Genomic DNA, 56,241 nt, shown 5'->3' with positions numbered 1-56,241 from the left:
GGGTGGACCGCGGAGGCGGTCGAACGGCTCGGACTCGACCACGCCATCCCGGCCGGCTGCCGTGGCAGCGCCAGCCCGACCGCCCTGGCCTGGTTGGCCGAGGCGTGCCAACTCTCCTCCGGCACGCGGCTGCTGGACCTCGGCGCAGGAGTCGGTGGACCAGCCGCCTGGGCCAGACGACGGTACGGCGTACGCCCGGTGCTGGTGGATCCGATGCCGGGCGCGTGCCGAGCGGCGGGGCGTCTGTTCGGCCTGTCGGCGGTTCTTGCCGATGGGCTCGCGATACCGCTGCGGAACATGTGCGTCGATGCTGCCTGGTCGTTGGGCGTGTTGTGCACGGTCGACGAGAAGTACGAGTTGCTGCGTGAGATGCACCGCCTGCTGATCCCCGGAGGTCCCTTGGGATTGCTCGTGCTGGTTGCGCAAACGGCGGATCCGACGCCGGCTCCTGAGGGCAATTCGTTCCCGAGCCAGCAGGAGTTGGTCGCAGTACTGACGACGGCGCAGTTCTCGATTGTCGAACAGATCACTGCTCCGGAGGACGTGCCGTCGTCGTGGACCGAGCGGGCAGAGCGGGTCGATCAGGTGATCCGCGAGGCTCACGGAGACGATCCGCGGTTCCAGGAGGCGGCGGAGCAGAACCGTCGGATGAGTGAGCTGTTCAAGACGGGTCAGGTGTCGACCCAGCTCATCCATGCCCGGGCTTGGTGACCTGATCACGATGTTCGCAGGCGGCCCGCCGGGAGGGTGCGTCCGCAGACCATCAGGAGAAGGTCCTGAGCTGAGCCAGACACCGGACGTCCGGATCCGTAGGTCCAGTCGAGGTCGTCGGCGCGCAACTCGGTCCCGGTCAGGTCCATGCCGAAGTACTTGAGGTGCCTGGGTGACAGCCCGCCCAGTACGACGCTCAGCCGTTCCGCCGGCACCTGGCGGTCGAGCCCCAGGCCGACAGTGATGTCCAGGCCGTGGATCACGTCGTGCGACAGGGCGCCTTCGTAGCCGCCGCCCGGTGGCTTCCACGGGTGGTTCACGTTGGCCTCAAGCGTGGCAACCAGTTCGTCCGCAGTGAGGGCGGCCGCGTCCTGGCGGGCGAGCCGGTCGGACATCGGGTTGAACCTGCCGCGGGACTTGGCGAGCTCGAACAGGAAGCGTCGCGTCGAGTAGCGGTACGGCATCGTCAGGTGCGCGATGACCTCGCGGACCCGCCAGCCCTCGCAGAGCGTCGGTGCGTCCCACTGGTCAGCAGGCAGCTCCCTCAGGAGTGCCGCCATCTCGCTTCGCTCGGCGGCGATGAGTCGTCGGATGTCGGCCTCGGTCATAGCCCGTCCTTTCTCAGGTCGTCACCCCACCGACGAACAGGGACGACGCGGACGGACAGGTCAGGCGGAGATTTCTCGGATCCGTCGTTGGAGGAACGAACGCTCCCCGTCAGTGCCGGCCTGGGCGAGGGCTTCCCGGTAGGCGGTCACCGCCTCGCTGTGCCGGCCAGCCCGGCGAAGGAGATCTGCCCGCGTCGCGGCCAGGAAGTGGTAGTCGGCGAGCGCGCCCGAGGCGGCGAGGTCCTCGACGAGCAGCAGTCCCGCCTCGGGACCTTCGGCCATCCCGATCGCCACGGCCCTGTTGAGCGCAACCACCGGGGTCGGCGCGATCCGGTAGAGCTGGTCGTACAACCCGGCGATCTGCGCCCAATCGGTGTCGCCGGCCGGCTCGGCGACCGCGTGACAGGCCGCGATCGCCGCCTGGATCTGGTACGGCCCAGGCTCCTGTCGGCGCAGGGCTGCTTCGAGCAGCGCCTCGGCTTCCGCGATCCTGACGCGGTCCCAGCGACTGCGGTCCTGCTCCTCGAGCGGCACCAGTTCGCCGGAGGTGGTGAGCCGACCGTCGCTCCGGGCCTCGTGGAGCAACATCAGCGCGAGCAGTCCGAACGCCTCGGGCTCGTCCGGCATGAGGGTCGCGAGCACCCGGGCCAGCCTGATCGCCTCGGCGCTGAGGCTCCGGCGTACGAGGTCTGCTCCGGCGCTCGCGGAGTACCCCTCGTTGAAGAGCAGGTAGAGCACGGCGAGCACCGCGGGAGTTCGCTCGGGGAGGAGATGCGCGGGCGGTACGCGGTACGGGATGGCGGCGTTCCGGATCTTCTGCTTGGCGCGTCCGAGGCGTCTTGCCATCGTCTGCTCGCTGACGAGAAACGCGCTGGCGATCTCTGCCGTACTGAGCCCCGCGAGCGTGCGAAGGGTGAGCGCCACCCGAGCCTCCGGCGACAAGGCCGGATGGCAACACGTGAACATCAACCGCAGCCGATCATCCGGAACCGCATCATCCGGTACGGCGTCGTCGTCCGGTACGCCGCTGTCGTCGGCCGGCGCCGGTTCATACGTCATCGCGGCAACCTCCTTGAGCTTGGCAGCACCCACCGCCTCGCGGCGCAGCCGGTCGATGGCGCGGTTGCGAGCGGTGGTGGTCAGCCAGGCGCCCGGACGGTCGGGAATCCCGTCCCGCGGCCACCGCTCCAGCGCGGTCGCGAACGCGTCCTGGGCGCACTCCTCGGCCAGGTCCCAGTCACCGGTCACCCGGATCAGGGTGGCGACGACCTGACCCCACTCGTCCCGGAAAGCCGCTGCGACGGCCTCCTCGATCACGACAGGTCAGGCGGCGGGCCGGCCAGCAGCGGACGGATCTCGATCGTGCCGTAGCGGGTCGCCGGATGCTTCGAGGCGATCTCGATCGCTTCGTCCAGGTCCTCGCAGTCGATCAGGCAGAAGCCGCCGACCTGTTCCTTGGTCTCGGCGAACGGGCCGTCGGTCAGCAGCACCTGGTGGTCACGAACGCGGACGGTGGTCGCATCACTCGGCGGCGCCAGCCCGGCGCCGCCCTCCACCACGCCCCGGCTCGTCATCTCCTCCGACCAGCCTTCACAGCCGTCGCTGGCGTGGACCGCCGCGGATTCGTCACCACAGATCAGCAGTAGGTACTTCACAGTTCCTCCTCACACCCGACCGACGAACGGCAGAGGCGGATCAGGACACCCTCGACAAAGGCAATCTAGTGCCCTGCACTAGTCGAGCTGGGCGAGGATGGCGGCGAGTTGCTCCTCGGCCTGCTGCGGCGGGGGACCGCTCGCGGCGATCAGGTCGAGGACCTGGGTGTAGGCGTCGAGATCGTCGCGCTTGTCGAGATACAGCGCGCTGGTCAGGTGCTCGAGGTAGACCACGTCCGGCAGGTCGGCCTGGGGGAACCGCAGGATGCTGAATGCGCCGCCGGTCGCCGGATGTCCGGCGCTTCCGAGCGGGATGATCTGGAGCGTGACGTTGGGGCGGTGGACCGCGTCGATCAACGCGCTGAGCTGGTCCCGAAGCACCTGCTCGCCGCCGATGGGCCGCCAGAGCACCGACTCCTCGATGACCGCCCAGAGCTTCAGCGGCGGATCCCGCTCCAGCACCGCCTGACGCGTCTCACGCAACGCGGCGAACTGCTCGATCTCGGCCTCCGACCGGTCGCCGCCCGGCGTCAGCCGCGCCACGGCCCGGGTGTACTGCGGGGTCTGGAGCAGGCCGGGCACGAACTGGATCTCGTAGGTGCGGATCAGCTCCGCGGCCGCCTCCAACCCGAGGTACGCGTCGAACCAGTCCGGGGTGACGTCGCCGTAGCGATGCCACCAGCCACGGCTGTTCGCCTCCATGGCCAGCTTCAGGAGGCGATCCCGCTCGCGCTGGTCGCGCACGTCGTACAGGCTGAGCAGGTCCTCGACGTCACGCTGCTTGAAGCCGACCCGGCCGAGCTCCAGCCGGCTGATCTTCGACTCCGAGGCCCGGATCGCCCAGCCCGCGTTGGACCGGGTCACCCCGGCCTGCTCCCGCAGTCGCCGCAGGTGAGCTCCCAGCATGATCCGCAAAGCCGTGGGCCCAGCCTCAGTCCGCCCCGCCATACCTCCAATGATAACGCATTATCGAACATATGTTCTAACCGGATTTCGAGGCAGCCCCAGGCACCGATCAGCCGTCAGACGAGTGGCTCGCGGCTCAGTCGCGGAGGTATTCGGCCCTCCAGCGGTAGATGGTCGGGTCGTTCGGGCTGGGGGACCGGTCCAGCTGGATCAGGCGCAGGTCGCCGATGGCGAAGGCGTCGATGCCGGCTCGGGTGAGCGGCCACGGCGGCCCCTCGACGGCCGCGTCCGGTTCGTCGTCGGCGCGGGCGGCCGCGATCACCAGCAGGGAGCCGCCGACCCGGACGAACTCGCCGACCCGCTTCGTGGCTTCGGCCTGCAGCGCGATCGGCAGGGCCTGCACCGTGTAGATCTCGACGACCAGGTCGAAGGCGCGATGCCAGTCGGCCGGCGGGTTCAGCAGGTCCGCGGTCTGGTAGGTGGCCTTCGTGTTCGGGTGGGCGCGTTTGGCCGTCTCGATCGCGGTGGGAGAGATGTCGAAGGCGATCGTCTCGTAGCCCAGGTCGGCCACCAGTTCCGCGTCCCACCCGGTGCCCGCGCCGACCACGAGGGCCTGCTTGCCGGTGCCGTCCGGCTCGGCCGTCTGCACCCAGTCCGACAGCAGGGGATGCGCCCCGCCGCGGTCCCACGGGACGACGGCCTGGCCGTCCTCGGCGGCCGAGTAGAGCCGCTCGAACCATCCGGTCGGGTCTTCCTTCTCCAGCGACTCGTGGGCGAACCGCCGGGAGGCCACGTCGGGATCGACCGTTTGCGGGTCGACCGCCGGAGAAGTGGGCTCGGTATCGCGGTCAGTCATCGGCAGGTCCTTCGCTGGGTTGGTGGATGGCTCGAACACTCTGCACGGTATCGACCTGCTGGGCCGTCTTGTCCTCCCGATACCGCAGCACCCGGGCAAACCGCAGCGCCATGCCGCCGGGATACCTGGTCGAGGTCTGCACCCCGTCGAAGGCGATCTCGACCACGATCTCCGGGCGCAGGTAGACCGTGTAGTCGTCCCGGCGCACCTCGAGCTGCTGGAACCTCTCGGTCTGCCAGCGCAGCAGCTCGTCGGTCAGCCCCTTGAACGTCTTCCCGAGCATCACGAACTCGCCGGTCTCCTCGTCCCGGGCGCCCAGATGCAGGTTCGAGAGCCACCCGGTACGGCGCCCGTGGCCCCATTCCGCGGCGAGCACCACCAGGTCGAGGGTGTGTGTCTGCTTCACCTTGACCCAGCCGGAACCCCGGCGGCCGGCCTCGTACGGCACGGTCAGGGACTTCACCATCACGCCTTCGTGGCCGCGTTTGACCGCGTCGGTGAAGAAGGCCTCGCCGGCCTCGGCGTCCTCGGTCACGAACCGCGGGATCCGCCGCTCCTCGGGCACGAGGGTGCTCAGCCACTCGTGCCGCTCGGTGCTGTCGAGGCCGAGCAGGTCGTGCCCGTCGAGGTGCAGGATGTCGAAGAAGTATGGGGTCAGCGGCACCGTCTCGGGACCGGTCGCGGCGCGGGTCGCAGTACGGGAGCCGGTGACCTGGAACGCCTCCGGGCGGCCGTCGTCGCGGAGCGCGATCAGCTCGCCGTCGAGGACGACCTTGTCCGCTTTCAGTTCCAGCACGGCGGTGACCACCTCCGGCACCCGGCTGGTGATGTCGTCGAGCGTGCGGGTGTAGACGACCACGCGGTCGCCGTCGCGGTGCGCCTGGATCCGGATCCCGTCGAGCTTCCACTCGATCGCGGCCGGCGTCCCGGTCTTCGCCATCGCCTCGGCGATGCTGGTCGCCGACTGCGCGAGCATCGGCTGCACACCCCGACCGACCTCCAGGCCGAACTGGTCGAGCCCGGCCTCGCCCTCGGTCAGTACGGCGACCGCGACCGGGGCCGCCGCGCCGCGGAGCATGGTGGCGGCGCGGATCTTCTCCAGCGGGATGCCGGTGGCCTTGGCGACCGCGTCGGCCATCACGCCGTCGAGCGCGCCCTGCCTCAGCTCACCGCTCACCAGGAAACGGAGGAACTTCTGCTCCTCCTTGGTGGCCCGGCCGAACAGCGCGTCGACCCCCGCCCGCCGCTTGGCCTGCGATCCAGCTCCGGCGATCTCGGACAGTTCGGCGAATGCCTGATCGACCTCCTCGATCGTCAGCGAGGGAGTCTCCGCCGGCTCGGGCGCCTCCGCCAGCGTGCGCCAGCCCACGCCCGTACGGCGCTGGCGCAGCTCGCCGGACAGGTATGTCACGACGATCTCCGTCTCCACCGGCTCGGTCGCGGTGGTCAGCAGCGTCGCGATCAGGTCGGCCTTGGCGCGGCGCGACCGGGTCTGACTCAACGAGGTCGACGTGGCGACCACATCAGCGAGCAACATGACCCCAGTCTCACCCAACCCACCGACATTTCCCGGCAGCCCGGGTCATCCGCCCGATCGCATAACTTTCCGCCCGCGGACCGCATCAAACGTGGTATCTGCTCAACCAGCGAGAGGCTCGGCATGTCCGGTCGGCAACGAAGTGCGGGAGTAGCGATGGCGGCTGCTCTGTTGGCAGCGGGAATCGTCCCCGGAGCCGCGGACGCTGCGACGACCCAGCCGGCCGCTGCCACCGCGGCCTGCCGGCTGACGGTGGGCTCTGTGACGCCAGGCGGCGACCACAGGTTCAGAACAGTGGCAGCGACGGCACCGATCACCGTGCAAAGTCAGTCGCTGTACAGCGGCATCTACCCGGACGGCCAGGTACGGCTCAGCGGATCCACGGCGAGTGACCCGGATGTCGAGCCGTTCCGCGAGGCTGTCAGCGGCTGGGTGGTGATGGGCTCGACGATGTACAACAGCGGTTACCGGGTCGAGCAGAACGGTGAGCCCACGCCGGGCCCCCACACCACACCGGTCGGTGGTGGCTGGGGCGGTATCAGTGCCTTCGAGACAAGCAGGTACTACCCGCCCTTCCTCGACAGCGTGAAGGGCGTGACGAGTCAGTACGCGCTCCGCGCCGACGGCGTGCTCTCACGCTGGGTGACGAAGTACGCCACGACCGGCGGCGCAACCTGGACCAATAAGCAGTCCGCTCCAGGCTTCAGCGCCGTGAAGGCGATGGCCCTGATCAGTCAGACGGCCACCTACGACACCTTCCTGGCGACCACCAAGGGTGGAGCCCTGTACACGATCCGGATCCCGCGGACCTCGCCGCTGAAGCCGGTCGTGAAGCTCGTCCGCAGCTCCAGCTGGCAGGGGTTCGAGTCGCTCGTGATCGAGAAGTGCGGCGTCAACGGCACCATGCTGCTCGGCATCGACAAGGACTCCAAGTCGGGCTACCTGTACGCCGTAGGCCACGCCAACGGCACCGCCACGGTCATCAAGAGCCTCGGCAAGGTCCCGACGACCTTCGAGGATCCCGTGTACTTCAGGCGGGCGATCAGGCCCGGCGACGCGCCAATGCTCTTCGGCGAATAACGCAACTTCCGTCGCGAAGGACGCATCAAGCTCAGTAGAAGCACACCTCTTGTGCGCGCCGCCAGGCGCGCACAAGCCAAAACTCGGGGGCGAGAAATGCCGGCTGGGAAGGGCATTCGAGGTGGCTCCGCTGTTGCAGGACTGGTCCTGCTGGCTGCGGGCCTGGCGCCAGGCTCGGCAGCTGCGGCATCGTTGGTCGCGGAGGGGTCGACCACAGCCGCAGCTGCCTGCGGCCTCAGCCTGGGATCCGTCACGGCAGGCGGCGACCAGGCGCGGCGGCAAGCCACCGCGACGGTGCCGCCGACGGTCGAGCCGTGGTGGGTCACCGCCGACGTGTACGCCGCACCGCCTCGACTCAGCAGCACCCTCGTCTACGAGCCGGACATCGCCAACACCCATGTCCACGGCTGGGTCGTCATCGGCGACTCCATGTACCGCAGCAGCTACGACACCGGAACCGACTTCCAGCTCGAAGGAGCGCCCCGGCTCGAGCGACTCGGGGGTGGCTGGGGCACCTTCGTCGCGTTCGAGGACGCGCAGTACTGGGCGCCGCCCACCAGCTTCTACCGGCACAACGCCTACGGCCTGCGCAACGACGGCAGGCTGTTCCGCTGGACCGTCGACACCAAGGGTGTCTGGCACAGCTCCGGCTCGTACGCCGGCTTCTCTTCGGTCAAGTCGATGGCACTGATCAGCAAGACCCGGACGTACGACACCTTCCTGATGAACCTGCGCGGCGGCGCGCTCTACACGGTCCGGATCCCGACCAGTTCGCCGATGAAGCCGGTGGTGAAGGTCGTCCGCAGCGGGACCTGGCAGGGCTTCGAGAGTCTGATCGCCGAGAAATGCGGGACACAGGGGACCCTCCTGGTCGGCATCGACAAGGACACCCGGTCGGCCTACCTGTACGCCTTCGGTCACGCCAACGGAACCGCCACCGTGATCCAGAGCCGCGGGAAGCTCCCCGGCACCTTCGCGGACCCGACCTACTTCCGCTGGGGCTGGGAACCTGACCAGCTGAATGGCGAATGACCCGCTCCGATCGGCGCAGGCGAGGCGCCCTTGTCACCCTCGCGCTGGTAGGCGGCCTCGCGGCCGGACCGCTTCCGGGAACGGCCGAGGCTGCCGGCACCGCCGCGTTCTGCAGCATGCAACTCGGGTCGGTGACGGCTGTCGGAGAGCATCGCGGTCAGGGGATTCTCGCCACGTCGCCGCCGACCATGCTCGGGGACGCGGTCGGGCCGGCCGAGATTTACGCCGGTGGGGTGCCGCGGCTGGTCGGGCCGATGGCACATGCGCCCGCTACTCCGACGGGTGAGCTGCGGGGTGGCTGGCTGATCCTCGGGCCGTCGATGTACCTGAGCGGCTACATCACCGACTCCACCGGCCGCGCGACCCTGGCGGACACCGTCAAGCTCCAGGAGGTCAGCGCCGGTTGGGAGGACATCACCGCCTTCCAGACCTCCCGGTACTACGAGGGTCCGAAATACAGGCATCTCCGGATGAACCAGTACGCCCTCCGCGACGACGGGGTGGTCCTGCGCTGGACCATCGACGGCAACACGTGGCGCGACCAGAGGCTGTACCGCGGCTTCACCTCGGTCAAGACGTTCACCTTGATCAGCCAGACCCGCAGCTACGACACGTTCCTCGCCAACACCTTCAACGGCGCGCTCTACACGATCCGTATCCCGGTGGACCCGACCGCGACGCCGGTAGTCCGCCCGCTGCGGGGTTCGAGCTGGGAGAATTTCGACACCCTGATCGCCGAGCGCTGCGGCGAGCACGGAACGATCCTGCTCGGCATCGACCAGGACACCCACACCGGCCACCTCTACGCGCTCGCCCACGCCGACGGTTCCGCCACCAGCATCCAGTCCCTCGGCGATCTCCCTGTCTCCCTGGATGATCCGGCCTACTTCCGCTGGTACCTCGACACCCCGCAGGCCAGCAAACTGCGCGGCGAGTAGTCCACCTACTGCCACAACTTTGCTCCGCCGGACGGCGTCAAAGCCCTTGAATTGTTCACATTCACTGGGGGTGCTTTGCAATGGGAAGAATGCAGGGGTACGGCGGCAGGGTGGTCGCCGGACGACGGTCGGCGTCGAGGGCAGTGGGGATCGTGGCCGCCGGTCTGCTGGCCGCCGGGATGATCCCGGCCGGGGCGAACGGCGCGACCACGACGAACACCAGGGACACCACGACCGCGGCGAGCAGTGCGGCGAAGGCCTGTGGGATCTCGGCGGGATCGGTGACGGCGGCGGGTGACCACCGGATCCAGAGCTTCCTCGCCACCAAGCCGATCACCCGGACCGAGAACCGGTTCGTTGCCCGAGGCATTCACTCGGCCGGCCAGCCGCGGCTCACCAGCAGGTGGGAGTACGCGCCGGCAGAGGAGGGCGGCAGCGTCAGTCACGAGGCGGTCGTCGCGCTGGGGAACGTGCTGTATGACAGCGGCTACCTGGTGCCGCGCGGCGGCGGGACGCCGTACAAGTATCAGACCGTGATCGGCGGCGGCTGGGCGCCGTTCTCAGCTGTCGAGCACTCGGAGTACACGGTGGCAGGGCGGCAGCTCCGGGTGACCGACTACGGTCTCCGCTCGGACGGGACCCTGTTCCGCTGGAACGTCACCTCCACGAACGGGAAGAAGGTGCGGCACCCGAGCGGCTCGGCGGCAGGCTTCGGCGCGGTCAAGTCGATGGCTCTGTTCAGCCAGACCGCGACCTACGACGCCTTCCTGGTGAACCTTCGCGGCGGGGGGCTTTACACCGTCCGGATCCCCACCACCTCACCGATGAAGCCGATCGTGAAGAAGGTGCGGACCTCCACCTGGCAAGGCTTCGAGACGATGCTGACCGCTCGCTGCGGCAACTCCGGCACGCTGCTGCTCGGCATCGACAAGGACACCGACTCCGGCTACCTGTACGCCGTCGGCCACGCCACCGGTGCCTCCACGATCATCCAGAGCCTCGGCAAGGTTCCCGGCACGTTCGCCGACCAGGTGAACTTCACCTGGCACAGCTACTCCGACCCGCTGCTCTTCGGCGAGTAACCGATCCGGCCGAGTGGTCGCGTTCCCTGGCGTCTGGTGGCGCCAGGGGAGTCAGGGGGCAGGTGGCAGGTCGTCGAGGAAGTCGGCGGTGGGGACGAAGAAGAGGGTGCCGGTGGTCGCGGTGGAGAAGTCGAGGATGCGGTCGTAGTTGCCCTCGGGCTCGCCGAGGAACATCCGCCGCAGCATCAGCTCGGTGACGGCCGGATCCTTGGCGTACGCGATGTAGTAGGTGCCGGACTCCTCCGTGCCGATGGTGCCGAACGGCATGTTGTCGCGCAGGATCTGCAGCTCGTTGCCGTCCTCGTCCTCGATCACGTTCAGCGCGATGTGCGAGTTGGACGGCTTCACGTCGTCCTGCAGCTCGATGTCGTCGAGCTTGGTCCGGCCGATCACCAGCTCCTGCTGCTCGACGCTCAGCGCATTCCAGGCGGCCATGTCGTGCAGGTACTTCTGCACGATCACGTAGCTGCCGCCGGCGAAGTCCGGGTCCTCGGCGCCGATCAGGACCGCCTCGTTCGCCTCCTCGCCGGTCGGGTTCTCGGTCCCGTCGACGAAGCCGAGCAGGTCGCGCATCTCGAAGTACTTGAAGCCGTGGACCTCGTCGATCACCGTGGCCGCGCTGCCGAGCTCGCTCATGATCTGCTGGCCCAGCTGGAAGCACATGTCGAGCTGACCGGCTCGGATGTGGAACAGCAGGTCGCCCGGTGTCGAGACCGCGCGGTGCTTGGCGCCTTCCAGCTCGATGAACGGGTGCAACTTCGCCGGCCGGGGGCCGCTGAAGAGGCGGCCATAGGCGTCGGAGCCGATGCTCGTGACGCACGACAGGGTGCCGGCCGGGATGCGGAAGCCGACCGAGCGAGTCAACCCGGTGACGCGCTCCAGCAACGCTCGGGTGGCCTCCTCGCCGCCCGGTTCGATCCGGACCACCAGGAAGATCGCGGCGCCGGTCAGCGGCATGAGGACCGACTGCGGCAGCGCACGCGTCGAAGCAGTCGGTCCGGGAGTCGGATCGGTCACCATCGAGATCTCCTTCGCGGTCGTTCACAAGGTCACAGGTGGGCCGGAGGTGTCGTCAGCGACAGCATGCAGCAATTGCCTGCTTCGACCGTCAGGCGGGTCTCATCAGCCGGTCGAGGAACGCGATCAGCAACTCGAATCCCGGCCGGCCGAGCTGGAGAAAGTCAGCCCAGTGCGGCCGCCTTGCGCAGCAGCACTGAGCGTTCGCGCTGGTTGGCGCACAGCCGAGCCGCCAGCTCCAGCTCGGCGCGCGCCTCCGGTCGCCGGCCGAGGCGGGCCAGCAACTCCCCGCGTATGGTCGGCACCAGATGCGAACCGGGGAGCCGGTCCAAGGCGATCAGCTCGTCCACGATGGCCAGGGCTTGCGCCGGCCCCGAGGCCATGGCCACGGCGACGGCCCGGTTGAGCTCGACCACCGGCGAGGGCGCGACCCGGCCGAGCGCCTCGTAGAGCACCACGATCAGGTCCCAGTCGGTCGCCTCGACCGAGGGCGCCGACGCGTGGGCGGCGGCGATCGCGGCCTGCAGGCCGTAGGGGCCGAGGCCGCCAGTCGATGCCTTGGCCAGCGCGGCCAGCCCACGGCGGATCGCCGAGAAGTCCCACCGCCGCCGGTCCTGGTCCTCGAGCAGGATCGGCGAACCGTCCGGGCCGATCCGGGCCGGGAAGCGCGCGGCCGTCAACTCGCACAGCGCGAGCAGGCCGTGCACCTCCGGCTCGTCCGGCTGCAGCGCGGCCAGCGTGCGGGTCAGCCGGATCGCCTCGTACGCGACGTCGGGGCGCAGTAGCCGATCGCCCGACGTGGCCGTCGACCCTTCGGTGAAGATCACGTAGAGGACGCTGAGCACGCCGCCCAGCCGCCCCCTGCGCTCGCCGGCCGCCGGCAGCTCGAACGGCACCCCGGCCGCCGCGATCGTCTTCTTGGCCCGGGTGATGCGGGCCTGCACGGTCGGCACGGGTACGAGGAACGCGCGGGCGATCTCCTCGCTGGACAGGCCGCCGACCACGCGCAGGGTCAGCGCCACCCGGGCCTCGGGGGAGAGCACCGGGTGGCAGCTGACGAACATCAGCGCCAGGATGTCGTCGTCGATCCTGTCGGGGTCGATTTCCTCGTCGACCGCCGGGTCGGTCGCCAGCAGGGCGTATCGGTCCTGCAGGGCGGTCCGGCGGCGGATCGCGTCGATCGCCCGCCGCCGGGCCGTGGCCATCAGCCAGCCGGCCGGATTGGCCGGAGAGGCGAGCGGCCACGACACCAGCGCCTCAGCCACGGCCTCCTGGGCCGCGTCCTCGGCCAGCCCGAAATCACCGGTGAACCGGGTCAGCGCGGCGACGATCCGCGCCGACTCGATCCGCCAGACGGCCTCGACGTTGGCCGTACCCATCAGTGCTGGACGGTGCTGTCCTGCGGGACCTCGTCCTCCTCGGGCACCCGCCGGATCTCGATCTTGGACCCTGGGGCCGCCGGGACCCGCTTGGCCCACTCGACCGCCTCCTGTTTCGAGGCGACATCGAGCAGGAAGAAGCCCCCGAACAGTTCCTTGGTCTCTCCGTACGGCCCGTCCGTGACCACCGGGGCCTCGCCGCTGAAGTCGACCACGGCGCCCTGGCCCGGATCGTCCAGCCCTTCGGCCCCGAGGAGAACGCCGGCCTTCATCATCTCCTCGATGAAGAGGCGGGTCCTGGCAATCCCTTCCTCGATCGAGGCCATCATGGCGGCGTTCGACTCATCGGTGCCCCGCATGATCAGCATGTACTTCGGCATCGCGTTCTCCTCATCCGGCGGGGCCGCCTCTCGGCCCTCGCACCCAAACGTCGAACGAGCGGCCCGCGGATCGACACGGCCCCGCAGAAATCTCGCCGCGACGCAGCCGAATCCGTCCGACCCGCGTTTCGCCCGTCGGACCCGGCCCTGAGCGATGGCTGACGGCATAACAGACATGGCGGAAGCATGCCAGCGATTCCCGCTCCCGAGGCACAATCGTGCCCCCACTCTTGCCTCGATCTCATAGAGTCACGACATGGACCCGCACTCAGGCCCCCCACCCCACCCGGACTCACCTGAGCCTGCGCCCACCCCCGCCCAAGCCGAGTCGACCCAAGCCCCAGACTCCTCGTCCCTCGAGCACCAACCGGAAGCCGAGGACCCGGAGTCCGGCACCACCGAGCACCAGCCGGAAGCCGAGGACGCGGTTCCCCGCACCACCGAGCGCCAGCCCATCCCGCAGCAGTCACCCCCCGCCCCCTGGCAACCCCCAGGCGGCCACGCCTTCCCCAACCACCCCCAACCCAGCCCCCAGGACCAGCCCAACCGTCCACACCCCGGCACAGCCGGGACGCCTCAGCGCCCCCAGGCATACCCGCCGGCGCAGCCGGGCAGCTATCCGCCAGCCCAACCCGGTTCTCCTCCACCGGCTCAGCCCAGGAGCTACGGCCCACCCCAGCCATACCCGCCGGCCCAGCCAGGCGCCTATCCGCCGGCGCAGCCGGGCGCGTATCAGCAGGGTGGGCAGCCCGGGTTCTGGTCGCCCGAGCAGCCGCCGCCACAAACGCAGTACGGGCAGAGCCAGCAGCCATACGGCCCGCCCGGCCAACCACCGGCGCAGTACGGGACGCCTGGGCAACCGCCGGCGCAGTACGGGCAATACGGCCAGCCGCCGGCCCAGTACGGGCAATACGGCCAGCCGCCGGCCCAGTACGGGCAGTACGGTCAGCCGCCGGCGCAGTACGGGCAATACGGCCAGCCGCCGGCGCAGTACGGGCAGTACGGTCAGCCACCGGCGCAGTACGGGCCGCCGGGGCAGCCGCAGTACGGGCAGCAGTATGGGGCGCCCCCGCAGTACGGGGTGCCGTATGGGCAGCCGGGGTATGGGGTGCCGTTCGGGATGCGGGAGCCGGCGATCGTGGCGGCTCCGCCGGGGACGGCGTTCCATCGGCTGGCTCGGACGGCGAAGCACCGGTGGTGGCGGCCGCTGGTCGGTACTGCGTTCCTGGCCGCCGCCGCGTTCCTGGTGACGGCTGCCGTCGTGGTGTGCTGGGAGATCGCGCACGCGCTGATCACCGGCGACTTCTCCGAACCGGCGGGCGACGAACTCTTCTCCGGCGACACCGAGAACCTCGCCATCACTCTCACCATGCTCGGCGTCCTCATCCCGGTGGTCCCGTTCGCCGCCTGGCTGATCCAGCGGCGCCCGGCCTGGAGCGTCGCATCGGTGCTCAACCGGATCCGCTGGCGCTGGCTGCTCCTGTGCTGCCTGCCCGCGCTCGGCTACATCGTGCTGTCGTACGCCCTCGGGATCCTCGTCGACGCGGTCTTCCCGCCCACCGAGGACGCCACAGACTCCGGCTCCTGGGTCGGCTTCAGCGCCTTCGTCGGACCGGCCCTGGTCATCCTGCTGCTGGTGCCGTTCCAGTCCGCGGCCGAGGAGTTCATCTTCCGCGGCTGGCTGATTCAGGCGGTCGGCGCCTACGGCCCGGACGACACGAACGGGACCGGATTCGTCCGCCGGCTCAAGCTCGTACTGCGGACGCCGTGGCCGGCGTTGGTGGTCAGCAGCGGGCTGTTCGTCTCGGCGCACGGGTACACCGGCTGGGCGATGGCCGACATCTTCCTGTTCGCGATGGTGATCGGCTGGCTGACGATTCGCACCGGCGGCCTGGAAGCGGCCATCACGCTGCACGCGCTCAACAACCTCGCCGCCTTCTTGTTGCCGGCGGCAATGGGTCAGCTCGACGGCTGGGCCGACCAGGGCGGCGCGCCGTGGACGCTGCTCGTCGTCGACATCCCGTGCCTCGCGTTCTACGCCTTCGCGGTCTCCTGGCTGGCCAAGCGCCGGCAGCTCCTGTCCGTCAGCTGACCGGGCGGCGGCAGTCCACCGGTGGAAATCCGGAGGAGTTCTGTCGGTCTGATCTGGCAGGGTTGGCGCCGTGACGAACGTGAAGACTGAACCGATCGAGGCCGTCCTCTTCGACTGGGGCGGCACCCTGGCCACCTGGCACGACATCGACCTGTACTCCGTGTGGCGGTCCGTGGCGGAGCTCATCGACGAGGAGCGGGCGGACGACCTTGCCGCGCGGCTGGTCCAGGCCGAGGAGACCGCCTGGGCGCGATCGCGGGACGACCACGTCAGCAGCACCCTGGAAGACGTCTGCCTGCTGGCCGAGGTGGTGATGACGCCGGCGGCCCTCGCGGAGTACGAGCGTCGTTGGCATCCGCACACCGAGCTCGAGCCGGACGCGATCCAGACCCTGACGGACCTGCGCGAGCGCGGTCTGAAGATCGGCGTGCTGTCGAACACCATCTGGTCCCGGCAACGCCACGAGGACATCTTCGCCCGCGACGGCGTGCTCGAACTGATCGACGGCGCCGTCTACACCAGCGAGGTCCCCTGGACCAAGCCGCACCCGGAGGCGTTCCTGGCCGCGATGCGAGCCACCGGCGCCACGGACCCGGCCCGCTGCCTGTTCGTCGGCGACCGCCTCTTCGACGACGTCTGGGGCGCCCAGAACGTCGGCATGCGAGCCGCCCACATCCCCCACAGCGCTATCCCACCCCATCAGATAGGCCACACCGAAGGCACCCCCGACGCCACCATCACCCACCTGGCCGACCTCCCACCCCTGATAGACACCTGGAACACCCCCGCCTAACCCCACCCACACTGCGTACGCCGTACGCCTGCAAGCTGGCGGCGTGGGTGTGGGCGTCCTGGGGTGGTGGTCGTTAGCTCCAGGTAGTTGCGGGATGGAGACGTGCAGAACCCCCGGGGTCTGGTGGCGCCGGGGGTTCTGGGCATGAGCAGGACCCCCGGCCGGGAGGGCGGCTCGGGGGTCCTGGGTGGGGGTTTGGCTGGCTGCTGGGCTCGGAGTTAGGCGGCCAGTGTGGGGTCGGCGAGGAGGCGGAGCCGGCCGAGCGCTTCGCGCTCGATCTGGCGGACCCGCTCGGCCGAGATCCCGTGGACCGCGCCGATGTCGGCGAGCTTGGCCTGGCGGCCGTCGTGCAGCCCGTAGCGGCGCCGGATCACGTCCGCCGACCGCGGGTCGAGCTGGTCGACCAGGCTGAACAGGCCCGAGCGGTCCGACGCGTCGGCGACCAGCTGGTCGGGGCCCGGCGCGGTCTCGGCCGCGATCAGGTCGCCCAGCGAGGTCTCACCCTCGTCGTCGATCGGGTTGTCCAGGCTGATGTGGTCCCGGCCGATCCGGATCAGGTCGGTGACCCGCTCCACTTCCAGGTCCAGCTCTGCCGCGATCTCGTCGATCTCCGGCTCCCGCCCGAGCTTGCGCTCCAGCGTGCGCCGCGCCGAGCCGATCTGGTTCAGCTGCTCCACCACGTGCACCGGCAGCCGGACCACCCGGGCCTGCTGCGCGATCCCTCGCGTGATGGCCTGACGCACCCACCAGGTGGCGTACGTCGAGAACTTGAACCCCTTGCGGTAGTCGAACTTCTCCACCGCGCGGATCAGTCCCGTGTTGCCCTCCTGGACCAGGTCCAGCAGCGGCATCTGGGAACGTCCGTAGCGGCGGGCGATCGATACCACCAGCCGGAGGTTGGCGGTCACGAACCGCTGCTGCGCGCGCTGGCCCTCTTCGGCCAGCCACTGCAGCTCTTCCTCCGTGGCATATTTGGGCGCCCCGCCCTTCTTGCGTCCAACCCGCCCCTCGGCCAGCAGTTGCTCCGCGAGGAGACCTGCCTCGACCGTCTCAGCGAGCTCGACTTCTTCTTCAGCGGTCAGCAAAGGAGTGCGAGCGATCTCTTCCAGGTAGAGACCGACGCTGTCCTTACCGTCGATACCGTCGTCCGTGGAACGGACACGAGCCATGCGAGCCACCGAAACTCCCTTCGTCGTTACATGGAGAGCAACGCTCGAGTGAGGTTCAAGATTCCACGATGAGTGTGTAAACAGCCTGAACGTTCCCTGAGATTTCCCGGCACCGCCGTTCACCGGCAAACCAGCTTTGAATCCGCCGACCGGACCGCTTCTGCGCGCTCTCCAGGCGCCGCGAGCACGATCGGCTTGATCTGCAGGCTTTTCGCCGTCCAAAGGCCCCGGCAACACTTCTCAGGCGATTCACCTGAGCGGCGGGAATGGCCTTCCCAAGTCGCCACGGACCGCCACGGATTGTGTTGCAGGACACACCATCAATCTCACTCACCACATGCAACGCACCAGGTACCCCGCACCTTCCCCGGCAAACGACGCCCGCCACCTTGCGTCACCGCCCGTCGGTTTTCCCGATTTGCGCAGGGCAACGTGTTCCGAACCCAGCGACCAGAACCCCACCAACGGCAGGACCCGCAGCACCAGGCTCACCGGTCGGGGAGAGCGCGGTACTGCGGGTCCAGGGGTGCTCCGGGTCCGAAGGTGCGGATCCAGGGGTAGGTCAGGTGAGGCCGAGGGTGTCGAGCTCCCAGGCGAGGGTGAACGCGAGCTCACGCCAGGCGTCGTACCGGCCGCTGCGGCCGCCGTGGCCGGCCTCCATCTCGGTCTTCAGCAGCACGTCGACGTCGCCCGCCGCGGTGGCCCGGAGCTTCGCCACCCACTTGGCCGGCTCGACGTAGAAGACGCGGGTGTCGTTCAGGCTGGTGATCGCCAGGATCCGCGGGTACTCCTGCGCCGTCACGTTCTCGTACGGCGCGTAGGACTTCATGTACCCGTAGACCTCGGGGTCCTCCAGCGGGTTGCCCCACTCCTCCCACTCGATCACCGTCAGCGGCAGGGACGGGTCCAGGATCGTCGTCAGCGCGTCCACGAACGGCACCTCGGCCACGATCCCGCCGAAGGCCCGCGGCGCCAGGTTCGCCACCGCGCCCATCAGCAGGCCGCCCGCGCTGCCGCCCTGGGCGACGATCCGCTCGGGCCGGGTCCAGCCTTCCTTGACCAGGTGCTCGGCCGCCGCGATGAAGTCGGTGAAGGAGTTGCGCTTGGTCAGCATCTTGCCGTCGTCGTACCAGTGCCGGCCGAGCTCGCCACCGCCGCGCACATGAGCGATCGCGAACACCACGCCCCGGTCGAGCAGCGACAGCCGCGCGATCGAGAACCACGGGTCCATCGAGCTCTCGTACGACCCGTAGCCGTAGAGCACGACCGGCGCGTTCCCGTCCTTCGCCACGTCCTTGCGCGCCACCAACGAGATCGGCACCTGGGTGCCGTCGGCAGCGGTCGCCCACTCCCGGTACTGCGTGTACGCGCCGAGGTCGACGCCACCCAGTACGGGTTGCTGCTTCAGCAGGCGGCGCTCACCCGTCGCGATGTCCACGTCGTACGTCGTCGAGGGCGTCACGAGCGAGGTGTAGCTGAACCGGTACCGGGTGTCCTGCCACTCGTCGTTGCGGCCGGGGGAGACGGTGTAGATCGGCTCGTCGAAGCCCAGCACCTCGGGAGAACCGAAGGCAGCGCTCTCGGGGTCGCCCGACTCCCGGCGCATCACCGCGAGCTCGGTGAGCGCGTCCCGGCGGCGGAACAGGATCACGTGGTCCGCGAACGCGTCCACGCCGAGCAGCCGGCTCGAATCGTCGCCCTCGATCATGGTGGTCCAGTCGCCGGGAGAGTCCAGCGGCGCGGTCGCCAGGGAGAAGTTCGCGGCGTCCGCGTTGTGCACGATCAGCAACTGATCGCCCGCATGCTCGACGTCGTACTCGACGCCCTCGCGCCGGGGTGCGACGACGACGGGTTCGCCGGTCGGGTCCTGCGCGTCGAGCAGCCAGACCTCGCTGGTGAGCTTGCTGCCGAGGGAGATCTGGATGGCCTGCTCGTTGCGGGTCAGGTCGACGCCGACCCAGAACCGCTCGTCGGTCTCCTCCATCACCAGCACGTCGTCGTCGGTGCTGCTGCCGAGGGCGTGCCGCCAGACCTGGTACGGCCGCCAGGCGTCGTCGACCTTCGTGTAGAAGATCGTCGAGCCGTCGCCGGACCAGGCCGAGCCGTAGTGCACGCCCGGCAGTTCGTCGGGGAGCAGTTCGCCCGTGCTCAGATCCTTGATCCGCAAGGTGAACCGCTCGTCGCCGGTCAGGTCCACCGAGTAGGCGAGCAGCCTGCTGTCGGGGGAGACGTCGACGGTGCCGAGCGAGAAGAACTCGGAGTCACCGGCCACCTCGTTCCCGTCCAGCATCACCTCTTCGCCGGGGATCTCGCCGTCGGTCGCGGGCGGCTCGTCGCCGTCCACCTTCACCCGGCAGCTGATCGCGTACTGCTTCCCCTCGACCGTGCGGGTGTAGTACCAGAACCCGCCGCGCCGGGCGGGCACGCTCAGGTCGGTCTGCAGGGTGCGGTCCGAGATCTCGGAAAAGATTGCCTCGCGCAACGACTCGAGGTGCGCGGTGCGCTTCTCGGTGTAGTCGTTCTCGGCGCGCAGGTAGTCGAGCACCTCGTCGCTCGACTTGTCCCGCAACCACTCGTAGTCGTCGACGAAGACGTCTCCGTGGTGGGTGCGTTCGATCGGCTTACGGGCGGCAACTGGGGGATTCAACTCGGACATGCCGCGAGACTACCCGCGCCGCCGTCCCGCCGTACTGCGGTATTCCACAGAGATCGACTGCGGTGGTCCTCAGAGCCCGTACGTCGCGACGACGGGGGCGTGGTCGCTCCAGCGGTCGGCGTACGTCGGAGCTCGGTGGATCTCGCAGCCGGTGGCTGAATCCGCGAGTTCGGGCGAGGCGATCTGGTAGTCGATCCGCCAGCCGGCGTCGTTGTCGAAGGCCTTGCCGCGCCAGGACCACCAGGAGTACGGACCGGGCCCCTCGCCGCCGAAGCGGCGGCCGAGATCGACCCAGCCGGCCTCGAACAGGCGGTCCATCCAGGCGCGTTCCTCGGGCAGGAATCCGCTCTTCTTGCGGTTCGCTTTCCACGCCTTCAGGTCGACCTCGTGGTGGGCGACGTTGAGGTCGCCGCACAGCAGGACGTGCCGGCCATCGGCGCGCAGTTCGGTCAGCCGGGTGGTGATCGCGTCCAGGAAGGCGTACTTCTCGGCCTGGCGCGGCGGCGTCTCGAACTCGCCGGTGAAGACGTAGGTGCTGACCGCCGTGAGAGTGGACCCGTCGTCGAGCACGACGGTCGCCTCGACCCAACGGCCCGAACCGGCGAACCGCTCCGGACCGATCTCGGCGCGCTCCGCCTTGATCGGCCTCCGGCTCGCGACGGCCACACCTGCGCGGCCCTTGCTGCCCTCGATCGCCGGTTCCGCGTGGGCCAGGTGCCAGTCGCCGCCCAGGTGGTCACGGAGTACCTCGTCGGTCGCGCGCACCTCCTGCATCAGCAGCAGGTCCGGATCGGTCTCCTCGAGCCACGCCGCCATTCCGCGGCGATAAGCAGCCCGTACCCCGTTCACATTCACAGTCGCGACCTTCAACACGCAAGAACCCTAGCGTTCGCCCGCTGCCTGTACGGCGGGGACGTACGAGCGGAGGACACGCAAGGCGAGATAGCCGCCGACTGCTGGGACGAAGGAGAGCCACTTGGCCTTCGCCGGCGCGTTGGCTGCCGTCAGCGCGGTCACGACGGTCACCAGGTACGCCGTACCGTGCGTCGGGCCGAGCGCTGATGACGCAGCCGGCCAGTGCACGGTCAGGAGGTTCGCGAAGAGCAGGGTGACGGTGATGGCTTCTGCGGCGGCCGCGAGTTTGAGGACGGTCAGATTGGTCATCTCAGGCTCCGGTGGTGGAGCCGGGGCGGACGATCATCAGGACGACCACGACGGCCCAGAGGAGCGCGAAGATCCCGGTGGTCATCGAGAGAGCCTTGGCCTGGGGGAGGGATTCGGCTCGCTGCTCTTGTGAGCCGGTGGCGGCCGCGAGGATCCGGCTCTGGCCAGGGAGCACGATGAAGGCGAGTACGCCGGCTGCCGCGAGCGTGAGCACCATCGAGATGATCAGCCAGTAGTCACCCAGTACTCCGAGTCCGGCGCCCACGGCGAGGCCGAAGACCGGCACCGTCAGACCACCGATCGCATACCCGCGGCTGATCCGGTGCAGCACGCGGAGGACCCCGACATCCCCGGTCCCGGCGACCACGGTCCCGGCGTTCTCGGTGCCGGCGGTGAGGGAGCGGCGGGCGATCGGCGGGAACATGCTCGCGGCGACGGTGACCGGGCCGACGAAGATGATCGCGGCCAGGACGTGCACGCTGAGAAGAACCTTGTTCATCAGAGGTGAGCTCCAGCTCCTCCGGAGGCAGTTTCAGTCAGACTATAACTCCAGTTTCAGTCCAACTGAAACCGGGCCGCACGAGCCTGCTGGGATGATGAGCGCGTGACGGTGGAAGAGAACGCGGACTCCGGCGCGGCGAACGACAAGCCGGCGGATTCCGAGGCGGCGAACGGCAGGTCGGCGGCGATCAGTCCGGCGTTGCTGCTGATGATGCTCGGGCGTCAGGTGCGGGAGAAGACTGATGCCGAGCTGCGCAATCGAGGGTTGTCGCTGCGGCATCTGTCCGCGCTCGGGCATCTGGCTCACCAGCCCGGGCTGTCGTACAGCGAGCTCGCGCGGCGCGACGGCATCACCGCCCAGAGCATGCAGTCCACGCTGCTCCAGTTGCAGGAGATCGGCGCCGTCGAGCGGCTGACCGCCCCCGGACGCGGTCGCACGGCGGACCTCCAGGTGACACCCTCCGGGCAGGTCCTGCTCGACCACGGCCGCGCAGTACTGAAAGCCGCCGACCAACGCCTGCTCGATGCCATCGGCAATGAGAACGCCGACCTGATCGCGCAGTTCGCCCTCCAGGCACTCACGGCCATGAACGAGTGGGAGCCATCTAAGGGCTAGTCGGGTCGAGCGGTCGACAGAATGGCGTCCAGAGAGTGTTCGCAGAGGTGTTCCAGCTCGGCAGGGGAGACCGTGGGACTGTCGATCCAGGTGAGCAGCGTCTGCTCGACGTATCCCTGCCAGCCGTAGCAGGCGAGCTCGACCAGCGGCGTGACCTCGATCCCGCGCTGCGCGACCGCGGCGATCACCCACCGGCTGAACACCTGCCGAAGCTCGGAATGCAGAGCCCGTACTTCGGGATCGCCGGCCGCCGACATGAGAAGAGTCGCCCGATACAGCTGAGGTGCTTCCAGAACGGCGCGGACGAACGCCCTGATCCCGCTGCGAAGTTGCTCGTCGGGCGGCAGCGAAAGATCCGGCGCGGTCCGCAACATCACCTCGGCGGCGGCCGCCTCGATCACGGCGTACTGGAACTTCTTCTTGGAGCCGAAGTAGTGGAAGAGCAGAGCAGGAGACACGCCCGCCTCGGCGGCAACGACCTCGACGCTCGGTTCCCGATGCGGATCCGCCTCCAGCACCCGCCGCGCGGCCTGCAGGATCTGCGTCCGCCGCTCCTCCGGCCGCAACCGCCCCGCGCGCTGCCCGCCGCCCGCCTCGCCGACACCCGCCTCGCCGACACCTGCCTCGGGGGTGCCGACCTGCATCTCGCCGGAGCGCGGCAGGGATGAGCCGGGCTCCGGGTCGCGGGGGACGGACGAGGCGTAGGTCATGGGGAGAGTCTATTGAGTGTCGGCTCAATAAGCACTTACTGTTGAGTACCCACTCAACAGGCGGAGGTAGCGATGGCTGGCAAGGTCGTGCTCATTACCGGGGCGTCTCGGGGGATCGGGGCGGCTGTTGCCCGGCGGCTGGCGAGTGAGGGCGCGAGGTTGGCCCTGGTCGGGCTCGAGCCTGATGAGCTGAAGAAGGTGGCCGAGGACTGCGGTCCGGAGGCCGGCTGGTGGGAAGCGGACGTCACCGACACCGACTCACTGCGCACAGCGGTCGAGGCGGTGATGGAGAAGTACGGGCGGATCGATGTCGTCGTCGCGAACGCCGGGATCGCCGCACCGGGCTTCAGCCGGAGCATGGACCCGGCCGTCTGGGAGCGCGTTCTCGACGTCGACCTGTACGGCGTCTGGCGCACGGTGCACGTGACGCTGCCGCACCTGCTGGAGAGCAAGGGATACCTCCTGCTGGTGTCGTCGCTGGCCGCTGTCGTCCACATCCCCGGCCTGGCGTCGTACAACGTGGCCAAGGCCGGCGTCGAGGCGATGGGCAACAGCCTCCGCGCGGAACTGAAGCACCTCGGCGTGGATGTCGGCGTCGCGCACCTGACCTTCGTCGACACGGACATGGTCCGCGGTGTCGACGAGCATCCGGTCTTCGGCAAGGTCCGCACCGGCGTACCGCTGGTCAGCCGGGTCTATCCGCTGGAACTCGCGGTCGACAAGTTCGATCAGGGCATCAGGAAGCGCTCTCGCGTCGTGCACGTGCCCGGCTGGATCGGCCCCCTCAAGATGTTCCGTGCACTGATGCCGCACCTGGTCGAGTTGGGCGCCCGGTTCAACGTGCCGAAGGCCGACCGTGCCGCACTGGCGGACATCGAGGCCCGCGGTGCCGCTGCATCCTCCCGCGCCTCGGGAGTCGGCGGCCTCGCCGACACCGAGAAGGCGGCCCAGCGATGACCGATGACCTCAAGAAGGACCGCCAGTACGACGTGGTGATTTTCGGCGCGACAGGCTTCACCGGCGCCCTCACGGCCGAGTACTTCGCCAAGCACGCGCCGGCTGAGCTCAGGTGGGCACTGGCGGGTCGCAACAAGGCCAAGCTCGAAGCAATACAGAAGAAGGTCGGTGCTGACGTCGATCTCCTCCACGCAGACGTCGAGGACCCGGCATCGCTGAAAGCGGTCGCCGAGTCGGCCCGGATCGTCGTCACAACCGTCGGCCCCTACGTCCGGTACGGCGAGCCGCTGGTCGCCGCCTGCGCAGAACCCGGCACCGACTACCTCGACCTGACCGGCGAGTCGGAGTTCGTCGACCGCATGTACGTCGCGTATCACGCCAAGGCGATCGAGACCGGCGCCCGGCTGATCCACTGCTGCGGCTTCGACTCGATCCCGTACGACCTGGGCGTCCAGTTCACCGTCGAGCAACTCCCCAAGAACGTCCCCATCCACGTCGACGGCATGATCCGGGCCGGCGGCAAGCCCTCGGGTGGCACGTTCGAGACCGCGATCACCGCCTTGTCGCGCGGCAAGCAGAACCTCGACGCTCACCGCGCGAGACGCCGGGCCCAGCCACGTCCCGAGGGTCGCTCGGTCAAGCTCGTCGCCGGCAAGATCCGTCGCCTGCAAGGCTTCTGGGCGGTCCCACTTCCGACCGTCGACCCGCAGGTCGTCGCGTACTCGGCCTCGTTGCTCGACGACTACGGCCCCGACTTCCGCTACTCGCACTACGCCGCCGTGAAGCGGTTGCCGATGGTCGCCGGAGGTATCGCCGGACTCGGTCTGCTGGTGGTCGCCGCTCAGGTACCGCCGGCCCGCAAGGTGCTCCTGAACAGGATCAAGGCAGGCGACGGTCCGTCCGAAGAGCGCCGCGCGAAGTCCTGGTTCAAGGCGCGCTTCATCGGTTCGGGTGGCGGCAAGCGAGTGATCACCGAGGTCGCCGGCGGGGACCCGGGCTACGACGAGACCGCGAAGATGCTCAGCGAGTGCGCGCTCTCCCTCGCTCTCGACGATCTCCCGAAGACCGCCGGTCAGGTCACTACAGCGGCCGCGATGGGACCGGCCCTCCGCAAGCGCCTGGTCGACGCCGGCATCACCTTCCGGACCATCGCCACCGAGAACTACTGACCGATGCCCCGACGGGTGAGATCGGCGGACGGAACGGAGATGGCGCTCTACGAGTACGGCGACCCCGCCGCGCCGGTGCTCGTCTGCGTCCACGGCTACCCGGACAACGCCGCCCTGTGGAACCCGGTCGCGGCCAGGCTGACGGACCACTTCCGCGTCATCACGTACGACGTGAATGGACTCAACCTGTACCGGGCGAACGTCGTACCGAGGTTGCTGCGACCCGAGCCGCGGCGCACCGACGTACCGGTGCCGGCGGTGTCGCCGGACGGCGACGCGTTCGTGACCACCCCACTGCAGACCGATGTGGCGCGGTGGGCCCCGCACCTCGGCGTGCAGGTGATCAGGGGCGGGCACTGGTTGCCCCGGAATGATCCCGGACTCGTGGCCCGATTGACCTTGCAACACACCCGCCGGGTGGCAGGCTGGCAGGTATGAGAACGATTCTGAACCTGATCTGGCTGGTGCTGGCCGGATTCTGGCTGGCCCTCGGGTACGTGCTGGCCGGCCTTATCTGCTGCATCCTGATCATCACCATCCCGTTCGGCATCGCATCGTTCCGGATCGCGAACTACGCGCTCTGGCCGTTCGGCCGGACCATGGTGGACAAGCCCAGCGCCGGCGCCGGTTCGGTGCTCGGCAACATCATCTGGGTGATCGTCGCGGGCTGGTGGCTGGCGCTCGGCCACCTGGTCACCGGGATCGCCCTGTGCGTCACGATCATCGGCATCCCGCTCGGCCTGGCGAACTTCAAGCTGATCCCGATCTCGCTGCTCCCGCTCGGCAAGGAGATCGTCCCCAGCGACGCGCCGTTCGCAACCCGGTGACCGCACCGGAACGCGCGCGGACGCTGACCGTCCTGGGCTCGTGTGGCGCTTGGCCCGAGCCGGGGAGAGCGTGCGCCGGTTTCCTGCTCGAGTACGACGGCTTCAAGGTGGTGCTCGACCTCGGGTACGCCGCGTTGCCGGCTCTGCTGACTCATTGCCCCGAGGGCGAGGTCGACGCGGTGATCGTGACGCACCACCACCCGGATCACTGCGTCGATGTCAGCGCGCTCGCTCGCGTCCGCTACTACCTCGCCCCCGACGCCGCGCCGATACCGCTCTACTGCCCGCCCGGCGTTCTCGACGTACTGCGGGCGCTGGAGCCGCGGCCCGATCCGGCGACGGTGTTCGACGTACGGGATCTGGCGTCAGCGAGGGAGATCGGGCCGTTCCGGCTGGAGACCGCTCTCTTGCCGCACTACGTGACCAACCTCGGGGTCAGGCTGAGTGCTCCGGATCTCGCGGTCGCCTACACGGGCGACAGCGGTCCGGGGCCGGAGCTGGGGAAGCTCGCGAACGGCACCGACCTGTACATCTCCGACGCGACTCTGCAGGGGGCATCGCCGCCGACGACGCCGCGCTATGTGATGACGGCGACCGAAGCCGCGTCAGGTGCCGCCGGTGCGAAACGATTGTTGTTGACCCACTTCTGGCCCGGCTCGGATCGTGCTGTCTCTGTTGCCGAAGCTCGCGCGGTCTTCGACGGCGAAGTACTGGCCGCGGAGGAAGGCCTGACGATTACCCTCTGACGACGGTTAGTTCTTGACCTCGAGGTCGTCGTCGGGGAGACGAGCGTGGCGGAATTCGGAGCGTTGCAGCAGGACCGACTTGACCGCCATCCCGACGACGACGAACCACAGCGCCCAGTGCGGCCCGAAGAAGTCCGCGAGCAGGCCGCCGACCGGAGCGCCGATCACGATCGCGGCTCGGTTCACCGACCGCATCGTCGCGTTCATCCGGCCGAGCAGGGCGGACGGGGTGATCGATTGGCGGTAGCCCATCTCGATCGGGCTGTCGATACCGATCGAGAGACCGAACAGGAACTGTCCGGCGCAGAGCAGGACCAAGCCGGTCGTATCGCCGCCGGCGAGCGGGATCAGCAGATAGGCGATCGGCGTCAGCCAGCCGGCCGCGATGATGGCCGGTCCCACCCCCAGCCTGCGACCGACCCAGCCGGACGCCGTCGCGCCGACCACCGAGCCGATCCCGCTGAAGGCGTAGGTGACGCCGAAGAGGAAGGCGCCCATGTCCAGGGTCTTCAGCACATAGTTCACGTAGACCGCGGTGAAGGCGCCCTGGAAGAAGAACCACAGGTGACTGGTCAGCGCCAGTGGCCCGAGCGTGCTGTTGCGGTAGACCCAGGACAGGCCCTCGCGGATCTCCCGGCGCAGGTTCCTCGGCTGATCGGTGCCCGGGGCAACTTCAGGTTGGAGCGGCCGGACGGTCGCCAGCAGGATTCCCGACACGAGATACGACGCGGCGTCGATCAGGATCGCGAGCGGTCCGCCGAGCAGCTTGACCAGGGCACCGGCCAGCACCGGCCCACCCGTCTGCGCCACGGCGCTCGACTGCTCGAGCCTGGCGTAGGCCGAGGTCAGCAGCGGTGCCGGCACCAGTGACGGTGGGAAGGACTGGTGCGCCGCGTCGTACACGAGGGACAACGCGCCGAAGACGAACACGATCACGAGCAGCAACGGCAGACTGAGCAGGTCGAGCTCGGCAGCGATCGGTATCAGCAGCAGAACGAGCGCCCGGGCGAAGTCCGTGCCGATCAGCAACGGTTGCCGTCGGCGCCGGTCCACGTAGACGCCGACGATCAGACCGAAGAGGAGATAGGGCAACCATCGGGCCGACTGGAGCAGACCGAGCTCGGTGTTGGACGCGCCCAGGGTGAGGGCGGCGACGGTCTGCAGCGCGAGCACGGTGACGGCGGAGCCGACCATCGAGACCGCGTCCGCCAACCAGAACCGCAGGTACGCGGGATAACCCAGCAACGGGAAGCGGCGGCTCACCCACCAGACCCTAGGTTCCCGGCAGTCCAGGCAAAGCAGGTGACCCCGCCTCCTTGGGCACGGGCCAGCCGCACTGACGCCGATTCTGGCGACTGGCCCGTGCTCAAAGGAGCAGGGTCACAACTCCGGTGGGACTCAGGACTTCTGGCGTGCCCCGGCCTCCTTGACGATGCGGCGGACGTTCTCGATCCGGCCGCAGTCCTCGTCGATCAACCGGGCCCGCTCCGCCGCGAACTCCGCACCGAGCTGCCGGCGGATCTCCTCGGCGACATCGGTCCTGGCCGGGTTCAGCACGTCGCGCTCTTCTTCGTCGAGGTGATGGGAGAGCGCTTCCGAGAGCTCGTGCTCCTTCTCGCTGAACTCCTCGCTGGCAGGGTCGTCGACCTCCAGCAGCGCGAGCAGCGCTTCGTTGCCCTCGTCGTGCTCGTGTTCGGAGTGCTCGACCTCTTCCTCGTCGATCGCGTTCTTCTTCCGCAGCGCCGGATAGACCTTGGATTCCTCGGCCTCGGCGTGCGCGACCAGCACGGTGGCCAGATCCGCCAGTACCGCGCTCCGGTCGGACGTCTCGTCACGCAGTTCCCGCAGCGCCTCCTCGAACCACCGGTGGTCGGCGAGGATGACCTCGACCGCGTCACCGCCGGTGTGCTGCAGGATCTTCGGCATCTCTCATCCTCCAAAGTAGGCCACGGCGTCCAGGGAAAACCGCTTGTGCCGCCGGTACCCGGGTGGCGGTCGGCCAAACCAGTTAATCTGCGCTGATGACCACCGATCGCGCCCTGATCCGCCGCCCGAGCCCCCGTCTGGCCGAAGGTCTGATCACGCATATAGAACGCGTTCCGGTCGATGTGGAGCTCGCCGCACAGCAATGGCAGCAGTACGTCGACGCGCTGGCCGAGGCCGGCTGGACCTGTGTCGAGGTGCCCCCGTTGGACGACTGCCCTGACGGAGTGTTCGTCGAGGACACGATGGTGGTCTTCCGCGACCTGGCCGTGATCGCCCGGGCGGGCGCGAACGAGCGCCGCCCCGAAGCAGCCGACGCGGAACGCGCCGTGGCTGCGCAGGGTTACCGCATCGCGAACATCGCCGAGCCCGGCACGCTCGACGGCGGCGACATCCTCAAGATCGGAAGCACCGTGTACGCCGGACTAGGCGGCCGCACCAACCAGGCCGGGATCGACCAGCTTCGCGGATTCCTGGAACCACTCGGGGCCGAGGTGATCGCAGTACCTGTGCGCAAGGTGTTGCACCTGAAGTCGGCGGTGACCGCGCTGCCGGACGGGACGGTGATCGGCTACGAACCGCTCACCGATGACCCGGGCGCGTTCCCTAAGTTCCTGGCGGTGCCGGAGGAAGCCGGCGCGCACGTGGTGTTGCTGGGGGAGGGGCGGCTGCTGATGGCGGCTTCGGCGCCGCAGTCGGCGGAGCTGTTCCGCGAACTCGGCTACACGCCGGTCGTCGTCGACGTCAGCGAGTTCGAGAAGCTCGAAGGCTGCGTCACCTGCCTCTCCGTCCGCCTCCGCGGCTGAGGTCAGAGCCAGCGGCGGCGGGCGCCGGCGGCGGCCTCGCGGTCCTTCCTGCTCTTGGAATCCGCCAGCTCGCACGCTTCCTGCAGTGCGCCCCGGGCCACGTTGGTGTCCGGATGATCCGTGCCGAACGCGTCGATGCTGTCGGCAAGTGTCGTCTCGAGGATCTGGATCGACGGTACGAGCTGTCCCGCGAACATCGTCGCCCGGCCGAGCGCGCCGCGCGTCCGCAGTACCGAGGGATTCGTCCGGCCGAGGACCGGCTCGAGCTTGGCGAGTCGGGCCGTCAGCAGCTTGGCCTCGTCCCGCGGTCCACCGACAATCGACTGTGCGCTGGTGATGCCCTCGATCGCAATCCGGGTCAGATCGTGGCCCGCGCCGAACACCCGGACCAGCTGAGGCGTGATCAGCCCGAACCAGGCGATCGCCGCACCGTAATCGCCGGTCGCGAGCTGCGCCTGCGCCAGCCGGAGCCGGACCTGCAACGTCGCCGGATCATCCGCCTTCAGCGCCTTCTCGCAAGCGGCCAGCGAAGTTTCGTACAGCGGGAGCGCCCCAGCGGAGTCGCCCGCCGCCCAGCGCGCTTCCGCTTCCTCGTACGTCGCGTCGGCCAACTCGGGACGGTTCTTGAACTCCGACGGCGGCTGCTCCGTCGGCGCCGTGCCCGGCAGCGGGTGCTGCAGGAGCTTCCGGCCGACATAGCTGTGGCCGCCGGTCCGGATGATGCGATAGCGGCCGACTCGCGAGATCGGCACCCAGAGAAAGGTGACGTACAGCGTCCGCACCGAGGAACTGCAGTGCGGGCAGACGTCGTGATGCCCGTAGAAGTGCGTGCCGAGGCCCTTCATCCCGTTCGGATCGGGTGCCCGCCACGCCACGGACGACGCGGTGCAGGAGCGACAGAACGGGTACACGCCACCGCGGACCTCATTCATCTGGCCCATCCTGGCCGGTCGCCGCGTCTTTGTCGCCCCCCACTTCGTCCGGTGGTGGTTTGGCCGTCACCACCTTGGTCAGCGCGGGGTCGTCGACCGCGAAGGTGCGCACCGGTCCGGCCGGCGTCGATGCCGTCTCGAACCGCACCGTGACCCGCCCGCGCCCCGACCCCCAGACCCAGCCCTGCCCGTACTCCGGATGGGTGACGTCCTGGCCCGGGTAGTAGCCGACCTGCCGTTCCCGCGGGCGCTCCGGCAGGTCGACGAGCTCGAGCGGAGCCTCTGCGTGCTCGCTTTCGGTGAAGAGGTCGTCCTGGATCCAGTCGGCCAGCGAGGAGACTCCTACGCCGAGCAGCCGGATCCCGCCCGAGATGTCGCTGTCCTCGAGCAGCCGTCGGGCGACGCGCGCGATCACCCGGGGGTCGTCGGTCGGCCCGGCCAGTGTCGACGAGCGGGTGTGCGTGGTGAAGTCATGCATCCGCGTCTTCACCGTCACCGTCCGGCCGGACAGCTGGGCCTTCTGCAGGCGTTCGGAGACGCGGTGCGCCATCCGGTCACCGATTGCCGCCAGCAAGGACCGGTCGATGATGTCGGTCTCGAAGGTGTCCTCGATGCTGATCGACTTGGTCTCCCGGTCGCTCACCACCGGGCGATCGTCCGAGGCCGTCGCCAGCCGGTGCAGGCTCGACCCATGGGCCGAACCCACGTGCCGGATCAGCTCGTCCTCGTCGAGCTGCTGCAGGTCCGCGACGGTCCGCACGCCGGCCATGCTGAGTCGTTGGGCGGTCGCCGGACCGACGCCCGGGATCACCGTCACCTGCATCGGCGCGAGGAACTCCGCCTCGGTCCCCGCCGGCACCACGACGACGCCGTCGGGTTTGTCGAGGTCGCTCGCGATCTTCGCGATCAGCTTGGAGGTGCCGGCTCCGACCGAAGCGGTGAGGCCGCCGCTGGCCTCCTTGATCGCGGCCTTGAGATCTTCCGAGATCGCCTGCACGTCCTCGACCGTCAGGTTGTTCAACCCGGCGGCAGCCAGATCGACGAACGCCTCGTCCAGGGAAAGCGGCTCGACCAGCGGTGACAGCGCACGCATCTGCGCCATCACGGCCTGACTCGTCTCCCGGTAGACGTCGAACCGCGCCCCCAGGTACGCCGCGTGCGGGCAGCGCGAGCGTGCCTCGGCAGTGGACATCGCCGAGCGCACGCCATACTTACGGGCCTCGTAGGACGCGGTCGACACGACGCCGCGCAGGCCGATCCCACCCACGACGACAGGCTTGCCGCGCAGGGAGGGCTTGTCCCGCTGCTCGACCGCGGCGAAGAACGCGTCCAGGTCGACGTGCAGGATGGATGGATCGGTACGCACTGTCACAGTCTCCCCGGCCGCACCGACAATCCCGCGCTGCCTGGCAGGATTCACGCCATGACTAGCTTCCCGGCGCACTGGGACGACGGCACCACGTCGACCGCGCCCGACCATCAGGTGCACTGGTACGACGACCGGACGGCGATCATCCGCCAGGCGCTGCGCACGAACTTCGAGGGCCCGTTCATCTACCTGCTGCTCGGTTCCGAACGCGCTCTCCTGCTCGACACCGGTACCGGTCATATCGACCTGCGCTCGGTGGTCGACGAGTTGCTGAAAGGCCGCGACCTCGAGCTCGTGGTCGCGCACACGCACGGTCACGGCGACCATGTCGGCGGCGACGACCAGTTCGACTCGGTCGTCGGGCGGACCGCCGAAGAGGTTGCCGAGTACTTCGGGATCGCGTCCTGGCCGGAGCAGATCGTGCAGTTCGACCTCGGCGACCGGGTGCTCGACGTGATCCCGCTGCCCGGCCATCACCCCTCGCACCTGGCCTTCTACGACCGAACCACGCGGTTGCTGCTGACGGGTGACTCGCTGTACCCGGGCCGGCTCTACGTCTTCGACTGGCCCGCGTTCCGGGCGAGTGTGGCTCGGCTGGCCGAGTTCGTTGCCGACGGCAATCCGGTCGAGCTGGTGCTCGGTACCCACATCGAGATGACGGACCAGCCGGGCGTCGACTACGAGATGGGAGCCGACCGGCATCCCGGTGAGCACGAGCTGCAGCTGGATCCCGCGGTGCTGACGGAACTCGCCGAGGTGATGGCGCAGGCCGGTGACACCCCGGCGCGGATCGAGCGCGACCACTTCATCGTCTATCCCGTGGGATGACCTGGTCGAGCCCCTCGGACGACCTGCGCGCGGCCCACCGGCGTACCAGTAGGTGGGCCGCGACGCGAGCTAGGTCACACGAAGGGCACGGTTCAGGCACACTGAGGCCAGGTACCGGCAGGTAGCGCACCACAGGCAGGCGACAGGGGAGGCGCAAATGGGCGAGGAAGTCGACCGGGTCGAGTTCACCCGGGCGGATCGGACCGCATTCCGCAACCAGGTGCACCGCAATCTGGACGCGTTCGCGCGGATGCTGCGCGAGGCGCGCTTCGCCGCTGAGCGGCCGATGACCGGCATCGAGATCGAGCTGAACCTGGTCGACGAGAACCACGACCCGGCGTTCAAGAACTCCGAGGTGCTGAGCGCGATCGAGGACGACGCGTTCCAGACCGAGCTGGGCCAGTTCAACATCGAGATCAACGTGCCGCCCGGCCAGATCGACGGCACCGGGCTGGACACGATGGAGGCCTCGATCCGCGACAGCCTGAACGCGGCCGAGGAGAAGGCGTCGCGGACCGGCTCGTCGATGGTGGTGGTCGGGATCCTGCCGACGCTGCTGACCGAGCACATCCACCGCGAGGCGCTCAGCACCAACCCGCGGTACGCGTTGCTCAACGACCAGATCTTCCAGGCTCGCGGCGAGGACGTGCAGATCGCCATCGACGGGATCGAGCGGCTGCAGGTCACCGCCGACAGCATCGTGCCCGAAGCCGCCTGTACGTCGACGCAGTTCCACCTGCAGGTGACTCCGGAGGCGTTCCCGCGCTACTGGAACGCGGCGCAGGCGATCTCCGGCGTGCAGCTCGCGATCGGGGCGAACTCGCCGTTCCTGTTCGGCAAGGAGCTGAACCGGGAGACCCGGATCGCGTTGTTCGAGCAGGCCGCGGACACCCGCACGCACGAGCTGAAGACGCAGGGGGTCCGGCCGCGGGTGTGGTTCGGTGAACGCTGGATCACCTCGATCTTCGACCTGTTCGAGGAGAACTCGCGCTACTACCCGGCGCTGCTCCCGGTCACCTCCGACGAGGATCCGATCGCGGTACTGGATCGTGGCGACACCCCAGCACTTTCGGAACTGCGGCTGCACAACGGGACGATCTATCGCTGGAACCGGCCCGTGTACGACGTTGTCCGGGAGAAGCCCCATCTGCGGGTGGAGAACCGGGTGCTGCCGGCCGGCCCGACCGTGGTCGACACGATGGCCAACGGCGCCTTCTACTTCGGCCTGGTCCGGGCGCTCGCCGACGACGAGCGGCCGATCTGGTCGCAGATGTCGTTCAGCGCGGCGGAGGAGAACTTCCACGAGGCGGCCCGGCAGGGGATCGACGCCGAGGTGTTCTGGCCCGGCGTCGGTACGGCCCGAGCGACCGAGCTGGTACTGCGGCGGCTGTTGCCGATGGCATCGCGGGGACTCGACGAATGGGGGGTCGACGCGGCGGTGCGGGACCGGCTGATGGGCATCATCGAGCAGCGCTGCCTGACCCACCGCAACGGCGCCTCCTGGCAGGCCGACGAGTTCCACCGGCTGTACACCAAGGGATCCCACAGCCGCCGGGACGCGCTGCGCGGGATGCTGCGGCGGTACTGCGAGCACATGCACGAGAACACCCCGGTGCACGAGTGGCCCATCGATTAACCGAGTAAGTCCGGCGCCGGCGGACCCGACCGCCGGCCTGGGCGATTCCGGAGACAACGTAAGACAAGGGCGGAACCGGGGTCAGCCGGGCGGAACAGTTTCCCTTGCCTAGAGCAACATCCGGCGATCCCTGCGCTGGTTGGAACCTCGGCGTACCGGCTCCGGGCGCGTCCGGTGGCGCGGTCGGGCCATCACTGCAAGGGTGTGAGTTCGCGAAGGTTAGAAGGTGTCTGTGCGGGTATGGAGTCGTGAACCGAAGTGCCCCTGACCGGTCGGTCCGGCCGCCCCGGCCCGGCCGTGTTGCGGGCACAACTGCCGGAGGGTCACGGTCGCGACACAGGTGGTGCTTTTCCACAGATGCCGGAGCGGGTTCAGGGCAGTATCGTTCGGAACGGGTCGACAGTGACACCCGGAGGTGAGGCAAGTCGATGACGACCATCGTCGTGGGTTATGTGCCGAAGGCCGAAGGGCGCGCGGCGCTCAGGCGGGCGGCAGAAGAGGCGACGCTTCGCGACGCCAAGCTGGTGGTGGTGAACTCGCACCGGGGCGGACGCAGCTTCGACAGCGACGAGGCCGCGGCGAGTGATGCCGCGTTGACGGAGGTACGGGAGCAGCTCGACTCGACCGGTGTGCCCTACGAGGTGCGGCAGCTGGTGCGTGGACTCGATCCGGCGGAGGACCTGGTGGCCGTCGCCGAGCAGGTGCACGCGGAGTTCATCGTGATCGGCCTGCGGCGCAGGTCCCCGGTCGGCAAGCTCATCCTCGGCAGCAATGCTCAGCGGGTGCTGCTCGACGCTCCGTGTCCGGTGCTGGCCGTGAAGGCCGAGGAAGGGGAGGACTGAGGTGACTTCGACACGCAGCAAGAAGCTGTGCCTCGCACAGCAGCCCGACGCCGACGAGATGCTGAGCAGGGACCCGTTCGCACTGCTGGTCGGCATGCTCCTCGACCAGCAGATCCCGATGGAACGTGCCTTCGCCGGTCCGGTTGCGATCGCGCAACGGATGGAAGGCCCTTTCGACCCGTCCACGGTCGCCACCTACGATCCGGACGGATTCGTCGAGGTGGTGGCCGGCCCGCCGGCGATCCACCGCTTCCCGACCGCGATGGCCGCGCGGATCCAGACCCTGGCCAAACACCTGGACGAGGAGTACGGCGGTAACGCCTCGGCGGTCTGGGCCGATGTGAAGTCTGGGGACGACCTGCTGGCCAGGCTGTCCGCACTGCCCGGGTTCGGTGCGCAGAAGGCGAAGATCTTCGTCGCACTGCTGGGTAAGCAGCTCAAGGTCAGGCCGCGTGGCTGGCGTGAGGCGTCCGAGCCGTACGGGGAGGACGGCGCGTACAAGTCGGTGGCGGACGTGATCGACGTGGCTTCGCTGGTGAGGGTGAGGCAGTTCAAACAGGAGCAACAGGTCGAGAAACGGGTGGTCGCCCGGCCGTTGCGGCAGACCAGGAACAGTTGAAGATTTGATCGTGGCGGCGCCGGTACCAGTCCCGACAACGGTCTGGTACCGGTGGTGGCACGCCGTTCCGGGGGTCGCGCGGCGATCGGCCTTGGGCCGCGGATTACAATGTAGTGTTGCCGCCGCCTGACCAGCGAGCAGCCGCAGACATCGAAGCACAATCCAGGCAAGAACGCAGCACCTCAGCACCAACGCACCGCAGTACCGCTGTACAGAACCCTGCAGACTGAATCGTCAGACGAGAGGTAATTCGTGTCGTCCAGCTCGTCCGAGAACCTTCCCGCCGAGTCCGTCCGGGCCGTGGCCGCCACCGCCCGCAGTACGGCCCCGAGGACCAGCGCCAGAGTGTCCGACCCTGCCGCCAAGAAGGCACCCGTGAAGAAGGCTGTCCCGACTGCGGCCAAGAAGGCTGCCGCTAGGTCCACCAAGGAGGACGGTATCCCCGCGAAGAAGGTCGCCGCGAAGAAGACGCCGGCGAAGAAGGCCGTGTCCGAGGCGGGTCTGTCCATCGACCCGAAGACCGGTAAGCCGCGCGCTCTGGACGAAGTCGACGAGGCGGACTTCTCGCCGGACGCGGTGAAGCCGCTGGAGAAGGAGCTCACCGAGGACCAGGGCTTCATCGTCTCCGAGGCAGACGAGACCGACGAGCCCGAGCAGCAGGTGATGGTCGCCGGTGCCACCGCCGACCCGGTGAAGGACTACCTGAAGCAGATCGGCAAGGTCCCGCTGCTGAACGCCGAGCAGGAGGTCGAGCTCGCGAAGCGGATCGAGGCCGGCCTGTTCGCCGAGGAGCAGATCGGCGACGAGGCGACCAAGCTGAAGGACAAGGTCAAGGACGAGTACGAGTGGATCTCGGAGGACGGCCGCCGCGCCAAGAACCACCTCCTCGAGGCCAACCTGCGACTCGTCGTCTCGCTGGCCAAGCGCTACACCGGCCGCGGCATGCTGTTCCTGGACCTGATCCAGGAGGGCAACCTCGGTCTGATCCGTGCGGTCGAGAAGTTCGACTACACCAAGGGCTACAAGTTCTCCACCTACGCGACCTGGTGGATCCGGCAGGCGATCACCCGCGCGATGGCCGACCAGGCCCGCACCATCCGTATTCCGGTGCACATGGTCGAGGTCATCAACAAGCTCGCCCGGGTGCAGCGCCAGATGCTGCAGGACCTCGGCCGCGAACCCACTCCGGAAGAGCTCGCCAAGGAGCTCGACATGACCCCGGAGAAGGTCATCGAGGTGCAGAAGTACGGCCGCGAGCCGATCTCCCTGCACACCCCGCTGGGTGAGGACGGCGACTCCGAGTTCGGCGACCTGATCGAGGACTCCGAGGCGATCGTGCCGGCCGAGGCCGTCTCGTTCACCCTGCTGCAGGAGCAGTTGCACGCGGTACTGGACACGCTGTCAGAGCGGGAGGCCGGCGTCGTCTCGATGCGCTTCGGCCTGACCGACGGCCAGCCGAAGACGCTGGACGAGATCGGCAAGGTGTACGGCGTGACGCGCGAGCGGATCCGCCAGATCGAGTCGAAGACGATGTCGAAGCTGCGGCACCCGTCCCGCTCGCAGGTGCTGCGGGACTACCTGGACTGATCGGGTCTTGATGGGCAGGGCACTCGCCGGCGTCTGGACGCTGGCGATCCCTGCCCTCGGACCAGACTCCGGTCTGCTGGCCGTCGCCGTTCTCACGGCGGCGGCCGTTCTGTTCGCGGTGCTCCAGGTCTCCCGTACGGCGGCGCAGCGTCCGCTCTCGTCGCCGCTGCCCGCGCGCGCCAGCGCCACCCGGGCCAACTCCCGCCGTACCGCGTATCTCTCCCTCCGCGATCCCGACGCCGCCGGCAGGCCGCGTCCGCGAGCACCGGGAAGGTAGCCGGCTGCCGTCTCTTCGGCAGCCCCTCTCGCGCTACCCATCCCTTCTCACTCGTGGAGTACTGCCATGCCTTCCTTCCTCGACGCGCCGATCAGTGGCGCGTACCACCTCGTCAACGGACTCGCGACCGCGATCGAACCCCTCACCGGCCCGTACGCCGCTGCTGTGGCGATCGTGCTCTGTACGGTGGCCGTCCGCCTGTTGCTCCTCCCGCTCAGCCTTGCCGCAATCCGCGGCGAGAAGTCGCGGGCCGCCTTGATGCCAGAGATCCGCAACATCCAGCAGCGGCACGGCAAGAACCCCGAGCGGGTTCAGCGTGAGGTGGCCAAGCTGCAGTCCGAGTCCGGGACCACCCTGCTGGCCGGATGCCTGCCGATGTTCGCGCAGCTGCCGTTCTTCTGGGTGATGTACAGCCTGTTCACCACGGCGATCGTGGCTGGCCAATCGAACCAACTGCTCGCAGGCACGATCTTCGGTGCGCCGCTCGGCCTCCACTGGCCGCTGTTCGCGTCGACCCCGGCGTACCTGGGGCTCGCGGTACTGCTGGCGGTCGTCGCCTACTTCTCGTCGCGCCGGCAGTTGCGTCAACTGGATGAGACGGCCTCGCCGATGTCTCGCCGGATCGCCCGCCTGCTGCCGTTCGGCACTCTCGCTACAGCCGCTTTCATCCCGCTGGCAGCGGGCCTCTACCTGCTGACCACCACGACGTGGACGCTCGTGGAGCGCACGATCCTGCTGCGTTAGCGCTCGCGGCGAGGCTCGAGTCCGTCGAGGATCCGGGCCAGGCCGTACTTGAAGTCGTCCTCGCTGCCACCGACGATGTCGTGGCCGCGGTGGGCCGCGTAGAGCTCCTTCATCCTGGGGTAGTCCTGCGCGGCCTGCTCGGCGGCGGGCCAGACCTTCGTCATCCAGTCGTCGGCTGTCAGGCCGCTGCGAGCCAGCTTGGTCAGCGTGGCTGCCTCGGTGGATGCGACGCCCAGCACGTAGGCGGCGACGGTCGTCGCGGCCTGGTTCGCCTCCAGCAGGCTGAAGCCACCGCCCTCATACAGGGCGAGCATGCGATCCGAGACGCGCATCATGTTCGGGCCGAGATAGGTCAGGCCGACTTCGGCGAGGGTCGATCCCATCCAGGGATGCTGAAGGATCACGCCGCGGAAGCTCTCGGCACAGGCCTCGGCCGCGGCGCGCCACTCGTCCGGGCTGGTCACCTCCGGAACCTCGATCTCGCCGTAGATCTGGTCGACGACGAGCTCGATCAGCTCCTCTTTGTTGGCGACGTGCCAGTACACCGCGGTGGCGACCGCACCGAGTGCGGCGCCCAGCTTGCGCATGCTCAGCGCCTCGAGGCCCTCCGCGTCCAGCAGCTTGATCGCCTCCGCGACGATCTGCTTCTGGCTGAGCGCGGGCTGCTCCCGGCGCTTGCGCTTCGGCCGGGTCCAGACCGACGCGTACTCCTCGGCTGCCATGCCGCCTCCTTCGGCTTCCACCTGCTGTGCCGCCACCCTAGCGCACTTCATGAACACTGTGCAGGAGTTGACCGGTGTTCAACTGCAATGCACACTGTTCAAGGCAACTGCACACCGTTCAATAAACTTCCGAGGAGGTGCGAGATGACTGATCGTCATCCGCGTCGCTGGCTCATCCTGATCGTGCTCTGCCTGAGCACTCTCGTCCTGGTGCTCGACAACGGTGTGCTCACCGTCGCGATCCCGTCGCTGACCGAGGACCTGGACGCGAGCGCCCAGGACATCCAATGGATCATCGCGAGCTACATCCTGGTCTTCGCCGGACTGCTGCTGACCGCAGGAAGCCTGTCCGACCGGTACGGCCGCAAGCGGGTGATGATCGTCGGCCTGGCCATCTTCGGCGCGGCGTCGCTGCTCGCCACCTATGCGAACAGCCCGGAGACGCTGATCGTCGGCCGGGTGCTGATGGGCATCGGCGGAGCGGTGGTGATGCCGAGCACGCTGTCGATCCTGATCACCGTGTTCGACGACGCCGAGCGTCGCAAGGCGATGTCGATCTGGAGCTCGGTGCTGATGGTCGGGCTGATCGGCGGTCCGGTGATGGGCGGCGCGCTGATCGCGAAGTTCTGGTGGGGCTCGGTGTTCCTGATCAACGTGCCGGTCGTGGTGCTCGCGATCGCCGCGGCGGTCATCTGGATGCCGGAGTCCAAGGGTCCGTGGCGCAAACCGGACCCACTCGGTGCGGTGCTGTCGATGGCCGGTCTGGTGGCGCTGGTCTGGGTGATCATCGAGATCCCGACCCAGGGTGTCTCCTGGCCCGCGCTCGCCGTGGCCGTCGTCGGTCTGGCCGGCTTCGTCGCCTGGGAACTGCACACGCCGGTGCCGATGGTCCCGCTCGACCTGTTCCGGAACCGCAACTTCAGTGGTGGCAGCCTCTCCCTGGTGCTGGTCCAGATCGGCAACGGCGGCCTGGTGCTCGCGCTGACGCAGTACCTGCAGTTCGTGCTCGGCTACACGCCGACCCGAGCCGGGCTTGCGCTGGCGCCGATGGCGCTCGCGGTGATCGTGGTCAACGGCATCGGCGCGACCCTCGGACAGAAGATCGGCAACCGGCCGATGACCGCGGCAGGTCTGGTGGTGCTCGCCGGCGGCTTCGCGATGCTGTCGACGCTGGGAGCGGATGACGGGTTCGGCATGGTGACCGCGGCGTTGCTGCTGTTCGGGATCGGCGGCGGGTTGGCGCAGCCGGCCGCGACTGCCGCGCTGATGGGAGCCGTGCCGCACGAACACGCCGGTGTCGGGTCCGCGCTGAACGACACCGTCCAGCAGGCTGGTGCGGCGCTCGGTGTCGCGATCCTGGGCAGTGTCCTGGCGAACGGCTTTACCGCGGCGATGCCGGAGAGCGCTCCCGAGTCGGCCCGCCGCTCCATCGGCGACGCTCTCGCCGTGGCGGCGAGCACCGGGGACAGCGCTCTCGCCCGGTCCGCCAAGGTCGCCTTCGCCGACGCCATGTCGAGCAGCTTCGTCGTCGCGGCGGTCGCGGTTGTCGGCTCCGCAGTACTGGCCTTCGTTCTTCTTCGCGACCGCAAGCCTGAGGCACCTGCCGATCCGTCCAGCGACGACGCCGTCATCGTCGCGCACTGACGCAGACGTGGCCCCAGGTCACATTTGGCCGGTCTGTGTCGTCAGACCTGTGTATGCATCCGGATTTGTCCTGTGTGGAAGGAAGTCATGAGCTCAGCGCTTGAAACTCTTCGCCCCGACTTCGGCGGGGACATCATCGAACCGGGCGGAGCCGAGTACGAATCGGCCAGTCGGTCGGTCCTGGCTTCGGGCAGCCCGGCCTACGTTCTGCGTCCCAAGAGCCTCGGGGACGTGCAAGCAGGTGTCAGATTCGCCGCCGATGCGGGTCTCGTGCTGTCCGTGCGAGGCGGCGGTCACAGCTTCCCGGGCTTCGGCACCAACGACGGCGGCGTCGTGATCGACCTGATCAAGCTCGCGACCGTGGAGGTCGTCGACAAGGAACGGCACCTCGTGCGGATCGGCGGCGGCGCCACCTGGGGTCAGGTCGCGGCCGCCCTGGCCCCGCACAATCTGGCGATCTCCTCGGGCGACACCAAGAGCGTCGGGGTAGGTGGGCTGACGTTGACCGGCGGCATCGGCTGGAAGGTCAGGAAGTACGGTCTGGCCCTGGACAATGTGGTCGCCATGGAGGTGGTCACTGCCAACGGAGAGGTCGTGCGTGCGACCGGGGAGGAGAACCCGGAACTGTTCTGGGCGCTTCGCGGTGGTGGCGGCAACTTCGGGATCGTGACCGCCTTCGAGTTCGCGGCGCACCCGACCACCGACGTCTTCTACGGGAAGATCGCCTTCCCGGCAGCGGAGCTGGCGACCGTGCTCCAGGGGTGGGCGGACTACCTCCGCACCGCGCCCGAAGAGCTCACCTCCATCGCGGATTTCGCCAATCCGTTCGCCGGCGGACGTGAGGCGCCGATCGAGTTCCACGTCACCTTCGACGGCGATGACCCGGAGCTCGCCGCGAAGGCGATCGACCCGATCCGCCGGCTCGGCACGGTACTCGAAGACGATGTCGCGCTGCGGCCCTACGCGGACACCCTCGTCGACGGCATGACGCCACCGCCCGGCATCCAGCTCGTGACCCGAAGCGCCTTCGTGGACAAGGATTCGGTGCCCGAGGTCCTTCGGATCCTTGCTGAGGTCGGAGCATCGGAACGGCCGCCGATCATCGCCGTCCGCAGCGTCGGCGGTGCGGTGTCCCGAGTCCCCGACGACGCCACTGCCTACGCTCATCGCCAAGCGGAGTTGATGTTCGTGACCACCATCATCGGTCCGAAGCCGGCCGTCGACGCAGCTGGGCCGGCTCTGGAGGCCATCTGGGGGAGGCTCGCACCTCACGTCAACGGCGCCTACGCGAACTTCCTCACTGCTCACACCGCGGAGGATGTCGCCGCGGTCTATCCGGCCGGGACCTATCAGCGGCTCGCGGCGGTCAAGCGCCAGTACGACCCCGCCAACCTGTTCGCCGGCAACCACAACGTCCGGCCTCAGTGAGCCGGGCTGATCTGTAGGCGGTGGGGTGGGTGGTGTGTAGGTTGCTGCGGTGGGAACTGAGTCGCAGCTCGAACCTCTGCCTGGTTCGCCGAGGCCGACAACGGTCATGCCGTCGGCGTTGCGCATGGCCGCCGAGAGCGCTCCCTTGATGCTCGACCTGGTGGAGTTCGCGACCGAGATCGTAAAGAGCGCTTCCCCCAGAACCGACCACGAACACTGGCGTACTGCGGTGCTGGCCGGGCTGATCGACCCCAGCCCGGGCACACCGCAGTACGGGCCGACCATGCGAGCCTGGTCGCCGGAGGATGACCTGGTCACGCCACGGCGGGTGGAGCCGTGGATCGAGGTCTTGCAGGCTGTGCTCGGCGAATCGCCCGGACTCACGCCGACGTTGCTGGTCGCCTTCCGCGACGGGGAGGTGGTCGTCGAGAGCCGGCAGGGCTTTGAGCGACTCGAGCGGCTCGGCGCGGTGACCGTCGAGGGCTCGCTGGTGCGCTTGACGCCGCTCGGTGTGCGCGGGTTGTTCGCGTGCGGCCGGTGGGCGGATCCGTCGTACTGGCTGCTCGAGCCGGGGGAGTGGTGGGCGAATCTCTCGACCGAGGATCTCGTCGCGTTCCTGCAAGCGGCGGCTCAACTGCGGCTGGTCGATCAGGCCGGAGCGGTTGAGCGATGGTTCGAGCAGGCGTCGCCGGAGCAGTTCGCGTACCAGTTGGTGCATGCCGGGCCGAGCCTGCACGGCGGCGCGCTGGCCACGGCCTTCGGTTACCTGCTGCGGATCGGGCTGGACGCGGCGCCGGCCGTCGAGGAGTGGCTGGCCAGCGTCTCGCTGGCCTGCTGGGGTCTGCTGTGGTTCGACCTGATCGGCGCGCCACGAGTCGGTGCGCCGACTGAGCAGGAGCACGCCTGCCTGATCGCCGAGTCGAAGCGAGCAGTCGACGAATTGCGAATCCTGCTGGACCGTTCGGCGCTCGAGCCGCCTCAGCCTCCGTTGCCTGGAGCAACGATCGATCAGCTGAGCCTCGCCATCCCGCACCGGCTCGCCACGCCACGCGTCGGCGAACTCCTGCAGCGCCTGCTGAACTCCGAGCTCCGCGAGCAACCCGGCGATCGCGCCGAACTCGAACAGCTACTCGCGGAGACCCGGTGACGTCCCGCTGAGCTGTTTGCCAAGACGGCAACAAGGTTTGCCATCACTCGGTGTGGTGACGCACGATCGGGTCATGACGACCGATGAGCTGTCCGACGAAGAGTCCTGGAACAACCGCTACTCCGAGAGCGCGCAGATCTGGAGTGGCCGGCCGAACGTAGTACTGGTGCAAGAGACCACCGATCTCAGGCCGGGCCGCGCCCTGGACCTCGGCTGCGGCGAAGGCGCGGACGCGATCTGGCTGGCCGGGCAGGGCTGGCAGGTGACCGCCGTCGACATTTCCACCGTCGCCCTGGCCCGAGCAGCCGCCCATGCCACGGCGTCCGGTGAAGCTGTGGCCGGGCGGATCGACTGGCAGCACTGCGACCTCGGCAAGACCTTCCCCGAGGGAAGCTACGACCTCGTGTCGGCCCAGTTCCTGCACTCGCTCGGCGACATGCCGCGTGAGGAGATCCTCCGCAAGGCAGCCGACGCGGTCGCCCCGGGCGGCATCCTGCTGATCGAGGGTCACCTGAGCTTCCCCTCCTGGGAGCACAACCATCACCCGGACATCCACTTCCCGACCCCCGAGGAAGTGATCGCCGACCTCAAACTCTCCGAGGGTGAGTGGGAGATCCTGTTGAGCCAGACCCACCCCCGCGAACACACCTCCCCGGACGGCCACCCCAGCTCCCGGCCCGACGCCACCGTCAAGGTTCGCCGCCTGCCGTAGTACGGGTTCGATGTTCATCCGTGCGTCCGACCTCGTTCACCGCGGACCAGTCCGGTGCGCTGATTCTTGGGCGTTATGAACACCCCTGATCTGGTACACGAGCTCGGCTTCCGCGTGCTGGACGAGGAGGACGACGACCCGGTGCTGCTGCGCCCCGACGGCACGCCGGTCGACACCTGGCGCGAGGGCTACCCGTACGGCGAACGCCTCGCGCGCGAGGTCTACGACCGGGACAAGCGGCTGCTCCAGATCGAGCTGCTCAAGTTGCAGTACTGGGTGAAGCGTTCGAAGCAGAAGCTGGTGATCGTCTTCGAGGGGCGCGACGCGGCGGGCAAAGGCGGCACCATCAAGCGGTTCATGGAGCATCTGAACCCGCGCGGCGCCCGGATCGTCGCGCTGGAGAAGCCGACCGAGCGGGAGCAGACGCAGTGGTACTTCCAGCGGTACGTCGAGCACCTGCCGGCCGCCGGCGAGATGGTGCTGTTCGACCGGTCCTGGTACAACCGCGCCTGCGTCGAGCGGGTGATGGGGTTCTGCACCGACGAGCAGTACGACGAGTTCATGCGGCAGGCGCCGGAGTTCGAGCGGATGCTGGTGCGCTCCGGGATCAAGCTGGTGAAGCTGTGGTTCTCGGTGTCGCAGGCCGAGCAGCAGACGCGCTTCATGATCCGGCAGATCGACCCGGTCCGGCAGTGGAAGCTGTCGCCGACCGACCTGGCCTCGCTGGACAAGTGGAAGGACTACGAGTCCGCCAGCCGCACCTTCCCCGCCCTCTGACCTCAGCCCAGGGGAGTTAGGGGCAGGTGCACGGTGAAGGTGGCGCCGCCCCCGGGAGTGTCGGTGACGGTGACCTTGCCGCTATGAGCGGCGACCAACGCAGCCACGATCGACAGTCCGAGGCCCGAGCCACCAGTGGTGCGAGTACGGGCGGAATCGGCTCGGTAGAAACGCTCGAATACCCGTGCCTTCTGTTCCGCACTGAGCCCCGGCCCGGTATCAGCGACCTCGAGGATCGCCTCGCCGTCACGAGTCCCGACCGAGATAGTGATCGGCGCGTCGTGCGGCGTGTAGTGCAGCGCATTGCTCACCAGATTCCCCAGCACCTGCCGCAGCCGCGCCTCATCGCCCTCGACCACGGGAGCTCCTGAGTCGGGGAGGATCTGCAGCTTCACCGGACGCCCAGGCTGAACAGCCTGTACGTCGTGGACGGAGTCGCCCGCGAGCGTCAGCAGATCCACCGGCCGGTGCTGCAAGGGCCGCTGCTGGTCGAGTCGCGCGAGCAGCAGCAGGTCGTCGACGAGGAGTCCCATCCGCTTCGCCTCGTCCTCGATCCGCTTCATCGTCGCGGGATCGGCTGCGGAACTCCGCTGCCGGGTCAGCTCGGCGAACCCACGGATCGACGTCAGCGGAGTACGGAGTTCGTGGCTGGCGTCCGCGATGAACCGCCGCATCCGCTCTTCCGACTGCCGGGCGTTGTCCTCCGACTGACGAGCCACCTCCTCGGACTGCCGGGCCACCTCGGCCGACCGGCGGGCCGCGTCCTCCGACCGGCGCGCCGCGAACTCCGAAGCGGTCCGCTGCGCGAACGCGGTCTCGATCTGCCCGAGCATCTGGTTCAGCGCGAGCGACAACCGCCCGACCTCGGTCCGTGGATCCCGCTGCGGCACCCGCCGGCTCAGATCACCACCGGCGATGGCCACCGCCGTGTGCTCCACATCCTCCAGTCCTCGAAGACTGCGCCGCACGACCCAGGTGCCGACGCCCGCGAGCAGCACCAGCAGGATGATCCCGGCCGCGATCTGCACTCCGACGAGTCGCTGGATCGTCTGATCCATGTCGCCGAGATTCTGCGCGACCATGATGTAGCCGTCCTGGTTCTGCAGCGGCGTGGCGATCACCCGGAAAGTGCCATCGCCCGAGACGGCTCCCGTGTTGAACGGCTTGTCGCCCCGGGCAACCACTTGTTCCAGCGTCATCGTCGGGAGTTGAGGCTCGGCCTCGGTCGGCCGCAAGGGTTCCCGGAACCGTCCGTCGGCCGACTTGGCGCCGTCCGCCTCGAAGGCCTGCAGGATGAACACGCTGGGCAGCCTCGGCCCGCGCTGGTTCGGCGGCGGCGGACCGTTCGGCCCGAACCCCTTCTGGGCGGAGATCATCTTGGCGGCGTCGCTCAACTGACTGTCCACGCGGTCTGTCAGGTACCCCCGCATGATCGTCGTTGCCACCAGGCCGGAAGCGAGCAGTGCCGCGGTCACCAGCGTCAGCAGTACGACGACGATGGTGATGCGCAGGGGATACCGGTCGGCCAGCCGGCGGTGAGGCATCAGTTGGGGCCTCGGGGGGTTCGCAGTACGTAGCCGACGCCACGGACCGTGTGGAGGAGCTTCTGGTCGCCGGTGTCGACCTTGCGGCGCAGGTAGGACATGTAGGACTCGACCACCCCCGCGTCCCCGGCGAAGTCGTAGTTCCAGACCGCCGAGAGGATCTGCCCCTTCGACATCACCCGCTCGGCGTTCTCCAGCAGGCAGCGCAGCAGCTTGAACTCGGTGAGCGACAGTTGCACGGCCTCACCCGCCTTGAACACCTCGTAGCTGTCCTCGTTCAGCTCCAGATCGGCGTACCGCAGTACCGCGGGCTCGGTCGCGGCCTGCTCGCGGTGGCCGGAGCGGCGCAGCAGCGCGCGGACCCGGGCGACCAACTCGTCCAGGCTGAACGGCTTGGTCACGTAGTCGTCGCCACCGGTGTGCAGGCCGAGCACCTTGTCCTCGACGGCGTCGCGCGCGGTGAGGAACAGCACGGGCACGTGCCGGTCCTCACCGCGCAGCCGCCGGACCACCTCGAAACCGTCGAGGCCGGGCATCATCACGTCGAGCACGACCAGGTCGGGCTCCACCTCCCGGGCCTTCCGGAGCGCCTCGGCCCCGTGGGTCGCCGTGGTCACCTCGTACCCGGCGAAGCGCAGACTCGCGGACAGCAGCTCGACGATGTTGGGCTCGTCGTCGACCACCAGCAGATGCGGGCTCATGCCCACAGTCTTACGCCCGGACCCGTGCGATTCCTGGAAGGTTCCTGGCAATCGGCTGTGAGTGTCAGCGGGGTCCGCGCTTGAAACCCCACTTCTCCCGGGCCGCGTCGCGGACCGTTCCGTCGTTCACGCTGGTCGCGGTGGCCTTGCCGTCCGCCACGATCGCCGACACCGAGACGGTGTTGCCGGTCTTGACGCTGGCGATCCCGTCACGCGCCGCGTTCACCAGGGTGTCGGCGGTGACGACGTAGTCCTTGCTGTACCCGTCGGCGCTCTTCACCGTGATCGAGTCCTTGCTGACCGCGGTGACCTCGCCGGTCTGGGTGGCCAACGTCTGGTAGCCGCCGCCCTCCTTCTCGACGACGAACTCGCCGTGCAGCGCGCCGCCCATCCCGAACTCGCCGTGCCGGCCGGGTCCCCGGTCAGGCTTGGCGGGGTCGGCGGAGTTGGGTGCCGACGGCGAGGCGGACGGGCTGGCCGAAGGGCTGGGGGACGGGTCCGCGTTGGTGGTTGCCCAGGCGACTCCGCCGGCGGTGGTGGTCGCCAGGACGGCGGCCACGGTGCCGGCCACCCGCCAGCGCTTGTCGGTGAGCTTCTGGTTCAACGCCATGCTTGCTTGCCTCCCGGTACTGCGCACCAGGTGGTCACCTGGTACTGGTCGTCCCAACATCCCCGGTGGACCTGAGACGATCCTGCGCCGAAGCTGGCAAAACCCTGGCATTCGCTCAGCAAACGGGTGACGCAGCAGGCCCGGACGAGTGACTCGGGTGGTGGCTCAGGCCAGTGGCTCAGACGAGGAAGAGGACGGCGGCGAGCCAGACGGCGGCGGCCAGGGAGGTGCCGATCAGCTCGATCAGGATCGACAGCCCGGTGGCGCGCAGGGCGTGCTTGGTCGAGGTCCAGGCGTGCGCGTGGGCGCCGAGCCGCTGCCGCTCGGACACGTAGACGCCGAGCGGGAACCCGATGAACATGCCGACCACCGGGATCACGAAGAACCCGACGATGCCGAGCAGCACGCCGATCAGCATCGATCTTCGCGGTACGCCGGACTCGCGCAGCCGCCGCTCGGGCACGATGTACTTGACCACCTGGCTGGCTCCGATCAGCACCACGGCGGCCGAGAGCACGATCCAGCCGGTTGAACTCTGCTCCTCCAGCGCCCAGACCAGGATCGCCGCCAGGCTCAGGATGGCGCCGGGCAGGATCGGGATCACGATGCCGACGATGCCGACGAAGATCGCCACCCCGACCAGGAACGTCGCCACGCTGTTCACACCGCCACTCTGCCGCAAAACCGGTCGTCGTAGTGTCGACACATGCCCTATCTGCATGATCTGGTCACCACACTCGCTGCTCCCTGGGTGGTGTTGTCGCCCCGGTCCGGACAGTTGACGGGCGCCGGCGCCGAAGGTGTCTACGCCCGGGACCGCCGCATCCTGTCCCACCTCCAGGTGTCCGTCGACGGCCGCTCACCGGTACCCGTCCAGGTCGACGAACGCTCCACCGCGACCACCCGGTACGACGCTGTGGTCGACGGCCTGGGCGATTCCGGCCACGACCCCACGGTGCTGCTTCGGCGTACCCGCGAGGTGTCCGGCGACGGCTTGACCGAGCGGATCACGCTGGTCAACCGCTCCCACCTCACCGTCGACTGTGAGCTGGTCGTTGCCCTCGGCACGGACCTGGCCGGCACGGCCGCCGTACGCAGTGAAGCCGCGGCAGACCTCCCCGCCCTTCCGCCGATCCCGGAAGCGGACCGCCTGCACTGGGAGGACGCGTCCGGAACCCGGGTAACCGCTCTCTTCGATCCAGCTCCCGACGCCGCGGCTCCCGATGGAGCGGAGGCCGAAGCCGGGCGCGGCTGGCAACTGAAGGTCGATGCCGGGCAAGAGGTGAGCGTGACCATCCGGGTCAGTGCGACCTTCCCGATCACCGACGGCTTCAGTATCGAGCCGCCTGCGAGCAGGCCCGGGTACGACGAGGTCGAGGTTGGGTGCGACGACACGAGGGTGGACCGCTGGTTGCGGCGGTCCTTGGACGATGTCGCAGGACTGCAACTGGCGGCCGAGGAGGGAGAGCGCTATCTCGGCGCGGGGCCGCCCTGGTACCTCACCTTGTTCGGCCGGGACTCCCTGATCTCCGCAGGCATGCTGATCCCGGTCGATCCGCCGTTGGCAGCAGGAACACTCCGTGCGCTGGCCCGCCACCAAGGCACCCGCGTCGACCCGGGTGCGGCAGAGCAGCCGGGCAAGATCCCGCACGAGCTTCGCGCGGAGGTCACCGACCACGGCCGCGGTCTGGTGCTGCCGGCCGCCTACTACGGCACCCACGATGCGACCCAACTGTGGATCACCACCCTCCACAAGGCCTGGCGCTGGGGCATGCCCACGGACGAAGTACGGGAGTTGCTGCCTGCTCTGCAGGGAGCGCTCGCCTGGATGCGCGACTATGCGGACCCGGACGGCGACGGATTCCTCGAGTACATCGACGAATCCGGCCACGGCCTGGCGAACCAGGGGTGGAAGGACTCGAGCGACTCCGTGCAGTGGCCCGACGGCACGATCGCCACCGCACCCATCGCGCTCTGTGAGGTCCAGGGCTACGCCTACGCCGCCGCGATCGCGGGCGCGGAGCTCCTCACTTCCTTCGGTCTGGAAGGCGCCGAGGAGTGGAGTGAGTGGGCCGCGAACCTCAGAGAGCGCTTCCGCGAGACTTTCTGGGTCGACGGCTACCCGGCGATCGCGCTGGACGGCGCGAAGCGACCTGTCGCCGGACCCGCCTCGAACATGGGCCATCTGCTCGGCACCGGCATTCTCGACCCGGCGGAAGAGGCCGTTGTCGCCGACGTGCTGGCGTCCGGTGACCTCGACAGCGGCTTCGGACTGAGAACGTTGTCGAAGGCAATGACTCACTTCAACCCGCTCGGCTACCACACCGGCACCGTCTGGCCGCACGACACCGCGATGACCGTCCAGGGCCTGTACGCCGCGGGGCAGTCCGCCGCCGCTACGTCCCTGGTCAACGGCCTGGTCAGGGCTGCCGAGGCTTTCGACTACCGCCTGCCCGAGCTCTACGGCGGAAGCGGTCAGCCGGAGGAGGACACCCCGACGCCCTACCCGCTGTCCTGCCGACCGCAGGCATGGGCCGCGGCTGCAGCAGTCGCTGTTGTGATCGCCGCACTGAGGATCTCGCCGGACGTGCCGAACGGAACGCTGCGGATCACGCCGGCTGAGCACTTCCCCTGGAAGAACCTCCAGCTCTCCGGCCTCCGGCTCGGATCGGGCGAGCTGTCGCTCTCGCTGACCGACGGCGAGCTCACAGTACGGAACTCGCCCCTCGAGGTGCAGTGACTCGCCAGGTGGAGTGACTCCCGAAGTGGAGGGACTTGCGAGGCTCGGGAAGCGTGCCGGGGCTCAGTGCAGGGTGCCGAGGGCGGCGACGGTTGCGATGGTGAGGTAGATGCCTCCGACGAGGAGGCGTTGCGTCCGTCCGCCGCTCCGGCCCTGTGAGCGGAAGCGACGCCCGATCGCGTCCGCGCCGACTGCGTAGGCGAGATCCAGCAGCAGCCCGATCGCGAGCACGGCCAGGCCCAGCAGCAGCATCTCGTTCCGCAACTGCACCGGACCCGCACCGCGGCTGGTGAACTGCGGCAGGAACGCGAGGAAGAACAACGCGACCTTCGGGTTGAGGAGGTTCACCAGCACGCCCTCCCGGAACACCCGACCGAGCGGCGCGGTGCGTACGCCGCCGACCCCTTCACCGGCAGGCGCCCGCAGAGTCTTCAGACCCAGCACCGCGAGATAGGCCGCCCCGACCAGCGTGATCCCGGTGAAGATCGCAGGGGAGGCCCGGACCACAGCCACCAGTCCGAGGGCCGCGACCACGATGTAGACGAGCGTGCCGGTCTCGATGGCGAAGGCCGAGACCACCCCGGCGCGCCGGCCCTGGGCGAGACTCCGGAGCGAGATGTAGATGTTGTTCGGCCCCGGCATCCCCACCAGCACGACCGTCGCTCCGACGAACCCGAGCGCCTGCGCGATCCCCATCTGTCTCACCCTCTCGAACTGGACTGCTGACTGCCACTAGCCTGGCGGGATTGGAAGCAGTCCACCCGGGCCAATGAGGGGTGAAGTGGACCGTTCTGGAGATCCGTCCGCCCTCGCGGACCTGATCGGGCACCGCCTGACCGACCACTCCGGCGGTCTGTACCGCCGCCTGGCCGACGCGATCGCCGAGCTCATCGGCTCCGCCGAACTCCCCGTCGGCGCACGGCTGCCGGCCGAACGCCCGCTGGCCGAGGCCCTCGCGATCAGCCGCTCCACAGTCGTCGCGGCGTACGACGAACTGCGCGGGCGCGGCCTGGTGGAGAGCCGCCGAGGCAGCGGTACGACGGTGGCGCGCTCGGCGAGCCGCGGCCGCTCAGGAGCCGACAAGCGCATGCCCAAGGGGTACGGCGAGTCGCTGTTCCACCGGATCGCCGTCGGCCCGGGCGAGGTGATCGCGATGACCTACGCGGTCGACCCCGGGATCCCCGAACTGGCGGCCGAGGTGGAAGAACTGGCACGCACCGAACTACCCGTGCTCCTGCAAGGCGTCGGCTACCACCCGCGCGGCCTCGAAGTACTCCGGGAGCGGATCGCGGAACACTTCGACGAGTCGGGGCTGCCGACCAGCGCGGACCAGATCGTGGTGACGAGTGGCGCCCATCAGGCGATCGCGCTGGTCACCCAGATGTACCTGCGCTCGGGGGCGGCCGTGGCGATCGAGCAACCGAGTTGGCCGGGGTGCTTCGACCTGTTCGGAGCCGCCGGCGGCAGGGTGGTCGGCGTACCGCTGGATGACGCGGGGATCCGGCCCGATCTGCTGGCGGCGGCGTTCGCCGAGCATCACCCGGCGATGCTGTTCGTGATGCCGACCTTCCACAATCCGACCGGGCGGCTGATGTCGTCGGCGCGGCGGCGTCAGGTGGCTGAGTTGGCAGCCAAGCATGGGGTTGTTGTTGTCGAGGACAACGCGTATTCGACCTGGGACCCGACCGGTCCGGAGATCCCACCACCGCTGGCCGCCTTCGCGCCGGCGAACGCCGAGGTGCTGACGATCGGCTCGGTGTCGAAGGCGGTCTGGGGCGGATTGCGGATCGGCTGGATCCGCGCGCCGCGATCGCTCGCTGAACGATTGGCCCGGCACAAGGCGCTGGCGGATCTCGGCAGCCCGGTGATCGACCAGGCGCTCACCGCACGTTTGTTGCCCCGGCTCACCGAACTGACCGCGGCCAGGGCGACCGCCGCGACCGATCGGAAGCGATGGATGGGCCGGCTGCTCACGGAGCGACTGCCTGAGTGGGTCTGGGAAGAGCCTGAAGGCGGCTCAGCGCTGTGGATCCGGTTGCCGGACACCGATGCCCGGACCTTCGCGCAGGTCGCTCTCAGGCATGGTGTCGAGGTCGTGGCAGGCCGTGCGATGGATCCGACGGGGGAGCACGACGACTACCTCAGGGTGCCGTTCAGCTATCCCGTGGAGGTGATGGACGACGCCGTCGATCGGTTGGCCCGGGCCTGGCAGGAACTGCGTCGCCATGGACCGGCGCCCGCAGTACCGGTGATCGTCTGAGGGCAAAGCCACAGCAGTTACGCCGCAAGCTGAATGTGATTTGGATGACGGATGGCGGCCACCCGTCCGGGTGACCGCCATCGGTGAAAGCTAGTAGGGGTAAGCGCCCTCGTTGGCGCTTCGAGGCCGGGTTACCGGTCGCCCTCCGCAGGGACCGACTCGGCGGGCGCGTCTTCGAGCCGGCCCGTCTCGTCGTGGATCGTGATCGCGATGTTGCGCAGCTTCTCCGCGTGCTCCCGGCCGTGGTGGGCGCAGAACAGGAGCTCCCCACCGCTGGTCAGGGTGACACGAACGTAGGCCTGCGCACCGCAGCGGTCACAACGGTCCGCAGCCGACAGGGTCGAACTCGGGGCGAGTGCTGTAGTCACTTGAGGCCTCATCTCATCTAGTTCCGTACTCACCAGATAGCAACATCCTGACATGCGGATCGCTTCCCGGTAGGTGCAGCGTGTCCGTATGTGAGACGAACCACCTGTTCCCTTATGACGCATATTGACGGGGAATCGTTTCGGATTCGGTCGATGTGGTGTTTCCGGCGAGTGTCGGGCGTGTCTTCTCTCACTGTGCGCCACGATCTGATCACCGCGTGCGCGCGATCGGAGTGTCGCGAAGACCACACAATCGAGTCCGGATCGATACCTTCCGGAACACCTTTCTTAGTTCGCGTTCGGTGCTTGTGAGATACCCCGTCGAGAACATGGATACACCAGCGCCACAAGGCGACCCTGCCGGGTTTTGGGGGTCGGGCTGCGTAGGCTGTCTGCGTGCGGTGGTTCCGGCTGCCGCGCGTTGTCTGCTTGTGAACCAGTGAAGGAGCCCTGTGGCCGCCCCGACGCCTCGCAGTACCGAGCTCGACCCGACCTACAACGCCCGCCACCTGCTCGTCCTCGAGGGGCTGGAGGCGGTGCGCAAGCGGCCGGGTATGTACATCGGCTCGACCGACAGCCGCGGTCTGATGCACTGCCTGTGGGAGATCATCGACAACGCGGTCGACGAGGCGCTGGCCGGGCACGGTGACCGGATCGACGTCGTGCTGCACAAGGACGGCTCGGTCGAGGTGCGGGACAAGGCTCGCGGCATCCCGGTCGACATCGAGCCGAAGACCAAGCTCAGCGGTGTCGAGGTCGTCTTCACCAAGCTGCACGCCGGCGGCAAGTTCGGCGGCGGCTCGTACAACGCCTCCGGTGGTCTGCACGGTGTCGGCGCCTCCGTCGTGAACGCGCTGTCCGCGCGGCTCGACGTCGAGGTCGACCGTGGCGGCTCGGTCTGGACCACCTCGTTCCGTCGCGGTGTCGCCGGTGAGTTCGACGGCGAGGGCGCGGCCGCGGGGTTCACCGCGGTCAAGGGACTGCGCAAGGCCGGCCGGGCCAAGAAGGGTGTCACCGGCACCCGGATCCGGTACTGGGCGGATCGGCAGGTCTTCACCAAGGACGCCGCCTTCAACTACGACGAACTGGTCACCCGGGCGCGGCAGACCTCGTTCCTGGTGCCCGGCCTCGAGCTGGTGGTGCGGGACGAGCGCGGCGACGAGCCGACCGAGGAGTCGTTCAGGCACGAAGGCGGGATCAGCGAGTTCTGCGAGTACCTGGCCACTGATCAGAAGGTGACCGACGTCGTCCGGCTGACCGGAACCGGCCACTTCACCGAGACCGTGCCGATGCTCGACGATGCGGGTCACATGTCGCCGACCGACGTCGAGCGCGATCTCGAGGTTGACATCGCGGTCCGCTGGGGCGACGGCTACGAGACCGAGCTGCGGTCGTTCGTGAACATCGTGTCGACGCCGAAGGGCGGCACCCACGTGGCCGGCTTCGAGCGCGCTCTGCCGAAGGTGTTCACCAGCGCGCTGAACGGCACCCGGCTGCTGAAGAACGGCGAGGAGATCATCAAGGACGACGTGCTGGAGGGCATGACGTCCGTGGTCACCGTCCGGCTGTCCGAGCCGCAGTTCGACGGTCAGACAAAGGAAGTGCTCGGTACTCCGGCCGCTTCACGGATCGTCGCGAAGGTGGTCCAGACCGAGCTCGAGAGCTTCCTCACCTCGACGAAGCGCGAGCACAAGGCGCAGGCCCGCGCAGTACTGGAGAAGGTGGTCGCGGCCTCGCGGACGCGGGTCGCCGCCCGGCAGCACCGGGAGTTGCAGCGGCGCAAGACAGCGCTCGAGTCGTCGGCGTTGCCGGCCAAGCTGGCGGACTGCCGCAGCAACGACGTCGACCGCTCCGAGTTGTTCATCGTCGAGGGTGACTCGGCGCTCGGCACCGCGAAGCTGGCCCGGAGTTCGGAGTTCCAGGCGCTGCTGCCGATCCGGGGCAAGATCCTCAACGTGCAGAAGGCATCCGTCGGCGACATGCTGAAGAACGCCGAGTGCGCCTCGATCATCCAGGTGGTCGGCGCGGGCTCCGGACGGACCTTCGACCTGGAGCAGGCGCGCTACGGCAAGATCATCTTCATGGCCGACGCCGACTCCGACGGCGCCCACATCCGCTGCCTGCTGGCGACGCTCTTCTTCCGGTACATGCGGCCCCTGGTCGACGCCGGGCGGGTCTACACGGCCGTACCGCCGCTGCACCGCTTCGAGCTGACGAACCCGAAGAAGGGGCAGGACAAGTACATCTACACGTACTCCGACGCGGAGTACCAGCGGAAGTCGGCCGAGCTGATGAAGAAGGGCGTCCGCTGGAAAGAGCCCCCGCAGCGCTACAAGGGTCTCGGTGAGATGGACGCCGACCAGCTCGCGGAAACCACCATGGACCCGCGGCACCGCACCCTGCGCCGTATCACCGTCGACGACGGCGAGGCCGCCGCGGGAGTCTTCGACCTCCTGATGGGCAACGACGTTGCGCCCCGGAAGGAGTTCATCGTCCAGGGCGCCTACGAACTGGACGAGAACCGCATCGACGTATGACGGGCCGACCAGCGGGGCTGCCGCGGCTTGCCTGTTTTGATCTGGACAACACGTTGATCGATCGGGATGCGTCGTTCGTGGCGTGGGCCGAGTGGTGGGTTGCGCGGGCAGGGCTCGGCCGGGCGGTGTTCGAGTGGTTGCTGGCGAACGACGAGGGTGGGTTCCGGGCGCGGCCCGAGCTGTTCGCGGGAGTGAACGAGCGGTTCGGGCTGGACGGTGACGTGGGTGCGATGGTCGAGGCGTATGACCGGGAGCATCCGTTGTTCACCTCGGCCGAGCCGGCCGTGCTCAACGGACTGACTTCCTTGCGTACTGCGGGATGGCGGGTGGCCGTGGTCACGAACGGTGGCACGCTCCAGCAGTCGATCAAGCTCGAGCACACCGACATCGGGGCGGTCGTCGACTTCAAGTGCATCTCCGAGTCGGTGGGGGTGCGCAAGCCCGATCCCCGGATCTTCAAGATCGCGGCCGAGTACACCGGTGCGACGTTGGAGGGTGGCTGGATGGTCGGCGACCACCCGGCGTACGACATCGCCGGCGGGATAGCGGCCGGCCTGTCCACCATCCGGATCGGCAACCACCACCCGACAGCAGCCACCCCGGACCGCACGCCGACCTATCACTTCGAGTCGGTGCTCCAGGCCTTCCCGGTGATCCTCGCCAGTTGACCTGTGGTCTTCCGCCGGTCCACGGCGTCAGGATTGGCCTCACCCTGACGGAAAGGCGCCGGACGGCCGGATCGGCTTGCGGTCCTCTAGACGCATTTTCCGCATTGCGATGAGTTGAGTGTCGTCACGATCGCGCTGTCAGGCTGTTGCCGTGGCGGCGCGATCTGTTGTGTTGCGGG

General features: G+C 68.6%; 55 protein-coding genes and 1 pseudogene (1 of these 56 only partly in view). 30 read left to right on the top strand and 26 right to left on the bottom strand.

All coding sequences use genetic code 11. The annotated features are described in order from the left end of the window. Window positions 1–711 carry the 3' portion of a methyltransferase domain-containing protein gene (locus EV648_RS36885; RefSeq protein WP_132300181.1) on the top strand. 45 nt of this gene lie to the left of the window's left edge, so 711 of the gene's 756 nt are visible here — the last part of the coding sequence; its start codon lies off the left edge, out of view; its stop codon occupies window positions 709–711. A 5-nt stretch (window positions 712–716) separates the two neighbouring features. On the opposite strand, the gene EV648_RS36880 is transcribed toward EV648_RS36885, so the two are convergent. The 6 genes from EV648_RS36880 to EV648_RS36855 form a co-directional block, all read right to left on the bottom strand. Beyond that, window positions 717–1,319: a maleylpyruvate isomerase family mycothiol-dependent enzyme gene (locus EV648_RS36880; RefSeq protein ID WP_132300179.1), complete on the bottom strand. Its 603-nt coding sequence runs from the start codon at window positions 1,317–1,319 to the stop codon at window positions 717–719. A gap of 60 nt (window positions 1,320–1,379) precedes the next feature. Next, window positions 1,380–2,636, bottom strand: a complete 1,257-nt coding sequence (locus tag EV648_RS36875; RefSeq protein WP_132300177.1) for an RNA polymerase sigma factor — start codon at window positions 2,634–2,636, stop codon at window positions 1,380–1,382. Next, window positions 2,633–2,974: a YciI family protein gene (locus EV648_RS36870; RefSeq protein ID WP_132300175.1), complete on the bottom strand. Its 342-nt coding sequence runs from the start codon at window positions 2,972–2,974 to the stop codon at window positions 2,633–2,635. Before EV648_RS36870 ends, EV648_RS36875 begins: the two co-directional genes overlap by 4 nt. A 78-nt stretch (window positions 2,975–3,052) precedes the next feature. Beyond that, entirely contained in the window at window positions 3,053–3,922 is an 870-nt protein-coding gene (locus tag EV648_RS36865) for a helix-turn-helix transcriptional regulator (protein WP_199235033.1), read from the bottom strand. A 94-nt stretch (window positions 3,923–4,016) separates the two neighbouring features. Further along, the gene (locus EV648_RS36860) at window positions 4,017–4,736 is read right to left on the bottom strand and encodes a bifunctional 2-polyprenyl-6-hydroxyphenol methylase/3-demethylubiquinol 3-O-methyltransferase UbiG (RefSeq protein WP_132300173.1); all 720 of its coding nucleotides are present in this window, start codon (window positions 4,734–4,736) and stop codon (window positions 4,017–4,019) included. Next, entirely contained in the window at window positions 4,729–6,273 is a 1,545-nt protein-coding gene (locus EV648_RS36855) for an ATP-dependent DNA ligase (protein ID WP_132300171.1), read from the bottom strand. Before EV648_RS36855 ends, EV648_RS36860 begins: the two co-directional genes overlap by 8 nt. A 156-nt stretch (window positions 6,274–6,429) precedes the next feature. Here EV648_RS36855 and EV648_RS36850 point away from each other — a divergent pair, with 156 nt between their 5' ends. The 4 genes from EV648_RS36850 (at window position 6,430) to EV648_RS36835 (ending at window position 10,405) form a co-directional block, all read left to right on the top strand. Next, on the top strand, window positions 6,430–7,353 hold the full coding sequence (locus tag EV648_RS36850; protein WP_241995973.1) for a hypothetical protein: 924 nt from the start codon (window positions 6,430–6,432) through the stop codon (window positions 7,351–7,353). 96 nt (window positions 7,354–7,449) lie between these two features. After that, complete coding sequence (locus tag EV648_RS36845) at window positions 7,450–8,385, top strand: hypothetical protein (protein WP_241995972.1); 936 nt, start codon at window positions 7,450–7,452, stop codon at window positions 8,383–8,385. Continuing rightward, window positions 8,382–9,323 (top strand): hypothetical protein, encoded by a 942-nt coding sequence (locus tag EV648_RS36840; RefSeq protein WP_132300169.1) that lies wholly within the window; start codon window positions 8,382–8,384, stop codon window positions 9,321–9,323. Before EV648_RS36845 ends, EV648_RS36840 begins: the two co-directional genes overlap by 4 nt. An 80-nt stretch (window positions 9,324–9,403) precedes the next feature. Next, window positions 9,404–10,405 (top strand): hypothetical protein, encoded by a 1,002-nt coding sequence (locus EV648_RS36835; RefSeq protein WP_241995971.1) that lies wholly within the window; start codon window positions 9,404–9,406, stop codon window positions 10,403–10,405. 51 nt (window positions 10,406–10,456) lie between these two features. Here EV648_RS36835 and EV648_RS36830 read toward each other — a convergent pair whose 3' ends face one another. The 3 genes from EV648_RS36830 to EV648_RS36820 all read right to left on the bottom strand — a co-directional run bounded on the left by EV648_RS36830 (window position 10,457) and on the right by EV648_RS36820 (window position 13,181). After that, entirely contained in the window at window positions 10,457–11,425 is a 969-nt protein-coding gene (locus tag EV648_RS36830; protein ID WP_132300167.1) for a Dyp-type peroxidase, read from the bottom strand. Window positions 11,426–11,586: 161 nt separating this feature from the next. After that, window positions 11,587–12,801, bottom strand: coding sequence for an RNA polymerase sigma factor (locus tag EV648_RS36825; protein ID WP_132300165.1), 1,215 nt, complete (start codon window positions 12,799–12,801; stop codon window positions 11,587–11,589). Beyond that, on the bottom strand, window positions 12,801–13,181 hold the full coding sequence (locus EV648_RS36820) for a YciI family protein (protein ID WP_132300163.1): 381 nt from the start codon (window positions 13,179–13,181) through the stop codon (window positions 12,801–12,803). The genes EV648_RS36825 and EV648_RS36820 overlap by 1 nt, the downstream gene beginning before the upstream one ends. A gap of 256 nt (window positions 13,182–13,437) precedes the next feature. Between EV648_RS36820 and EV648_RS36815 the strand changes: the two genes are divergently transcribed. Together EV648_RS36815 and EV648_RS36810 are read left to right on the top strand one after the other, a co-directional pair. Beyond that, window positions 13,438–15,273, top strand: a complete 1,836-nt coding sequence (locus EV648_RS36815) for a type II CAAX prenyl endopeptidase Rce1 family protein (protein ID WP_132300161.1) — start codon at window positions 13,438–13,440, stop codon at window positions 15,271–15,273. Between the two features lie 70 nt (window positions 15,274–15,343). After that, window positions 15,344–16,066: an HAD family hydrolase gene (locus EV648_RS36810; protein ID WP_132300159.1), complete on the top strand. Its 723-nt coding sequence runs from the start codon at window positions 15,344–15,346 to the stop codon at window positions 16,064–16,066. A gap of 218 nt (window positions 16,067–16,284) precedes the next feature. Here EV648_RS36810 and EV648_RS36805 read toward each other — a convergent pair whose 3' ends face one another. From EV648_RS36805 to EV648_RS36785, 5 genes are all read right to left on the bottom strand, one after another. Continuing rightward, window positions 16,285–17,244, bottom strand: coding sequence for an RNA polymerase sigma factor RpoD/SigA (locus EV648_RS36805; protein ID WP_132192267.1), 960 nt, complete (start codon window positions 17,242–17,244; stop codon window positions 16,285–16,287). Between the two features lie 553 nt (window positions 17,245–17,797). Further along, window positions 17,798–19,891, bottom strand: a complete 2,094-nt coding sequence (locus tag EV648_RS36800) for a S9 family peptidase (protein ID WP_132300157.1) — start codon at window positions 19,889–19,891, stop codon at window positions 17,798–17,800. 69 nt (window positions 19,892–19,960) lie between these two features. Further along, window positions 19,961–20,764: an exodeoxyribonuclease III gene (locus EV648_RS36795; protein ID WP_132300155.1), complete on the bottom strand. Its 804-nt coding sequence runs from the start codon at window positions 20,762–20,764 to the stop codon at window positions 19,961–19,963. A gap of 9 nt (window positions 20,765–20,773) precedes the next feature. Beyond that, window positions 20,774–21,055: a hypothetical protein gene (locus EV648_RS36790; RefSeq protein ID WP_132300153.1), complete on the bottom strand. Its 282-nt coding sequence runs from the start codon at window positions 21,053–21,055 to the stop codon at window positions 20,774–20,776. Window position 21,056: 1 nt separating this feature from the next. Next, window positions 21,057–21,554, bottom strand: a complete 498-nt coding sequence (locus tag EV648_RS36785; RefSeq protein ID WP_132300151.1) for a hypothetical protein — start codon at window positions 21,552–21,554, stop codon at window positions 21,057–21,059. Between the two features lie 105 nt (window positions 21,555–21,659). Between EV648_RS36785 and EV648_RS36780 the strand changes: the two genes are divergently transcribed. Continuing rightward, window positions 21,660–22,172 (top strand): MarR family winged helix-turn-helix transcriptional regulator, encoded by a 513-nt coding sequence (locus EV648_RS36780; RefSeq protein ID WP_241995969.1) that lies wholly within the window; start codon window positions 21,660–21,662, stop codon window positions 22,170–22,172. Here EV648_RS36780 and EV648_RS36775 read toward each other — a convergent pair. Next, window positions 22,169–22,882 (bottom strand): TetR/AcrR family transcriptional regulator, encoded by a 714-nt coding sequence (locus EV648_RS36775; RefSeq protein ID WP_241995967.1) that lies wholly within the window; start codon window positions 22,880–22,882, stop codon window positions 22,169–22,171. The two genes, EV648_RS36780 and EV648_RS36775, sit on opposite strands and share 4 nt — an antisense overlap. A gap of 72 nt (window positions 22,883–22,954) precedes the next feature. Here EV648_RS36775 and EV648_RS36770 point away from each other — a divergent pair, with 72 nt between their 5' ends. From EV648_RS36770 to EV648_RS36750, 5 genes are read left to right on the top strand one after another with little or no spacing between them, the layout of a single operon-like run. After that, on the top strand, window positions 22,955–23,839 hold the full coding sequence (locus EV648_RS36770; RefSeq protein WP_132300149.1) for an SDR family oxidoreductase: 885 nt from the start codon (window positions 22,955–22,957) through the stop codon (window positions 23,837–23,839). After that, window positions 23,836–25,008, top strand: a complete 1,173-nt coding sequence (locus EV648_RS36765) for a trans-acting enoyl reductase family protein (RefSeq protein WP_132300147.1) — start codon at window positions 23,836–23,838, stop codon at window positions 25,006–25,008. The genes EV648_RS36770 and EV648_RS36765 overlap by 4 nt, the downstream gene beginning before the upstream one ends. 39 nt (window positions 25,009–25,047) lie before the next feature. Then, the gene (locus EV648_RS36760; protein WP_241995965.1) at window positions 25,048–25,446 is read left to right on the top strand and encodes a hypothetical protein; all 399 of its coding nucleotides are present in this window, start codon (window positions 25,048–25,050) and stop codon (window positions 25,444–25,446) included. Beyond that, a complete protein-coding gene (locus tag EV648_RS36755) occupies window positions 25,443–25,835 on the top strand; it encodes a YccF domain-containing protein (protein WP_132192260.1) in 393 nt (130 codons plus the stop codon). The genes EV648_RS36760 and EV648_RS36755 overlap by 4 nt, the downstream gene beginning before the upstream one ends. Next, entirely contained in the window at window positions 25,832–26,581 is a 750-nt protein-coding gene (locus EV648_RS36750) for an MBL fold metallo-hydrolase (protein WP_199235032.1), read from the top strand. Before EV648_RS36755 ends, EV648_RS36750 begins: the two co-directional genes overlap by 4 nt. Before the next feature lie 6 nt (window positions 26,582–26,587). On the opposite strand, the gene EV648_RS36745 is transcribed toward EV648_RS36750, so the two are convergent. Together EV648_RS36745 and EV648_RS36740 are read right to left on the bottom strand one after the other, a co-directional pair. Then, window positions 26,588–27,844, bottom strand: a complete 1,257-nt coding sequence (locus tag EV648_RS36745; protein WP_199235031.1) for an MFS transporter — start codon at window positions 27,842–27,844, stop codon at window positions 26,588–26,590. Between the two features lie 135 nt (window positions 27,845–27,979). Then, complete coding sequence (locus tag EV648_RS36740) at window positions 27,980–28,507, bottom strand: hemerythrin domain-containing protein (RefSeq protein ID WP_132300143.1); 528 nt, start codon at window positions 28,505–28,507, stop codon at window positions 27,980–27,982. 95 nt (window positions 28,508–28,602) lie between these two features. On the opposite strand from EV648_RS36740, the gene ddaH reads away from it, so the two are divergent. Beyond that, complete coding sequence (gene ddaH, locus EV648_RS36735; RefSeq protein ID WP_132300141.1) at window positions 28,603–29,370, top strand: dimethylargininase; 768 nt, start codon at window positions 28,603–28,605, stop codon at window positions 29,368–29,370. Between the two features lie 2 nt (window positions 29,371–29,372). Here the strand turns inward: ddaH and EV648_RS36730 are convergent, their stop codons facing one another. Both EV648_RS36730 and EV648_RS36725 read right to left on the bottom strand, forming a co-directional pair. Beyond that, on the bottom strand, window positions 29,373–30,302 hold the full coding sequence (locus EV648_RS36730) for a tetratricopeptide repeat protein (RefSeq protein ID WP_158294173.1): 930 nt from the start codon (window positions 30,300–30,302) through the stop codon (window positions 29,373–29,375). After that, the gene (locus tag EV648_RS36725) at window positions 30,295–31,668 is read right to left on the bottom strand and encodes a DNA polymerase IV (RefSeq protein WP_241995963.1); all 1,374 of its coding nucleotides are present in this window, start codon (window positions 31,666–31,668) and stop codon (window positions 30,295–30,297) included. The genes EV648_RS36730 and EV648_RS36725 overlap by 8 nt, the downstream gene beginning before the upstream one ends. A 57-nt stretch (window positions 31,669–31,725) precedes the next feature. Between EV648_RS36725 and EV648_RS36720 the strand changes: the two genes are divergently transcribed. The 7 genes from EV648_RS36720 to EV648_RS36690 all read left to right on the top strand — a co-directional run bounded on the left by EV648_RS36720 (window position 31,726) and on the right by EV648_RS36690 (window position 38,204). Further along, window positions 31,726–32,499, top strand: coding sequence for an MBL fold metallo-hydrolase (locus EV648_RS36720; protein ID WP_132300137.1), 774 nt, complete (start codon window positions 31,726–31,728; stop codon window positions 32,497–32,499). Window positions 32,500–32,656: 157 nt separating this feature from the next. Further along, entirely contained in the window at window positions 32,657–34,135 is a 1,479-nt protein-coding gene (locus tag EV648_RS36715) for a glutamate--cysteine ligase (RefSeq protein WP_132300135.1), read from the top strand. 428 nt (window positions 34,136–34,563) lie between these two features. Further along, window positions 34,564–34,977 carry a universal stress protein gene (locus tag EV648_RS36710; RefSeq protein WP_131337975.1) on the top strand — a complete coding sequence of 138 codons (414 nt, stop codon included), beginning with the start codon at window positions 34,564–34,566 and terminating at the stop codon, window positions 34,975–34,977. Between the two features lies 1 nt (window position 34,978). Beyond that, window positions 34,979–35,596, top strand: coding sequence for an HhH-GPD-type base excision DNA repair protein (locus tag EV648_RS36705; protein ID WP_132300133.1), 618 nt, complete (start codon window positions 34,979–34,981; stop codon window positions 35,594–35,596). A 252-nt stretch (window positions 35,597–35,848) separates the two neighbouring features. Continuing rightward, window positions 35,849–37,183, top strand: a complete 1,335-nt coding sequence (locus EV648_RS36700; protein WP_132300131.1) for an RNA polymerase sigma factor — start codon at window positions 35,849–35,851, stop codon at window positions 37,181–37,183. Between the two features lie 10 nt (window positions 37,184–37,193). Beyond that, window positions 37,194–37,460 (top strand): DUF6412 domain-containing protein, encoded by a 267-nt coding sequence (locus EV648_RS36695; RefSeq protein WP_132300129.1) that lies wholly within the window; start codon window positions 37,194–37,196, stop codon window positions 37,458–37,460. Between the two features lie 66 nt (window positions 37,461–37,526). Then, complete coding sequence (locus EV648_RS36690) at window positions 37,527–38,204, top strand: membrane protein insertase YidC (protein ID WP_132300127.1); 678 nt, start codon at window positions 37,527–37,529, stop codon at window positions 38,202–38,204. Here EV648_RS36690 and EV648_RS36685 read toward each other — a convergent pair. Then, window positions 38,201–38,926: a TetR/AcrR family transcriptional regulator gene (locus EV648_RS36685; RefSeq protein ID WP_132300125.1), complete on the bottom strand. Its 726-nt coding sequence runs from the start codon at window positions 38,924–38,926 to the stop codon at window positions 38,201–38,203. The genes EV648_RS36690 and EV648_RS36685 overlap by 4 nt on opposite strands. 144 nt (window positions 38,927–39,070) lie before the next feature. Here EV648_RS36685 and EV648_RS36680 point away from each other — a divergent pair, with 144 nt between their 5' ends. From EV648_RS36680 to ppk2, 5 genes and pseudogenes are all read left to right on the top strand, one after another. Beyond that, window positions 39,071–40,570, top strand: coding sequence for an MFS transporter (locus EV648_RS36680; RefSeq protein ID WP_132300123.1), 1,500 nt, complete (start codon window positions 39,071–39,073; stop codon window positions 40,568–40,570). A gap of 87 nt (window positions 40,571–40,657) precedes the next feature. Next, entirely contained in the window at window positions 40,658–41,998 is a 1,341-nt protein-coding gene (locus tag EV648_RS36675) for an FAD-binding oxidoreductase (protein ID WP_132300121.1), read from the top strand. Window positions 41,999–42,047: 49 nt separating this feature from the next. Continuing rightward, a complete protein-coding gene (locus EV648_RS36670; protein ID WP_132300119.1) occupies window positions 42,048–43,145 on the top strand; it encodes a hypothetical protein in 1,098 nt (365 codons plus the stop codon). 73 nt (window positions 43,146–43,218) lie between these two features. Then, the gene (locus EV648_RS36665) at window positions 43,219–43,857 is read left to right on the top strand and encodes a bifunctional 2-polyprenyl-6-hydroxyphenol methylase/3-demethylubiquinol 3-O-methyltransferase UbiG (RefSeq protein WP_132300117.1); all 639 of its coding nucleotides are present in this window, start codon (window positions 43,219–43,221) and stop codon (window positions 43,855–43,857) included. 75 nt (window positions 43,858–43,932) lie between these two features. Further along, window positions 43,933–44,610: pseudogene (gene ppk2 / locus EV648_RS36660) on the top strand (polyphosphate kinase 2); the annotation flags it as partial. Between the two features lie 26 nt (window positions 44,611–44,636). On the opposite strand, the gene EV648_RS36655 reads toward ppk2, so the two are convergent. From EV648_RS36655 to EV648_RS36640, 4 genes are all read right to left on the bottom strand, one after another. Beyond that, window positions 44,637–46,178 (bottom strand): cell wall metabolism sensor histidine kinase WalK, encoded by a 1,542-nt coding sequence (locus EV648_RS36655; RefSeq protein ID WP_132300113.1) that lies wholly within the window; start codon window positions 46,176–46,178, stop codon window positions 44,637–44,639. Beyond that, window positions 46,178–46,879, bottom strand: coding sequence for a response regulator transcription factor (locus EV648_RS36650; protein ID WP_132300111.1), 702 nt, complete (start codon window positions 46,877–46,879; stop codon window positions 46,178–46,180). Before EV648_RS36650 ends, EV648_RS36655 begins: the two co-directional genes overlap by 1 nt. A gap of 64 nt (window positions 46,880–46,943) precedes the next feature. Next, window positions 46,944–47,489, bottom strand: a complete 546-nt coding sequence (locus EV648_RS36645; protein ID WP_132300109.1) for a hypothetical protein — start codon at window positions 47,487–47,489, stop codon at window positions 46,944–46,946. Between the two features lie 178 nt (window positions 47,490–47,667). Beyond that, window positions 47,668–48,153, bottom strand: a complete 486-nt coding sequence (locus EV648_RS36640; protein ID WP_132300107.1) for a DUF456 domain-containing protein — start codon at window positions 48,151–48,153, stop codon at window positions 47,668–47,670. 42 nt (window positions 48,154–48,195) lie between these two features. On the opposite strand from EV648_RS36640, the gene EV648_RS36635 reads away from it, so the two are divergent. Next, on the top strand, window positions 48,196–50,229 hold the full coding sequence (locus tag EV648_RS36635; protein ID WP_132300105.1) for a glycogen debranching N-terminal domain-containing protein: 2,034 nt from the start codon (window positions 48,196–48,198) through the stop codon (window positions 50,227–50,229). A 63-nt stretch (window positions 50,230–50,292) separates the two neighbouring features. Here the strand turns inward: EV648_RS36635 and EV648_RS36630 are convergent, their stop codons facing one another. Beyond that, window positions 50,293–50,925 (bottom strand): LysE family translocator, encoded by a 633-nt coding sequence (locus tag EV648_RS36630; RefSeq protein ID WP_132300103.1) that lies wholly within the window; start codon window positions 50,923–50,925, stop codon window positions 50,293–50,295. A gap of 85 nt (window positions 50,926–51,010) precedes the next feature. On the opposite strand from EV648_RS36630, the gene EV648_RS36625 reads away from it, so the two are divergent. Then, window positions 51,011–52,489 (top strand): PLP-dependent aminotransferase family protein, encoded by a 1,479-nt coding sequence (locus tag EV648_RS36625; protein ID WP_199235029.1) that lies wholly within the window; start codon window positions 51,011–51,013, stop codon window positions 52,487–52,489. A gap of 131 nt (window positions 52,490–52,620) precedes the next feature. On the opposite strand, the gene EV648_RS36620 is transcribed toward EV648_RS36625, so the two are convergent. Next, complete coding sequence (locus tag EV648_RS36620; RefSeq protein ID WP_241995960.1) at window positions 52,621–52,869, bottom strand: hypothetical protein; 249 nt, start codon at window positions 52,867–52,869, stop codon at window positions 52,621–52,623. A gap of 440 nt (window positions 52,870–53,309) precedes the next feature. Here EV648_RS36620 and EV648_RS36615 point away from each other — a divergent pair, with 440 nt between their 5' ends. Together EV648_RS36615 and EV648_RS36610 are read left to right on the top strand one after the other, a co-directional pair. Further along, window positions 53,310–55,394 (top strand): type IIA DNA topoisomerase subunit B, encoded by a 2,085-nt coding sequence (locus EV648_RS36615; protein ID WP_132300097.1) that lies wholly within the window; start codon window positions 53,310–53,312, stop codon window positions 55,392–55,394. Next, on the top strand, window positions 55,391–56,062 hold the full coding sequence (locus EV648_RS36610) for an HAD family hydrolase (RefSeq protein ID WP_132300095.1): 672 nt from the start codon (window positions 55,391–55,393) through the stop codon (window positions 56,060–56,062). Before EV648_RS36615 ends, EV648_RS36610 begins: the two co-directional genes overlap by 4 nt. Window positions 56,063–56,241: the final 179 nt, after the last annotated feature.

The organism is Kribbella sp. VKM Ac-2568 (assembly GCF_004345365.1).
In the GTDB taxonomy this organism is placed as follows: Bacteria; Actinomycetota; Actinomycetes; order Propionibacteriales; family Kribbellaceae; genus Kribbella; species Kribbella orskensis.
Note: the sequence above shows the minus strand (reverse complement) of the source record. Positions and strands in the feature narration are given on the sequence as shown.

Coding starts and splice junctions, on each gene's coding strand:
- EV648_RS36860 (WP_132300173.1), bottom strand. CDS start 4,736: ATGACTGACCGCGATACCGAGCCCACTTCTCCGGCGGTCGACCCGCAA.
- EV648_RS36695 (WP_132300129.1), top strand. CDS start 37,194: ATGGGCAGGGCACTCGCCGGCGTCTGGACGCTGGCGATCCCTGCCCTC.
- EV648_RS36685 (WP_132300125.1), bottom strand. CDS start 38,926: ATGGCAGCCGAGGAGTACGCGTCGGTCTGGACCCGGCCGAAGCGCAAG.
- EV648_RS36680 (WP_132300123.1), top strand. CDS start 39,071: ATGACTGATCGTCATCCGCGTCGCTGGCTCATCCTGATCGTGCTCTGC.
- EV648_RS36880 (WP_132300179.1), bottom strand. CDS start 1,319: ATGACCGAGGCCGACATCCGACGACTCATCGCCGCCGAGCGAAGCGAG.
- EV648_RS36730 (WP_158294173.1), bottom strand. CDS start 30,302: ATGAATGAGGTCCGCGGTGGCGTGTACCCGTTCTGTCGCTCCTGCACC.
- EV648_RS36840 (WP_132300169.1), top strand. CDS start 8,382: ATGACCCGCTCCGATCGGCGCAGGCGAGGCGCCCTTGTCACCCTCGCG.
- EV648_RS36765 (WP_132300147.1), top strand. CDS start 23,836: ATGACCGATGACCTCAAGAAGGACCGCCAGTACGACGTGGTGATTTTC.
- EV648_RS36770 (WP_132300149.1), top strand. CDS start 22,955: ATGGCTGGCAAGGTCGTGCTCATTACCGGGGCGTCTCGGGGGATCGGG.
- EV648_RS36710 (WP_131337975.1), top strand. CDS start 34,564: ATGACGACCATCGTCGTGGGTTATGTGCCGAAGGCCGAAGGGCGCGCG.
- EV648_RS36775 (WP_241995967.1), bottom strand. CDS start 22,882: ATGACCTACGCCTCGTCCGTCCCCCGCGACCCGGAGCCCGGCTCATCC.
- EV648_RS36835 (WP_241995971.1), top strand. CDS start 9,404: ATGGGAAGAATGCAGGGGTACGGCGGCAGGGTGGTCGCCGGACGACGG.
- EV648_RS36690 (WP_132300127.1), top strand. CDS start 37,527: ATGCCTTCCTTCCTCGACGCGCCGATCAGTGGCGCGTACCACCTCGTC.
- EV648_RS36610 (WP_132300095.1), top strand. CDS start 55,391: ATGACGGGCCGACCAGCGGGGCTGCCGCGGCTTGCCTGTTTTGATCTG.
- EV648_RS36620 (WP_241995960.1), bottom strand. CDS start 52,869: ATGAGGCCTCAAGTGACTACAGCACTCGCCCCGAGTTCGACCCTGTCG.
- EV648_RS36800 (WP_132300157.1), bottom strand. CDS start 19,891: ATGTCCGAGTTGAATCCCCCAGTTGCCGCCCGTAAGCCGATCGAACGC.
- ddaH (WP_132300141.1), top strand. CDS start 28,603: ATGACCACCGATCGCGCCCTGATCCGCCGCCCGAGCCCCCGTCTGGCC.
- EV648_RS36635 (WP_132300105.1), top strand. CDS start 48,196: ATGCCCTATCTGCATGATCTGGTCACCACACTCGCTGCTCCCTGGGTG.
- EV648_RS36785 (WP_132300151.1), bottom strand. CDS start 21,554: ATGAACAAGGTTCTTCTCAGCGTGCACGTCCTGGCCGCGATCATCTTC.
- EV648_RS36665 (WP_132300117.1), top strand. CDS start 43,219: ATGACGACCGATGAGCTGTCCGACGAAGAGTCCTGGAACAACCGCTAC.
- EV648_RS36855 (WP_132300171.1), bottom strand. CDS start 6,273: ATGTTGCTCGCTGATGTGGTCGCCACGTCGACCTCGTTGAGTCAGACC.
- EV648_RS36675 (WP_132300121.1), top strand. CDS start 40,658: ATGAGCTCAGCGCTTGAAACTCTTCGCCCCGACTTCGGCGGGGACATC.
- EV648_RS36755 (WP_132192260.1), top strand. CDS start 25,443: ATGAGAACGATTCTGAACCTGATCTGGCTGGTGCTGGCCGGATTCTGG.
- EV648_RS36850 (WP_241995973.1), top strand. CDS start 6,430: ATGGCGGCTGCTCTGTTGGCAGCGGGAATCGTCCCCGGAGCCGCGGAC.
- EV648_RS36650 (WP_132300111.1), bottom strand. CDS start 46,879: ATGAGCCCGCATCTGCTGGTGGTCGACGACGAGCCCAACATCGTCGAG.
- EV648_RS36655 (WP_132300113.1), bottom strand. CDS start 46,178: ATGCCTCACCGCCGGCTGGCCGACCGGTATCCCCTGCGCATCACCATC.
- EV648_RS36720 (WP_132300137.1), top strand. CDS start 31,726: ATGACTAGCTTCCCGGCGCACTGGGACGACGGCACCACGTCGACCGCG.
- EV648_RS36630 (WP_132300103.1), bottom strand. CDS start 50,925: ATGGGGATCGCGCAGGCGCTCGGGTTCGTCGGAGCGACGGTCGTGCTG.
- EV648_RS36740 (WP_132300143.1), bottom strand. CDS start 28,507: ATGCCGAAGATCCTGCAGCACACCGGCGGTGACGCGGTCGAGGTCATC.
- EV648_RS36760 (WP_241995965.1), top strand. CDS start 25,048: ATGGCGCTCTACGAGTACGGCGACCCCGCCGCGCCGGTGCTCGTCTGC.
- EV648_RS36825 (WP_132300165.1), bottom strand. CDS start 12,801: ATGGGTACGGCCAACGTCGAGGCCGTCTGGCGGATCGAGTCGGCGCGG.
- EV648_RS36820 (WP_132300163.1), bottom strand. CDS start 13,181: ATGCCGAAGTACATGCTGATCATGCGGGGCACCGATGAGTCGAACGCC.
- EV648_RS36815 (WP_132300161.1), top strand. CDS start 13,438: ATGGACCCGCACTCAGGCCCCCCACCCCACCCGGACTCACCTGAGCCT.
- EV648_RS36830 (WP_132300167.1), bottom strand. CDS start 11,425: ATGGTGACCGATCCGACTCCCGGACCGACTGCTTCGACGCGTGCGCTG.
- EV648_RS36865 (WP_199235033.1), bottom strand. CDS start 3,922: ATGGCGGGGCGGACTGAGGCTGGGCCCACGGCTTTGCGGATCATGCTG.
- EV648_RS36715 (WP_132300135.1), top strand. CDS start 32,657: ATGGGCGAGGAAGTCGACCGGGTCGAGTTCACCCGGGCGGATCGGACC.
- EV648_RS36790 (WP_132300153.1), bottom strand. CDS start 21,055: ATGACCAATCTGACCGTCCTCAAACTCGCGGCCGCCGCAGAAGCCATC.
- EV648_RS36645 (WP_132300109.1), bottom strand. CDS start 47,489: ATGGCGTTGAACCAGAAGCTCACCGACAAGCGCTGGCGGGTGGCCGGC.
- EV648_RS36845 (WP_241995972.1), top strand. CDS start 7,450: ATGCCGGCTGGGAAGGGCATTCGAGGTGGCTCCGCTGTTGCAGGACTG.